The organism is Agromyces binzhouensis, assembly GCF_042672355.1.
Lineage (GTDB): Bacteria > Actinomycetota > Actinomycetes > Actinomycetales > Microbacteriaceae > Agromyces > Agromyces binzhouensis.
Window position 1 is genome coordinate 97,147 of the sequence record NZ_JBHXVJ010000008.1, and the last position, 54,287, is coordinate 151,433.

A 54,287-nucleotide genomic window follows, 5' to 3' on the forward strand; every position below is an offset into this window, starting at 1 on the left:
GTACCGGAGTACCGGAGTACCGGAGTACCGGAGTACCGGAGTACCGGAGTACCGGAGTACCGGAGTACCGGAGTACCGGAGTACCGGAGTACCGGAGTACCGGAGTACCGGAGTACCGGAGTACCGGAGTACCGAGGTACCGGGACATCGGCGGAGTGAGGGCCGCCTGCCGCCGGGAAGCCGCGGGGATTCGTGTCCGTTTCGTCATCGACCGGGGCCGGGGCATCCGCTAGCGTGAATCCGCGACTGCGCGGTGCGGCGCAGAAGGAGTCCATGCATGAACACCCTCGGTGCCGCCCTCACCGGCATCCGACGTCGACCGATCGCCGTCGCCGTGCTGCTCGTCATCGCGATGGCGTTCGCCGCGGCCGCGGTCACCAGCCGGGCGGCGGTCCTCGATGCCGAGGCCCGCGCGGAGCTCACCGTCGAGCGCGACCGGCTCGTGGCGGAGATCGACCTGGTGAGCGAGCGCGCGGATGCCGCGCAAGCCGCGTCGTCCGCTGCCGACGAGTGCGTGCGTGACGAGACGAGCCGCCTCCAGCCCGCGATCTCCGCGACGGACCGCTTCTCGACCACGGTCATCTCGATGGGCACGGCGGCCATGGCGCGCGTGGCGCCCGAGACGGACGTGACGCAGCCGGCCTCGACCGAGACCATCCTCCTCGTGCGGGATGCGGAGTCGTCCAGTCGCGACGAGCTCGTCGAGGAGGTCCACCGCCTCAGCGATCTCCGGGCGTCGGCCGGCGAGGAGGCGGAGCTGATCCGCCTCGCGGCCCTCGAACGGCACGCGACGTGCGAGTCGGCCCATCGCGCGGTCGCCGCCGTCGTCGCCGAAGTGGGCCCGCGCACCGATCGGGTCATCGCGGCATCCGGCATGGCGCCGGCCGACGTCGTGGCCGAACTGCGCGCCGCGCGCGACGCGGTGCTCGCCGAGGAGGGCGAGGCGGTCGGACTCGAGGCGCTGCCCAGGTGGCTCGCCGCGGCATCCGAGGTGGAATCGACCCACGCGACGGCGAACGCCGCGGCGATCGAAGCCGCCGCACGTGCCGCCGCCGCCGCGGCCGCGTCCGCGGCCCAAGCGGAGTCCGTCTCCATCTTCCCGCCCGACTGGGGCACGATCACGGTCCCGTTCGAGTTCTCGCTCAGCGAGGAGAGCATCCGCGCCTGCCAACCCGACTGCGACCCCTACGGCACCGGCGGAACCACCCCGCCGCCCGGATGGGAGTGGCCGGAAGGGCTGCTCTGACCCGTCCGACCGCTGCGCTCGCGCGGCGTCACCCCGCCTTCGCCGACGCGGTCCGCAGTGACGCCGCGATCCCCTCGGCATACGGCGTCGGCGCGACGCCGAACTCGCGCTCGAACGCCGACGAGTCGAACACGTAGGGCTCGGTGTACTGGTAGGCCATCTCGAGCGACTCCCGCGCGCCGCTCGCGAACAGCGCGCCGAGCCGCATCGCGCTCATCGACATCGTCCGGTGGGGGAGTCGGCCTCCCGACGCGAGGGCGAGGTACTCCTCGCCGGTCAGCGCCGGCGCGGTCGGCAGGTGCCAGGTGCGACCTCGGGCGCGGTCGTCGGTGCCGAGCACGGCGAGGCCCGCGCCGATGTCGGGCGTGTACGTGATCGAGTGCGGCAGGCTCGCGTCGAACATCCACATCGGCGGCTTCCCCGCGGCGACGCGGTCGATCGCGAACATGTTGAACGCGCTCGTCGTCGCCCCGGGGCCGTAGAAGTCGGCGGCGCGTCCGATGGTCACCTCGAGCCCGCGCTCGTCGCGGGCCGCGTCGAGCATGCGCAGCACGTCGGCGCGCACCGCGCCCTTCCGGCTCGTCGGCCTGATCGGCGTCGACTCCGTCATCGGCCGTCCGTCGGTGCGGCCGTACGCGTAGACGTTGTCGAAGTACACGAGCCGGGCGCCGGCCGCGAGGCATCCGTCGACCGCGTTCCGCACGATGACCGGCAGGTCGCGCCGCCAGGCCGTGGTCGTGTACGGCAGGCCCACGGTGAGGTAGGCGACGTCGGCGCCCCGAAGTGCGTCGGCGGCGGATGCCGCGTCGCGGAGGTCGGCCGCGACGGGCGTGACGCCCGATTCCGGCGCGGTCGACGGCGTGCGCGAGACGGCGCGCACCTCGCGGTCGCCGGTGCGGAGCGCCGCGATCGTCTCGCGCCCGACGACGCCGGTGCCTCCGAGGACGACGTGGGTGGTCATGGCAGGTCCTTTCGCTGCGTGGCGTGCGTGGCGTGCCCGGCGGGCGCGGCGTGCGCGTCGCCGGTGGTCGGGAAGAGCTCGGCCGTCGCCTCCTGGTGGGCGAGACGGCGGAGGCCGGCGATGAGCGCGTCGCCCACCACGGTGCCCACGACCATGAGCTCGGCGGCGAGTGCGGGGCTCTCGCGGTCGGTCAGCGCAGCGAGGTCGGCGCGCGCGATGCGGTCGGCCGCCGCGGCGTACGCGTCGAGGTATGCATCGGATGGCTCGTAGCCGATCGCCGCGAAGTCGTCGAGCACCCGTGCCGCGAGGTCCAGCCCGGGATTGTCGGGAGTCGTGCGCCACCCCTGTGCGCCTGCGAGCGCGGCCACGCGGCGTCGCGCGGCGTCGGATGCCTCGTGGTGGGCCCGCCCGTCGGTCATCGCGTGCTGCGCGGCCTCGAACGTGTCGGCCATCGAGCGGTCGTCGGCGTCGAGCGTCGCGAGCACGCGCCTCGCGGCGGCGATCGAGAGCCCGCCCGTGTCGAGCAGCGCGCGCACGAGTCGGACGCGCTGCACGTGGGACTCGTCGTAGTCGGTCTGGTTGCCGCTCCGGCGCTCGCCCTCGTGGACGAGTCGCTCGCGCAGGTAGTACTTCAGCGTGGTGACGGGGGCGCCGCTCCGCCGGCTGAGCTCGGATATCCGCATATACTGAGAGTAGCACTATCGATAGTGCAACTATCAGAAGCACCGGGGCTCAGCGCACCGACCCCCGCTCGTGCGCCCAGATCGCGAGCTCGACGCGGTTGCGCACGCCGATCTTCGCCATGAGGCTCGCGATGTGCGTCTTCACCGTGCTGAGCGAGATGTGCAGCGCCCGGCCGATCTCGTCGTTGCCGAGGCCGCGCGCCACGGCGGCGAGCACGTCCTCCTCGCGATCGGTCAGCGGCGTCGCGGGCGAGTGCGCCGCCGCGGATCGCGCCGCCGAGGCATCCGCCCCAGCGAACGCCTCGATCAACCGCACCGTCACGTTCGGGTCGATGAGCGCGTCGCCCCGCGCAGCCGCGTGCACGGCCTCGGCGAGCATCGTCGGTCCGGCGTTCTTCAACAGGAACCCGCGCGCGCCCGCGCGCAGCGCGCCGTACACGTACTCGTCGAGGTCGAACGTCGTGATCACGACGACGGGGATCGGGTCCGCGACGTCCGCGCCGGCGAGCATGCGCGTCGCCTCGAGGCCGTCCATCACCGGCATCCGGATGTCGAGCAGGCACACGTCAGGGCGGAGCTCGCGGGCGAACGCGACCGCCTCAGCACCGTCGCGGGCCTCGCCGACCACCTCGATACCGGGCTGCGCGTTCAGGATCATCCGCAGCCCGGCGCGCACCAGGTCCTGGTCGTCGGCGACGAGCACGCGCACGGGCGGGCGATCGCTCATGCCGACCATCCGCTGCGCGGCAGCACCGCCGTGACCGCCCAGCCGCGACCGTCGGCCGCCGGGCCCGTCGTGCAGGTCCCTCCGAGCACCGCGGCCCGCTCGGCCATGCCGGTCAGCCCGAATCCAGGGGCGACGGATGCCACGGGCGCGCCGTCGTCGCGGACGACGATCCGCACCCCGTCCGCATCCACCCGCACGCGCACCTCGACGCGCGACGCGTCGCGCGCGTGCCGACGCGCGTTCGTCACGGCCTCCTGCGCGATGCGGAACACCGCGGCGCCGACGGTCGACGGGACGGCGTCGAGGTCCCCGTCGAGGTGCACGTCGACCTCGGGGTCGCCCGCGTCGCCGCGAGCCCCGGCCCGCGCGAGTCGCCGCACATCGGCGATGCCGGGAGTCGGCGCGAGCTCCGCGGCATCCGCTCGCCTGAGCACCCCCACCATCGACCGCATCTCGTCGAGCGTGCGCGACGCCTCGCCCTCGATGACGCGGAGCGCCTCGACCGCGGCAGCCGGGTCGGACTCGGCGACCGCCCCGCCCGCCTGCGCCTGGATCGCGATCGCCGACACGTGATGCGCGACCGTGTCGTGCAGGTCGCGCGCGAACTGCTCGCGCTCGAGCAGCCGGACACGGTCGAGCTCGCGCGCCCGCGCGGCCGCGCGCTGCCGGAACGCGATGCCCAGCGTCATCGTCGTGACCACGACCGCGATGCCGCCGATCACGTCGGCCGGCGTCGACTCGCCGAGCGGCAGCGAGATGAGCGTGCCCGTCAGCACGAGCGCCGCGCCGCCGAGCATCGCTCGCCCCGAACCCCAGCGCATCACGGCGTAGACGAGGACCAGGAAGTACGCGGTCGCGACGAGCTCAGGATCGCCGCCCGCGATGAGGCCGGCCGTCCACCCGACCGCGAACGCGAGCGCCAGCATCGTCAGCGGGCGGATGCGCCGCCACAGCAGCGTCGGCACGAGCACGACGAGCACGACCGCCCAGAGCCAGCGCCACGGGACATCCGCTCGCAGCGTCGCCTCGAGCAGGATGAGCGGCGGAAGCACCGCGACGAGCAGCCAGTCGCGCCAGACCCGGCGGGGCGGCGGCGGGGCGGCGACCGGAGCGTCCCACAGTGCCCTGGCGGGGCTCGTCATGCCCTCATGATAGGCGCGCACCGGTCGCCGGGGATCGGCCGGAAGTACGGGAACGACGGGGCGCCCGAGGCGATCGAGGCGCTCGCGGCGCCTGCACCGCCCGTCGCCGGATGACGACCTCCGCGATGACGAGGTTGATCACCCAGCCCGCACCCATCAGCACCGAGTGCATCACCTGGTCGGGCGCGCCGAGCAGGAGCGTCCACGGCAGGAAGGTGAACACCTGCGTGCCCGCGCCGAGTCCGATCGCGTAGGCACGGGTCATCCACGCGCTGTGCGCTGTGACGTCGCCGCGACGGATGGCGGCGAAGGCGACCACGATCGCGGCCGCCATCGCCGAGCCGAACACGAGCCGCATCACGAACAGGCCGGGCCCGTTGATCGCCGGCATCTCGTAGGACAGGGTCATCCACAGCGCCGACCCCGCGGACAGCAGCCCGGCGGGGGCGACGATGCGGCCGGCGATCCGGTGCCAGCGCCGTCGGCGGAGGGACGGCGCGAACTGCAGCGCGCCGAGTACGAGGAACACGACCGAGCCGACGATGTGGACGATCACGGGCACGGGGGAGTCGACGAAGCGCGCGTTCTCGGCGGTCGCGGGGGCGCCGGTGGCGAGCGATGTGACGCGGAATGCGCCCGCGGCGACCGGCACGAGGCTGAGCGCGATGAGGCCGGCGGGGGCGAGCCACTCGGGGCGGGCGCGGCGGGCGCGGGTGCGCGTCCGGGTGCGGGGGCGCGGGCGCGGGCGGCGGCGCGGGGCTGCGGTCGTGGTCATGCCTCGATCGTCGTCGCGCGGGTCGTGCGGCACATCGGCCGGGCGGCTCGCGTCGCCTCGGCCGTTCGGCCGATGCCGTGCTGGCCTTCGGGCCGAGCATCGACGGGCTTCCTCGACGGATAGCCGGACCCCTGGGCACCGTCAGGGTCGGGTGACGTCACTATCTGCGGGTGCGCGGCCGCTCGCACCCGCAGATCGTGACGACAGCCGCCCGCGGCTCGCGGCCGAGAGGCGCTGCGCGCCGGGTCAGGGGCGGCGGCGGGCGAGGAGGGTCGAGTCGTGCACCTCCATGGCCTCGCCGTCGCGGACCGTCGTGCGCGGGCGCTGCTCGACGACGAGTGCCTCGAAATCGGCGGGGAGGCCCGGCAGCAGGTCTGCGGTGAGGAACATCGCGTCGCGGTGGCTCGCCGACAGGTGCGTGAAGGCGGCGGATGGCGCGTGCCCGACGACGAGCAGGTGCCCACCGGGCGCGACCGCGCCGGCCAGGCGGCGCACGACGTCGACCATCCCGTGATCCGGCGGGTGCAGGAAGTGCGTAGTCACGAGGTCGAACGACCGGCCGCCGGCGTCGAAGGTCCGGGCGTCCACCTGCCACCAGTCGGTACGGTCGGCGACGCCCGCAGCCTCGGCGTGCTCAGCGGCACGGGCGAGGCCGTTGGCCGAGAAGTCGGCGCCGGTCACGCGCCATCCGCTCTGGGCCAGCCAGATCACGTCGCCGCCCTCGCCGCAGCCGACGTCGAGGGCCGTGCCGGGCTCGAGGGCGGATGCCTCGGCGACGAGCTGCGCGTTCGGGTTGCCGCTCCACCGGGCCTCGTCGCCCGAGTACGCCGCATCCCACGCGGGCGGCTCGAACATCTCGGCGTCGTCGGCATGCCCGTGGCCGTGCCCGTGCCCGTGCCCGTGGCCGTGGCGGTGATCGTGTCGGTGCTCGGTCATCGGAGTCCTCCCGGTCATCCGTCAGCGTACGTCGACGTCAGCGCACGTCGACGTCAGCGTCCGTCGGCTGCGCCGGACACGAGACCGTCGAGCAGCCAGCCGAGGCCGCGCTCGAAGACCTCGTCGCCGCTCCACCGCGAGATCGGCTCGCTGAGCTCGGCGGTCACGCCGCCGAACTCCGCCGCCCGTTCGCGACCGCGGCGACCGCGTGCCGCGGGGTCGGGGTCCTGCGTGCGCCCGGTCTCGAACGCCGCCGACCCGATGGTGTGCACGAGCAGCACCTGGAGTCCGGTCACGGCGGCGGCGCCGTCCAGCCCGGCCTCGCGCAGCGCGCCGAGCGTGATCTCGCCGAGGCGCAGCGCGTTCGGGCCCACGGATTGGCGCACCAGGGCGAACGGCACGAGGTCGGGGTGGACGAGCAGTTCCCGTCGGCTGTCGCGCATCACGCGCTCGATGCGGGCGCGCCATCCGTCGTCGGTCGGGGTCGCGACGCCGCCCAGCATCGCGTCGATCAACTCGTCGACGAGCGCGGCCTTGTCGGCGACGTGGGCGTAGATGCTGTTCGGCGCGACGCCCAGCCGCTCGGCGACCCGTCGCATCGAGACCGCGTCGAGGCCCTCCGCGCGGAGCAGTTCCATCGCGGCATCCGTGACCTGCTGCCGGGTGAGGCCCGCCCGTTGCCCTGCGGTTCGTCTCATGCGGGTATTGTACGCTGATCAATTGAGTTGTACACTGTCCAATATGAACGAGATCCTCCTCTTCCACCACGGCCAGGGACTCACCGACGGGGTCCTCGCATTCGCCGAGACGCTCCGCTCGGCGGGCCACATCGTGCACACGCCCGACTACTACGACGGCAAGGTCTTCGCCACCCTCGACGAGGGCGTCGCGTACCGCGACGAGATCGGCATCCCCGAACTCGCGAATCGCGCGGTCGCGGCGGCGCAGTCGCTGCCGACCGACCTCGTGTACGCCGGCTTCTCCCTCGGCACCGGCCCGGCGCAGCTGCTCGCGCAGACCCGCCCGGGCGCCCGCGGCGCCCTGCTGATGTCGGGCTGCCTCCCGTCCGCGGCCTTCGAGACGCCGTGGCCGGCGGGCGTCCCGCTCGCCGTGCACACGACCGAGCACGACCCGTGGGTCGACCTCGACGTCGCCCGCGGGCTCGTCGCCGAGGCGGGCGGCGTGCTCGAGCTCTACCCGGGGTCGGCGCACCTGTTCGCCGATCCGACGAACGTCGACCACGACCCCGAGCTCGCGGCCGGGCTCGAGGCATCCGTCATCGCCTGGCTCGACGTCCTCGCCCGGTCGTGGCAGGCGGCGCGTGCCTAGCCGGTCGAGCGTGCCGGGCTGCTCTCCCGGGTCCGGCCGAGCGAGGGCGTGTTCGTGACCGCGACGACGAGGCGCGGGAACACGCTCCCGCCCGGGATCGGGGAGCGGGGATCGGTGGGCGGCGAGCGCGACCGCTGACTCGGCAGCCCCGTCGGGTTCGCAGGATGAGCCGGCGCATGGGTGCCCTGCGGGGCGGATGGCGCGTGTCATCCTGCGTTCTCGTGGCGGTCCGCGCCACCCGACCACCCGGCCGCACGCCCGCGTCGGGTTTGCAGGATGAGCCGGCGCATGGGTGCCCTGCGGGGTGGATGGCGTGTGTCATCCTGCGTTCTGTTGGCGGCCCGCGTCACTCGAGCGCATGGCCGTGTCGGGTTCGCAGGATGAGCCGGCGCATGGGTGCCCTGCGGGGTGGATGGCGCGTGTCATCCTGCGTTCTGTTGGCGGCCCGCGTCACTCGAGCGCATGGCCGTGTCGGGTTCGCAGGATGAGCCGCCGCGTGGGTGCCATGCGGGGTGGATGGCGCGGGTCATCCTGCGTTCTCATGGTGGGCCGGGCGCCGGACCGCGCAAGCCCGTCGGGTTCGCAGGAGCCGCCGCGTGGGCGCCGCGCGGGGTGGACGGCGCGTGTCATCTCGCACGGGACGGAAGGCCCGAGGGCGCCCGCGCGCCGTTGTTAGGTTCCGACGGGGGCCGCGCGTCGCTGCGCGGCCGGATGGGGGAGAGATGTCCGAGGAGCCGACGCTGCGCGAGTACCGACCCGGAAGCACGTTCCCGGGGGTGGTCGCGCGCACGTTCGACGAATCGTCGCCGGCCTGGCCAGAGCCGAGGCGCGCGCGAGAGGGCGCCCCGAACGTGCTGTTCATCGTCATCGACGACATGGGCTACGGGCAGCTCGGATGCTACGGCAGCCCGATCCGCACCCCGAACATCGACCGCATCGCGGCGAACGGCGTGCGGTTCGCGAACATGCACACGACCGCGCTGTGCTCGCCGTCGCGGACCTGCATCCTCACCGGACGCAACCACCACTCGAACCACATGGCGGCGATCACCGAGACCTCGACCGGGTTCCCCGGGTACGACGGCAACGTGCCGTTCGAGAACGGGTTCCTCGCCGAGATCCTGAAGGGCGAGGGCTACAACACGTTCGCGGTCGGCAAGTGGCACCTGACGCCCACCGACCAGACGACCGCGGCCGGGCCGTACGACCGGTGGCCGCTCGGTCGCGGGTTCGAGCGCTACTACGGGTTCCTCGGCGGAGACACGCACCAGTACTACCCCGAGCTCACCCACGACAACCACCGCGTCGAACCGCCGAAGACGCCGGAGGAGGGCTACCACCTCACCGAGGACCTCGTCGACCGGGCGATCACCTTCATCGCCGACGCGAAGCAGGTCGCGCCGAACAAGCCGTTCTTCACCTACTTCGCGACGGGCGCGATGCACGCGCCGCACCACGCACCGAAGGAGTGGACCGACCGCTACGCGGGCATGTTCGACGAGGGCTGGGACGTCTACCGCGAGCGCGTCTTCGCCAGGCAGAAGGAGCTCGGGCTCGTGCCCGCCGATGCGGAGCTGTCGCGGCACGACCCCGACGTGCAGGACTGGGACTCCCTCTCGGCCGACGAGCGCCGCCTCTACGCGCGCATGATGGAGGTCTTCGCGGGCTTCCTCGAGCACACGGACCACCACATCGGGCGGCTCATCTCGTTCCTCGAGGAGCTCGGCGAGCTCGACGACACGCTCATCATGCTCATCTCCGACAACGGCGCGAGCGCCGAGGGCGGCCCGACCGGGTCGATCAACGAGAACAAGTTCTTCAACTTCGTGCCCGATTCGCTCGAGCAGAACCTCGCCGCGATCGACGACCTCGGCGGGCCGAAGTACTTCAACCACTACCCGTGGGGCTGGACCTGGGCGGGCAACACCCCGTTCCGGCGCTGGAAGCGCGAAACGTACCGCGGCGGCATCAGCGACCCGTTCATGGTGCAGTGGACGAACGCGATCCCTGCCCGCGGCGAGATCCGCACCCAGTACGCGCACGCCATCGACATGGTGCCGACCGTGCTCGACCTGCTCGGCGTCACCCCGCCCGACTCGATCCGCGGGGTCACGCAGTCGCCGATCGAGGGCGTCAGCTTCAAGGACGCGCTCGTCGAGGCATCCGCCCCCTCGACCCGCACGACCCAGTACTTCGAGATGCTCGGGCACCGCTCGATCTACCACGACGGATGGCGCGCCGTGTGCCCCTGGCCGGGAGCCTCGTTCGCCGAGTCCGGGCGCGCGTTCGGCGACCCGATCACGGCCGACGTGCTGCGCGAGCTCGACGCCGACGGCTGGGAGCTCTACCACGTCGCCGAGGACTTCGCCGAGAACCACGACCTCGCCGCGCAGTACCCCGACAAGCTGGTCGAGCTCATCTCGCTCTGGTACGTCGAGGCGGGCAAGTACAACGTCCTCCCGATCGACGGCCGCGGCCAGCAGCGGTTCGCCGAGCAGCGCCCGGTGATCGCGAAGGACCGCTCGCGCTACGTCTACTTCCCGCACACGTCGGAGGTCGCGGGCAGCGCTGCGCCGCGGCTCGTGAACCGCCCGCACACGATCAACGCGCTCGTCGAGATCCCGGAGGGCGGCGCCGAGGGCGTGGTCGTCAGCCAGGGCGGGGTCGACGGCGGCTACAGCCTGTACGTCAAGGACGGTCGGCTCGTCTACACGTACAACTACGTGGCGGCCGAGTACTTCCACATCACGAGCGACGCCGACGTGCCGACCGGCACGCACATCCTCAGCATGGAGTTCGCGCCGACGGGGCAGCCGAGCATCCGCGAGGGCAAGGGCACGCCCGCGACCGTCACGCTGTTCGTCGACGGCCAGCCGGTCGGGAGCGGCGACCTGCCGGTCACCATCCCGATCATGCTCGGGCTCGCCTCGGGCGTCTCGGTCGGGCTCGACGCCGGGGCGCCCCTGACGGACGCCTACACGGCGCCGTTCGCGTTCACCGGCACGATCGACCGCGTGGTGTTCGACGTGTCTGGCGAGCACATCGTCGACCACGAGGCGGAGCTGCGCGCGGCGCTCGCGCGCCAGTAGGCGGGCTCGGGCCGACGCACGCGGGCGGCGGGCGCGCCTACGTGTTGGCGGAGATCGCGAGGCCGCCGAAGATGAGGATGAACATCGCGGCGAGGGCGCCGAGCGCGACGGCGACCCAGCCGATGATCACCGCGGCGAGGGCGAGCCCGCGGCCCTTCTCTCCCGTCGTCTTGATCTGCGACAGAGCGAGGTGCCCGAAGACCAGGCCGAGGATGATCGTGAACCAGACGGTCACGAACGCGATGATCGCGAAGACGTTCCAGCGGTCGGTCTGCGTGGTGCCGGGAGCAGTCATGGCGCGAGGCTAGCGTGGGGTGCCGCGCCACGGCAGGGGCCGAAGGGCCCGCGGCGGCGCTCGGCATGCGGGTGGACCATCCGCGCGGGTGCCGGGCGGCCGATACCCGTGCGGAGCGTCGTCACCGAGGTTCCGCCTCCGCCGCGACCGGGAGGTCGCCGAAGGCGCGCTCGTCGATGCCCATGCCGCGGTACACCTCGTGCAGCGCGGCGACGACCGCGCCAGTCGCGCCGGCGAAGTCGCCGAGCTCCGACGCGGTGAGGCGCGGTGCCGCGCCGAGGTGGTGCTCGAGCACGGTCTCGTAGCGGCCGAGGTCGCGGGCGAGCGACTTCGCGATGCCGCCGCCGAGCACGATGACCTCGGGTTCGCACGAGACGGTCGCCGCGGTGAGCACGATGAGCATGGCCTGGTCGAAGTGGGCGCGGAGCGCGCGCACTGGCTCGGCGGCGTCGGTCGCGAAGAGGTCGGCCGGCGAGTCGAGTCGCACGCCCGCCTCGGCCGCGAGGCGCAGAATGCCAGGGCCCGTCACCATGAGCTCGAGCCGGGTGCCGAGCGGGCCGGCCGGCAGTTGCCCGAACTCGCCGATGACGCCGTGCGCGCCGCGGAGGATCCGGCCGTCGATCGCGATGCCGGCACCGAGGCCGGTGCCGATCGTGACCATCACCGCCGTCGGCGCGTTGCGCGCGGCGCCGAAGTGCTGTTCGCCGAGCAGGGCGAGGTTCGCGTCGTTGTCGGCTCGCACCGGCCGATCCGCGTCCGCGCGGACCAGGTCGAGGAACCCCGGCTCCTCCACCTGCGGCAGGTTCGGCGCGTTGGAGATCGTCGACCCGTCGCGTCCGACCGCGCCCGGGAGGCCCAGGTACAGGCCCTCGACGTGGTCCCAGCGATCGCCCGCGATGTCGCGTGCCGCCGAGGCGAGCCACGTGGCGAGCCCCGCGGCATCCGCCTCGACCGGGGTCGCGAGCTCGCGGCGCTCGATCGGCGTGCCCACGAGGTCGGCGAGCAGGATGCGCGTGTTCGACGCGCCGACGTCGATGCCCACGACGAACGCGCGATCCGCAACGAGGTCGAGGAGCACCGCGCGGCGGCCGCGCTGCTCCGACACCAGCTCGGATGCCTCGACCACGACGCCCTCGGCGATGAGCTGCTCGACCGCGCGCGTGACCGTCGCGGCGGAGATGCCGGATGCCGCGGCGAGCTGCTTCCGGCTCGCCGGCCGGATGCGCATCAGCTCGGTCAGCACCGCCGTCCTGTTCAGTCGGCGCATGTCGTTGACCATCGGACCTCCTGATTTCCGCTCAGTCTGAGCGTAAAGCATTGCCCGAGCGCGGTCGATCCGACGCTCCGATGCGATTCTCGCGCTGAAATTCGAGAGAAGTCTTGACTTTGCTTGCGTACTGAAATCAAAATGGCAACGCACGCTCGCCGACGACATGCACGAGGCCGGCCGGTCGTCGCACCCAGGTACGTCCGCACAGGAAGGTCACACACCATGGCACGATCACCGCTCACCCCGACTCGAGCCCTGAGGGTCTCGCTCGTCGGCGCCGTCGCATCCGCCCTGATGCTCAGCGGCTGCGCCGCGCAGGGCACCGCGGCCGCACCGGCCGAGCCGGGCGCACCGGCCGCCGAGCCGAGCCTCGAGTTCGAGGGCCCCAACGGCGAGCAGCCCGGAGCGCTCGGCGAACTCGAGCTCACCGACGACGAACTCGCCGAGGTGCAGGAGGGCGACCTCACGGCCGCGTTCGTGTGGCACACCTCCGGCGACTTCGTCGCGGCCGTCGAGGAAGGCGCCCGCGCCGAGTTCGAGGAGCTCGGCATCGAGGTCGTCGCGAGCACGCAGGCGAACTTCGACGCCGGCACCCAGGCCAACAACGTCCAGACCGTCATGGCGCTCGACCCCGACATCGTCGTCGCGATCGCGGTCGACCCCACCTCGGCGGCGAAGTCGTTCCAGCCGATCCTCGACGCGGGCGCGAAGCTCGTCATCATGACCACGCCGCCCGAGGGCTACGCCGCCGGCGACGAGTTCGTCTCGATCGTCACCGAGGACCTCGCCAAGGCCGGGCGCGCGAACGCCGAGATCCTCGGCGACGCGCTGGGCGGCGAGGGCGAGGTCGGCGTCCTCACGTTCAACGCGAACTTCTGGTTCACCAACCAGCGCGACCAGTCGTTCACGGACTGGCTCGCCTACGAGTACCCCGACATCGAGGTCGTCGAGGAGCAGGGCTTCGCCGACGAGACCGCGACGCAGGCCGCCGCCGCGGCGATGATCGCCAAGAACCCGAACCTGAAGGGCATCTACGTCTCGTGGGCGACGGCAGCGCAGGGCGTGCTCGCCGCCATCCGCGCCGCCGGTCGCACCGACATCCAGGTCGTCACCAACGACCTCGACACGACGGTCGCAGCCGCGATGGTCACCGGCACGAACGTCGCCGGCATGGTCGGCAACGGCTCGCTCGACATCGGCGCCGGGCTCGCCCGGGCGGGAGCCTACGGCGTGCTCGGCAAGGACGCGCCCGAGCTCGTGGCATCCGACCCGACCAAGGTCACGAAGGACAACCTCGTCGAGGGCTGGGAGGCGGACTACGGCGTGGAGCCGCCCTCGAGCGTCACCGGCGGTTGACCATCCGGGGGAGGGGCCCGGCCGGCTCGCGGCCCCTCCCACCCCGGCGATCCGCCGGAACGAACGAAAGGATGTCGGATGGCCGACGTCATGACCGTGCGCGGCCCGGTGCCGCCCTCCGAGCTCGGCCGGGTCATGCCCCACGAGCACCTGCTGTCGCTCACCCCGGGACCGTGGCTCACCACCGGCACCCGCGACGACCGGATCGCCCTCGCGGTCGGTGCGCTCGCCGGGCTCGAGGCGCGGGGCTTCGGCACCGTCGTCGACCTCTCGCCGTACGGCGTGGTCGGGCGCGACCCGGATGGCGCGGAGATCGCGATGCTCGCGGAGATCTCCGAGCGCACCGGGCTGCACATCGTCAGCGGGACCGCGCTCTACCTCGAGGCGTACGCCCCGGCGTGGGCGAGGGAGGCCACGCTCGACGAGCTCACCGCCCGGTTCGTCGCCGACGCCGTCGACGGCATCGGCGGCAGCGGCATCCGCGCCGGCATCTTCGGCGAGCAGGCCACGAGCCTCGGCGAGATCACGCCGTTCGAGGATCGCGTGCTGCGCGCCGTCGCACGCGCCCACCGCGAGACCGGGCTGGCGATCATGACGCACACCACGCACGGCACCATGGCGCACGAGCAGGTCGACCTGCTCGCCTCGGAGGGCGTCGACCTCGACCGCGTGGTGATCGGCCACCTCGACACCCAGCTCAGCGTCGACTTGGCACGCAGCATCCTCGACCGCGGCGCGCTCATCGCCGTCGACACGATCGGCAAGGAGGTGTGGGACTTCTTCCTCGAGCCGGCGGCCGACCGGCCCGACGGCGAGTTCCCGAAGCGGTCCTTCGCGCGCTCCGACCGCGGTCGGGTCGAGTTCGTCGCCGAACTCGTCGCCGACGGGTACGCCGACCGGATCGTGCTCGCACAGGACCTCACCGGCGCCGAGGTCTGGATGAACCCCGGCACGCACGGGCAGCTGGGCTACGCCCACCTCGCCGATCGGTTCCTGCCGGCGCTCGCCGCGCACGGCGTGCCCGAGGACGCGATCGAGCGGATGACGGCGCGCACGCCCGCCCGGCTGCTGGAGGTGGGCGCATGAGCCTCGTGGACGCCCGCGACGCGGACGGGTACGTCGTCGGCATCGACCTCGGCGGCACCAAGGTGCGCGCGGGCATCGCCGCCCTCGACGCGAGCGACGGGCCGCGGGCGCGCGCCGCGCTGGTCGAGGCCGAGGAGGCGACCGAAGCCGGAGGCGGGCGAGCGCTCGTCGGCCAGATCGTCGGACTCGTGGAGGGACTCTCCGCCGCCGTGTCGTCGCCGGTCGACGCGGTGCGGGCGATCGGCGTGGGGGGTGCAGGGGTCCCCGCCCACCCGCACGGCGGGTTCGAGCTCGCACCCAACCTCGGCGATCTCGCCTCGTTCAGCCTCGCGGACGAACTGCGACTCGCACTCGGCTGCGCCGTCGTGCTCGAGAACGACGCCAACGTGGCAGCGCTCGGCGAACTCGCCGCCGGCGTCGGCGTCCACCACGACGACTTCGCGTTCATCTCCATCGGCACGGGCATCGGGATGGGCCTCGTGCTCGACCGCGACCTCGTGCCGGGCGCCGGCAACGCCGCGGGCGAGATCGGATACCTCCCGTTCGGCGCCGACCCGCTCGACCCGGCCGCGCATCGGCGCGGACCGCTCGAGGAGGTCGTCGCGGGCGACGCGCTCGCCGCCCGACTCGGCGCCGGAGCCTCCGCCCGCGACGTGTTCGACCTCGCCGAGCGCGGCGACCCCAGGGCCGTCGCCGCCATCGACGAGGAGGCGAGGTGGGTCGCCCACGCGATCGCCGCAGTCGCGGCGGTCGTCGATCCCGGCCGGTTCGTCCTCGGTGGCGGGATCGGGTCCCGCCCGGAGCTCCTCGCTCCCGTCCGAACCTGGCTCGCCCGGCTCGGCCGCGGCGACCTCCCCGTCACGATCAGCGAGCTGGGCGGCGAGGCGCCCGTGCTCGGAGCACTGCACCTCGCCAGAGCGGCCGCCGGCCGCACCCACGAAGGAGTCGCCGCATGACCATCGCCCCGACCAAGGCACCCGCCGAGAAGGGGGTGCAGCTCGTCGTCCGCTCCTGGCGCAACTACGTCGTGTACGTCGGATTCGTCGTGGTGTTCCTCTACTTCGCGGCCACCCAGGGCGCCAGCTTCCTGAACGGCACCACGCTCGTCAACATCGTCACCCAGGCGACCCCGATCACGATCATGGCCGTCGGCACGGTGTTCGTGCTCAGCCTCGGCGAGATCGACCTCTCGATCGGCTCGACCGTGGCGCTCGCGGCGCTCACCGCGGCCGTGACACTGCAGGTCTCCGGGGCCTGGTGGATCGCGGCGCTCGCCGGGCTCGCCGTCGGCGCCGCCGTCGGCCTCGTCAACGGCCTCTTCGTGACACTCGTCCGGCTGCCGTCCTTCCTCGTCACGTTGGCCACCATGGGTCTCGTGGCGGGGCTCGCCCAGCAGGTCACGAACCTCCAGTCGGTGCCCGTCACGGATGCCGCCTTCGGCTGGCTCTTCGGCGGCGGCGCCCTGCTCGGCATCCCGATCCTCATCTGGTGGTCGGCGGTCGCCGCGGCCATCGGATGGCACGTCCTCCGGCAACGCCGGTTCGGCGCGCACGTGCTCGCCGTCGGGAACAACGCCTCCGCGGCTCGCGTCTCGGGGATCAGGGTCACCCGCGTCCGCATCGCCGTGTTCATGCTGAGCGGCACGACCGCCGCGCTCGCCGGCCTGCTCTACGCCGGCCGCCTCGCCGGGGCGACCTACACGCTCGGCACGACCGATCTCATGAGCGTGCTCGCCGCGGTGATCGTCGGCGGCACCGCGCTCACCGGTGGCAAGGCGTCGATGATCGGCGCCGTGGTCGGCAGCCTGTTCATGAGCATGATCAACTACGGCCTGCTCCTGGCCGGCCTCACCGTCGCGCAGCAGGAGATCGTGCGCGGCATCATCATCCTGATCGCCGTCTCGTTGTCGCTCCGCGGCAAGAAGGGGAGCTGAGTCGTGTTCCTGTCCCTGCTGCGCCGCCGCAACCCGCGGCTCATCGACGCCGCCGTCGCCTTCCACCGCTCCGGCGAGCTGCCCCCGAACACCTACGTCATCGACCTCGACGCGGTCGATCGCAACACCGCGGTCGTCGCGGCCGAGGCCTCGCGGCTCGGGCTCACGGCGTTCGCGATGACGAAGCAGATCGGCCGCAACCCCGACGCCTCGCGTGCCATCCGGGCCGGCGGCATCACCCACTCGGTGGGCGTGGACCTCGAGTGCGCCGTCGCGGCCGCCGCCGGCGGGCTCGCGTCCGGCCACCTCGGACACCTCGTCCAGGTCCCGCGTCATCGCGCGCGGGACGCAGCCGCCCTCCGCCCGCGCTACTGGACCGTGTTCTCGGAGCAGAAGGCCCGCGAGGCGGGCGCCGCGGCATCCGCCGCCGGGTACGTGCAGGACGTGCTGCTCCGGATCATCGGCGACGGCGACCGGTTCTACGCCGGCCACGAGGGCGGGTTCGACGCCGCCGACGTGGTCGCGGCGGCCGGGCGCGTCGACGAGATCCCGGGTGTGCGGTTCGCGGGGGTCACGAGCTTCCCCGCCACGCTGTTCGACCGGGCGACGGGCGACGTCGCGTCGACCCCGAACCTCGCCACGCTGACCCGCGCGAAGCGCGACCTCGAGGCGGCCGGCTTCCGCGACGTCGAGGTGAACGCGCCCGGCACGACGTCGGCCTCGGCCCTCGAGCGGCTCGCGCAGGCGGGCGCCACCCAGGTCGAGCCGGGCCACGGCCTCACCGGGACGACGCCGTTGCACGCCGTGCGCGACCTCGAGGAGGACCCGGCGATCGCGTACGTCTCCGAGGTGTCGCACCTCTGGAACGGGCGCGCCTACGTCTTCGGCGGCGGCCTCTACGTCGACCCGGTGCTCGGCGCGGCCGAGACCGACGCCCTCGTCGTCGGACCCGACGACGACGCGGCGTCCGCCACCGCCCGGCGGGTCGAGATGCCGGCACCCGAGGCGATCGACTACTACGCGACCGTCCCGGTTCCCGAGGGCGGGGCGCGGCCGGGCGACACGGTCGTCTTCGGCTTCCGGCCGCAGGTCTTCGTCACGCGTGCGCTCACGGCCGGCATCCGCGGCCTCGACCTCGGAGAGCCGAGGCTCGAGGGACTGTGGTCGGCCGACGGATCGAGGCCGCTCGGTCTCGCCGACGTGAACGAGGGAATGGAGGCGGCACGATGAACCCGCTCAGCCTGTCGGGCATCAGCAAGCACTTCGGCGGCATCGTCGCGATCGAGCGCTTCGACCTCGAGGTCGAGGCGGGCGAGGTCGTGGCGCTCGTCGGCGACAACGGCGCGGGCAAGTCCACCCTCGTGAAGATCATCTCCGGCGTGCACCAGCCGACCGACGGCGAGATCCGGCTCGCGGGTGAGCGCGTGGCGTTCCGGGATGCCTCGGATGCCCGTGCGAACGGCGTCGAGGTGGTCTACCAGGACCTCGCCCTCGTCGACCTGCAGCCCGTCTACATGAACCTGTTCCTCGGCCGCGAGCTGCGGCGGAAGCCGTTCGGGCTGCTCGACCGCGCCGAGATGGCACGCCAGACCCAGCACCTCGTGGACGACCTCGACGTGCGCATCCCGACGGCGAAGGCGACGCTCAGCGACCTCTCCGGCGGCCAGCGGCAGGCGATCGCGATCGCACGCGCCACGCACTGGGCGAGTCGGCTCGTGCTGATGGACGAGCCGACCGCGGCGCTCGGCGTCGCCGAGACCGCGAAGGTGGAGGAGCTCATCCTGAAGCTCAAGGCACGCGGTGCCGCGGTGCTCGTGGTGAGCCACAACATGGAGCAGGTGTTCCGCATCGCGGACCGCGTGACGGTGCTCCGTCGCGGGCGGCAGGTGGGCACGAAGCGGGTCGCCGAGACCAGCCACAACGAGCTCGTGTCGATGATCACCGGGTTGAGCTCGTGACGGGCGCCGTGTCGGAGCCGGGCGCGCTCATGCGGGCCGAGATCGCGGAGCAGCCCGCACGGTGGCGGGACCTGATCCCGACGCAGCGCCCGGCCTGGGAGGCGGCGATCGACGCGTTCCGCGCCGCGGCGCCCGAGCTCGTCGCGTTCGTCGCCCGCGGCTCGAGCGACCATGCGGCGATCTACGGGCAGTACCTCGTGCAGCGGGTGCTGGGGCTCCCCGCGCTCCTGACGACGCCGAGCCTGCACAGCGTGCTCGGCGTGACGCCCGCGTACCCCTCCGGCGTCCAGGTCGCGATCTCCCAGTCGGGGCGGTCGCCCGACCTCGCCGCCACCGCGGTGGCGCTCCGCGCCGCGGGGCTCCCGCTCCTGTCGATCACGAACGATGCCGCGAGCGGCCTGGCTGGGCTCGCCGACGTGCACCTGGACCTCGCCGCCGGACCCGAGCTCTCGGTCGCCGCGACCAAGAGCTACACGGCCGAGCTGCTCGCGGTGCACACGCTCGCGCGGGGCGTGGCTGGAGAGGAGCTCTCACGGCTCGCGGACGAGATCGACGCGCTCGCGACCCGCGCGGAGGGGCTCCTCGACCGGCTGGAGGTCGAGGTCGGGCCGATCGCCTCGAAGCTCGCGGACGTCGAGCGCATGATGCTCGTGGGGCGCGCCTACTCGATGGCCACGGCGAAGGAGGGCGCGCTCAAGCTGATGGAGACGTCCGGCATCGCGGCGTCGGGGTGGAGCGCAGCGGATGCCACGCACGGCCCCCTCGGCCAGGTCGACGAGCACACGCTCGCGATCGCGCTGACCGGGGCCTCCGCGGGGCGGGAGTCGGTGGTCGACTTCGCGGCGGCCGCGCGGGCCCGGGGGGCGCGGATCCTCGAGATCGGCCCCGCCGTCATCCCCGGGTCGACGTCGATCGACGCCGCAGCCGGAGTGCCTGACGAGCTCGTGCCCGTGCTCGAGATCCTCCCCCTCCAGGTGCTCGCCGCCGAGCTGGCGATCCGCCGCGGATCGGATCCCGACCGGCCGGAGGGCCTGCGGAAGGTGACGCTGACCCGCTGACGCGCCCTCCGCGGCCGGTGCCCGGCACGCCGTCACGCCATCGTGTCGGCGTGCCGGTGCAGCACCTTCCACTCGCCGTGCTCGCGGCGGTACACCTGCGTCGAGCGCACGGTGAAGGTGCTCGGAACCCCGTCCTTCATCGCGGAGATGCGCTCGTAGCCGACCGTGTACGCCATGTCGCCCGAGACGTCGAACGAGATCAGCTCGAACGCGTAGTCGGTGCAGGCGGCGAAGCTCGCGGCGACCCCGTCGAACGCGTCGAGCAGCTCCGAACGCCCGACCGCGTTGCGCCACGCGCCGAGCACGCTCACGTCGTCGGTGTCGGACCACGTCGACCGCCTCGGACCGGCGTCGCCGTTGAACAGGGCTCGCTCGGCCCGGACGAGCGAGTTGTTGATCCAGATCAGGAATTCCTCGCGGTCGTTCATGGGTTCAGGATCCTCCCGTGCGGCCGCGGGCACAATCGGCATCGCCGACCCGGGCACGGCGAGTGGGGTCACGGATGCCGCAGCGCGTCGTTCCTCGGGCGCCCCGCGAGTCGCTCGAGCACGCCGAGCGCCTCGGCCGCGCCGTCCTCGTCGGCCATCCGTGCGGCTGCGGCCTCCACCGCGGTCTGGAACGCCGGTGCGGCGGCCAGCGCCTCGGCGAGGCGATCGGCCGTCACCCTCCGTCGGGGGATCGGGGCGGGCGCGAGCCCGCGGCGGTGGAGCATCGCACCCCAGAACGGCTGGTCGGCGATGAACGGCACCACGATCGACACGGTGCCCGCCGCGGTCGCCGCCTGCACCGTGCCGATGCCGCCGTGGTGCACCGCCGCCACCGCGCGGGGGAGGACCACTCCGTGATCGACCGAGCGCGTCACGAACACGTCGTCGCCGCGAGCGTCGTCGGGCACCGCGATGCCGCCGAGGCCGGTCGCCACGAGCAGGCGGATGCCGCGCGCCCGCGCCGCCGCGACCAGCGCGCGTCCGCGCGCCGCCGGATCGCCCGCGGCCATCGAACCGAAGCCGGCGTAGGCGAAGGGCCCGGCGGCGAGGAACGCGTCGAGGGCGGGGTCGGGCGTCGGCGCAGCGGCATCGGTCGTCGCCTCGCGCGCGCGCCACGCGCCGGTGAGCACGGCCGACTCCGGCCAGTCGGCGGGGCGCGGCAGGATGGCCGGGCTGATCGGCAGCAGGGTCGCCGCCGGCGCCGACGACCGGCGTGACCGTGGTGCGCCCATCACCTCGGCCGCCTCGTCGACCTCGCGCCGGAACATCGCGCCGGCGCCCGCGGCCGCGCGGTAGGTGAGCCGGTTCAGCGGTCCGACGCTGCGCGTCACGGTCCCGGCCGCGGGGAACTCGCGGGTCGCCGTCATCACCGGCACGAGCTCGACGAGCACGTGCGGGATGCCGAGCGCATCGGCGATGAGCGGCGCCGAGAGCACCTTCGGATGCCACGCGATGACGTCGGGCCGGAACTCGAGCGCCGCCTGCGCCGCGTTCACGATGACCGCGCGCATCACGGGGCGCACGACGTCGCGGAGGCTGCGCATCGCGGCCAGCGGCGAGACGCCCTGCGACTCGATCAGTGCCGAGAAGTCGGCTTCGAGGCTGCGGGCGTCGATCCCGGTCGTGTCGACCCCGGAGCGGTCGGGCAGGGCGAGGCGGACCTCGTGACCGGATGCCGCGGCGCGGCGTGCGAGCGCGGCGAACGGTTCCACGTCTCCGCGCGAGCCCGCGGTGAGCAGGAGCAGCTTCATCGTGCCTCCTCGGTGACGAGACCGGTCGCGGCGAGCAGCCGGTCGTCGGTGACGAGCCCGTCGGAGTAGAGCTCGGCGAGCGGGACGGCGAGGCGGGCCAGGGCGACCTCGGCGTCGCCGCCGGCCCAGGCGGCCAGTCGATCGAGCAGCAGGAACGGCGCGACGCCGAGGAGGACCAGGGCGACGGCCTGTGCGTCCGGGTCGCGGGACGGGCGGAGCCATCCGCTCGCCGCTCCGTCGTCGATCGAAGCGCGCGCGACCTCGCGCAGGCGACCGAAGAGCGCGTCGGATGCTGCGCCGCCCTCGCCGAGCATGCGCGCGAGGTACGGGCCGTAGGTGCCGAGCACCTCGCCGAGCACGTCGGACGGCGCCGCGGCATCCTGCTTGGCGGCGATGAACCCGGCGACGCGTGCATCGCATTCCTCGCGGAGCGCCTGCTTGGTGCCGAAGTGGTGGGTGACGAGGGCGGTGCTGACGCCCGCGTGGGACGCGATGTCGCGCATGGTGGCGGCGTCGTAGCCGTGCGCGGCGAATCGGTCGAGCGCGGCGGCGACGATGCGCGCACGGGCGGTGAGGTCGCGGTCGGCGGCCAGGACTGTACGCATGTACAGCATTCTGTCTCATTGTACAGTGCGTGGCAAGCGGAGTGACCGAAGACCGTTGGCACGGCCCGCGGGCCGTGCGAGGCTGACGGTATGCCGGAATCCCCCGAGGTCCAGGCCCTCGTCGACGAACTCGAGTCGACGCTGCGCGGGCGCACCGTCGCGGCCGTCGACGTCGTCGAGTTCCGGGTCACGAAGACGCGGAGCCGTCCGCTGACGACGCTCGTCGGCGAACGGGTCCTCGGCGTCACCCGGCACGGCAAGCTGCTGGCGATCGACTTCGACGGCTCGGAGATGCTCGTGGTCTCGCTCGGGCGTCACGGGTGGGCGCGCTGGGCGCCCGCCGAGACGGATGCCGCGGCGCCACCCGCCGGCACCGGCGGCGAGGCCGAGCCCCCGCCGCCCACCCTCGTCTCCCTCGCCTTCGACGGCGACACGGTGCTCGAACTCACGGACGCCGGCGGCTGGGTGTCGCTCGGATGCTGGGTGGTCGACGAGGTCGACGAGGTCGCCGCGATCGCCAAGCACGGCCCCGACCCCGCCGATCCGGCATTCGGTCGCAACGACTTCGATCACGCCGTCGCGGGTCGCCGCAAGCAGCTGAAGGCGATCCTCCAGGAGCAGGAGACGCTCGCCGGCATCGGCAACGCCTACTCCGACGAGATCCTCTTCACCGCACGGCTCTCGCCCGTCGTGCACGCGGCGGCCCTCGCCGATGACGAGCTCGCCCGCCTGTTCGCGGCGACGACGAGCACGATCCGCGACGCGATCGCCGCGCGCCGGGGCATCCCGATCGACCGTCTCAAGGAGGCGAAGGTCGCGGCGATGCAGGTGCACGGCCGCGCGGGAGAGCCCTGCCCGGGAGGATGCGGCGGCGAGATCCGCGACTTCTCGTTCGCGAGCACGACCGCGCAGTACTGCCCGGAGTGCCAGACGGGCGGCGAGCTCCTGCCGCTGAAGGAGGGGGAGTCCGGGCGATGAGCGCGGAGCCGGGCGGTGGGTCCGGGTCATCCGCGCCGCCCGTCGTCGTCATCGTCGACGTGGCCAACGTGATGGGATCGCGGCCCGAAGGCTGGTGGCGCGATCGCGCGGGTGCGGCGACGCGACTGCTCGAGCGGATGCCGCGGCTCGTTGGTCGCACGGTCGGCGCGCCCGACGGCGCCGGCGGGCCGACCATCGCGATCGGCCGCGTCGTCGCGGTGCTCGAGGGCGGGGCGAAGCCGGCGTCCGCTCCGGCCGGGATCGACGTCGTGCGTGCGGCCGCCGACGGCGACGGCGCGATCGTCGACGAGGCCGCTCGACTCGTCGAGGCCGGGGACCGCGTGCTCGTGGTCACCGCGGACCGCGGACTCCGCGCCCGGCTCGCCGGCGGCGTCGCCGTGGGCGGCCCCGGCTGGTTCAACGACCTGGTCGGGCGCTGACCGCCACGGTCGATCCTCACGACCGGCGCGGGTGGTGGGCCGACCGCGTCAGTCGGCCCACCACCACGGCGCCGAGACCGCGAGCGTGCTGCGGGCGATGTCGTCGGCGTCGCCTACGGCGCCGGCGCGCAGCCAGTGCTCGATGACGCCGACGGTGCCGGCGGCGCCGTAGGCGGCGTAGAGGGCGTGGTGCTCGGCCCGCGAGAGGTGGCCGGCGGCGATGGGCGCGACGTCGGGGTGGGTGTCGAGGTACTCGGCCAGGGCCTGCTCGATCCGCCCCACGAGGACGGCCCGCACCGGTTCCGCGAGCCCGGGCGCCATCGCGTTCAGGTAGACGGCGCGGTGCTGTGCGACATGCGCGAACAGTCGGTGCTCGCCGCGTTCGAAGCGCTCGCGCGCGGGGCCCTCGAACGTCGCGAACTCGGCGACTGCGGCATCGAGCCGCTCCGCCAGAGCGGTCGCCAGCACCTCGGCGACACTCGCCGCGTGGCGATAGAACGTGTCGCGGCTGATGCCCGCGGCGCGCGCGATGGCGGCGACCGACACGTCGGCCAGCGGCGTCCGCTCGACCGTCTCCAGCACGGCGCGGTGCAGCGCGGTGCGGGTTCGCACCTGCCGGGGATCGAGTTCGCCCATGTCGCCTCCTTCCTCCATTATCGGACAGATGTCAGATAAGTGCTACCGTGGAACACGGATGTCCGAAGACGGGCACCCGACTCGTGGTCGCACCGCGTGGATGAACCGCGGCCGCCGCGCCCTCGAGCCACGTCCCACGAGCAAGGAGTCGCACACGATGCGAGCTGTCGTCTTCCACGGCAAGGAGGACCTGCGGGTCCAGGACATCGCGGAGCCCGCGCCGGGCCCGGGTCAGGTGAAGCTGCGCAACGCGTACGCCGGCATCTGCGGGTCCGACCTCCACGTCTACTACGCACCCGCCGAGGCCGGTCTCGACCTCGAGCACCCGCACCCCCTGACCGGCGCGACGCTGCCCCAGGTGCTCGGCCACGAGTTCGCCGGCACCGTCGTCGAGCTCGGCGAGGGTGTCGAGGGCGTGACGGTCGGCGACCGCGTCGCGGTCTGGCCGATCTACAACTGCGGCCAGTGCGCCGCGTGCCGCAAGGGCGCGTTCAACGCCTGCCGCACGATCGGCTTCCACGGCCTCACCTCGCACGGCGGCGGCATGGCCGAGTTCACCACCGTCGACGCGAGCAAGCTGCACGTGCTGCCCGAGTCGGTCGACCTGCGCCTCGGCGCCCTCGTCGAGCCGATGGCCGTCGCCTGGCACGCCGTCGAGAAGAGCGGCGTGAAGGCCGGGGGCACGGCGCTCATCGCCGGCGCCGGCCCGATCGGCGTCGGCGTGTGGTTCGCCCTCAAGGGCCACGGCGTCGAGAACGTCATCGTCTCGGAGCCGAGCCCGGTCCGTCGTGCGGCCGTCGAGGCGCTCGGCGCGACCGTCGTCGACCCTACGAGCGAGGACCTGGCCGCCCGCGTCGCCGAGCTCACGAACGGCGACGGCGTGGACGTCGCGTTCGACGCGGCCGGCGTCGGCGTCGCCGTGGCATCCGCCCTCGCGAACCTCGCACCGCTCGGTCGCGTGGTCGTCGTCGCGCTCCACGAGAGGACCATGGAGTTCTTCCCGACCCAGCTCGTGATGGGCGAGACCGAGATCGTCGGCGCACTCGGCTACCTGCCCGAGGACTTCGACGCCGTCATCGCCGCGATGGCCGACGGCCTCTACGACACGACCGGTTGGGTCGACGAGGTCGGCTTCGACGCCGTCGAGGAGACGATCCACGCCCTCCGCAGCGGCAAGGGCATGAAGTTCCTGGTCTCCAGCGAAGCCTGATCCGAGCGAGTCGTGTCGGGCGTCGTCACGAGCGGGAAACACCCGCCGGGGAGAATGGACCCGTGAGCACCGTCCCCGCCCTCGACATCCGCCCGGCCGATCTCGCCGACCCCCGCGTCATCCGCCTGCTCGAGGACCACCTCGCCGACATGTACGCGACCTCGCCCGCCGAGAGCGTGCACGCCCTCGACGTCTCCGGGCTCTCAGTGCCCGAGGTGACGTTCTGGACCATCGGCGACGGCGACGAGCTGCTCGGCTGCGTGGCGCTGAAGGAGCTCGAACCCGGTCACGGCGAGCTGAAGTCGATGCGAACGGATGCCGCGGCTCGCGGCCGCGGCGTCGGCGCACGCCTGCTCGAGCACGTCCTCGCGGAGGCGACGCGCCGCGGGTACGCGCGGGTCAGCCTCGAGACGGGGGCGGAGGAGTTCTTCCGCCCGGCGCGCACCCTCTACGCGAAGTACGGGTTCCGCGAGTGCCCCCCGTTCGCCGGCTACGCCCTCGACCCGAACAGCGTCTTCATGACCCTGGAACTGCCGACCGCCGCCAACACGGCGTCACCGGCCCGCGGACGCCGACCGGCGGACTGATCCGGTGCTCAGGCACTGAGCGCGAGGTCGGCGTCGAGGAGCTCGAGGACGACCGAGGACGACGCGGCCGACGATTCGCCGGCGATCAGCGAGACGACCCACGGCGGGGCGGACGCCGGGAGCGTGAGCGGGACGAGCCCGGCCGCCTGCGGCTTCGCCGAGATGTGCTGCGGCACGAGGGCGACGCCGAGTTCGCGATGCACCAGGTCGAGCAGGGTGTGCACGTCGTCGACCGTGCAGCGGATGCGGCGCGCCGTCCCGTGCTCGGCGCAGGCGGCGTCGTTCAGCGCGCGCACCGCCCACGACTCGTGGAAGTCGACGAAGTCGAGGTCGCGCAGGTCGTGCCAGTCGACGACGCCGGCGCCGGCGAGCGGATGACTCGGCGGAACCAGGAGCACGAGCGGTCGACGGCCGAGCTCGGTCCGCGGCATCCGCCCCGGGACGTCGGTGCCGGCGACGAAGGCGAGGTCGACGTCGCCGTCGCGCACTCGCGCGACCAGGTCGCGCGAGCCCGCCTGGGTGAAGTCGAGGTCGACGAGCGGGTACCGGCGCCGGATGCGTTCGAGCAGCGCGCCGACGTCGACGAAGCCGAGGCACTGCTCGGCGCCGATGCGGAGGCTGCCGGAGAGCTCGTGCGCGGCCCGGAGCACCGCGTCGCGCGCGGCGCCCGCCTGGGCGAGCATCATCCGGGCGTGGGGGAGGAGGGCGCGCCCCGCGTCTGTGGGTTCCACCCGGCGGGTCGTGCGATCGAACAGCGTCGTGCCGAGTTCGTCCTCGAGGCTCCGGATCGCGGCCGAGAGGCCCGACTGCGACACCCCGCAGATGGCCGCGGCCCTGGTGAACTGCTGCTCGTCCGCGAGGGTCACGAGGTATTCCATCTGCCGGAGGTCCATCCATCCAGTCTACTTCTGAATGCCATGAATGAAAGTTGTTGGACTTCTGAATCTGCGGTGCCTATCGTGAATCCGCACCCAACGACGACAGGAGTCGAATCGATGAAGACCATCCAGCTCGGCGGCGGAGACCTCGCCGTCCCGAACGTCGTGCTCGGCCTGATGCGCATCGATCAGATGAGCGACGACGCCGTCCGCGAACTCGTCCGCACCGCCCGCGACGCCGGGATCGACTTCGTCGACCACGCCGACGTCTACGGCGACGAGCTCCACGGCTGCGAGCGCCGGTTCGCCGAGGCCATGCGGTTGACCCCGTCGCAGCGCGACGAGATCACCATCCAGACCAAGGCCGGCATCGTGAAGGACGGCCCGTACTTCGACTTCTCGTACGAGCACATCATGGAGTCGGTCGACGGGTCGCTGCAGGCCCTCGGCACCGACCGCATCGACGTCCTCCTCCTGCACCGCCCCGACGCCCTCGTCGAGCCCGACGAGGTCGCGCGCGCCTTCGACGAGCTCGAGGCCGCCGGCAAGGTGCTCCGCTTCGGCGTCTCGAACCACACGCCCGCGCAGATCGACCTGCTCACGCGATCGGTGAGCCAGCCGCTCGTCGCGAACCAGCTGCAGCTGTCGATCACCCACTCGCCGATCGTGACGCAGGGCCTCGCCGCCAACATGCAGGGCGTCGAGCAGTCCATGAACCTCGACGGCGGCGGCATCGTCGACTACTGCCGGCTCCACGACATCACGATCCAGGCGTGGTCGCCGTTCCAGGCCGGGTTCTTCACGGGCGTCTTCCTCGGCTCGCCCGACTACCCCGAGCTGAACGCCGTCATCGACCGCCTCGCGGCGGCCTACGACGTCCCCGCGATCGCGATCGCGACGGCGTGGATCACGCGGCACCCGGCCCACATGCAGGTCGTGCTGGGCACGACGACGCCCGAGCGCGTCGCGGGGGCCGCACAGGGCTCCGACGTGCCGTTGACGCGCGCCGAGTGGTACGAGCTGGTCCGCGCCGCGGGCTACCGCGTGCCCTGACCCGCGACGAGCCGGTACGACGGCAGGCCACGCCTCCTGATCAGCCACTCCGCCACGATGAGGTTCGGCAGCCAGCAGAGGAACGGCACCACGGCGTACGCGTTCGCGAACGCGGCACCCGCATCGAACCCGCCCGCGCCGGCGAACGGCACCTGCGCGAACATCAGCAGCGGCAGCCACAGCCGGAGCGTCACCGCGGCGTACGTGAGGGCGAAGGTCCGCGTCATCCAGGCACGGTGCGACGGCACGTCGCCGCGACGGATGGCACGGTACCCGCGCCACCCGGAGAGCAGCCACAGGACGGCGAGCGTTCCGAACCCGAACGTGCCGACGAGACCGGCGGCGCTGAACGGCGCGAGCGCGAGCCCCGCGAGGCCCGCGACCGCGATGGCGACGAGGGAGACGCGACCCGTCCACCGGTGCACGCCGGGTGCGCGGTCGCGCAGGCCCCGCCAGAACTGGAACGGGCCCGTGACGAGCGCGATCCCGCCCGCGACGATGTGGACGTAGAACGCCACGAGCACGGCCGGCGGCTGTGCCGCGTAGTGGTCGGCGAGTCCGCCCGTCCCCGAGTCGGCGAGGGCCTCGAGGGACGCGGTCAGGTACGGTGCCACCGCGAACGCCGCGATCCCGAGCGACGAGAGCAGCACCCACGCCAGGCCGATGCGGCCCCCGGCACGACGGGGTGGCGAGGCGAGCGATGGGCCGCCTCCGGCAGCGGGATCGGCGGTGACGGGGGTCTCGGTCGTGGTCATGCCGCGACGGTATCCAGCGTCGCCGTCGGCGGGCATCCGGAGAACCCCCGGATGCCGCGGTGGGCTGCCCGCCACTGCCGTCGAGTGGCATCATGGCACCCGTGCGGACCGACTCCGTGGCCGCCCGGCCACCCGGTCCGCGTCGCGGAGGGAGAGCCATGGACGACCTCACGGGAACGGCCACCGAGCGGATGTCGCAGCTGCGCGAGGCGGGCGCGGACGGGAAGGATGCCGCCTGGCTCGAGCGTCAGCTCCTGTCGGCGCTGCAGGGCTGGCAGGCCACGGAGGACTCGCTGACGAAGCTCCGCGAGGCGCACGAGGACTTCTGAGTCGTCGCCGCTCCCGGGTCAGCCGCGCGCGTGGAGCGCGTCGCGGATGTCCTCGTCGACGAGGTCGGCGTTGATCGCGGCGCCCGTCAGGCTGCCCGACGACATCGCCCACGGCACCGACGAACGCGACCCGACGACGTTCCCCGCCGCGTAGAGCCCTCGGACGCTCGTGCGGCCGTCCTCGTCGACCAGCACCTGGTCGACGCCGCCCTGTCGCATCGAGCGGGCACGCAGTCGTCGCAGCAGGTCGTCGTTCGGCACCGCCCTCGGCGCGACGAAGACCGCGTCGGCCTCCCACTCGCCGCCGTCCTCCAGGCGGATGCCGCGGATCTGACCGCCGTCGTCGGAGAACACCTCGACGACGCGCCGCGCCTCGACCACGATGCCCCGCGCATCGAGCCCGGCCCGTGCGGCCGGGGGGAGCACGGCGCCCTGCGTGCAGAACACCACGTCTGCCGAGAGCTGGCGCAGGAGCTGCGCCTGATGTGCGTTCGCGGCACTCGAGGCGATCACCGCGATCCGCCGGTCGCGAGACTCCCACCCCTCGCAGTACGGGCAGAGCGCGACGCCGCGACCCCACTGGTCGGTCAGGCCCGGGATGTCGGGCAGCTCGTCGCGCAGTCCCGTCGCGACGAGCAGGCGGCGCGCCAGGTGCCGTTCGCCGGAGTCGAGCACGACCTCGAAGGCGGGACCGGCCGGCCCCGCGCCATCCGCCTCGATCTCGGCGACGTCGGCGACCTCGCCCGACTCGATCGCGACGTCGTAGCGCGTGAGCTCGGCTCGGCCCGCCGCGAGCAGGTCGAGCGGCGACGTGTGGTCGCGGCCGAGCACGCCGTGCATGTGCTGGGCCGGACCGTTCCGCGGCCGCCCGCCGTCGACGACCAGCACGCTCCGGCGCGACCGGCCGAGCATGAGCGCGGCGGAGAGGCCGGCGCTGCCGCCGCCCACGATCACGACGTCCCAGGTCGCCACGGCTACCCGGCCGCCTCGGGCGCGGACGTCGTCGCCGCCGCCTCGGCGTCCGACGTCGCGGACGTCGGCGAGGCGATGACGAAGTACGCGCCGCTGGGGTCGGTGAGGCCCGCACGCCGCCCGTCGGGAACGTCCCACGGCGGCACCACGAGCGTGCCGCCCGCGGCGACGGCCCGGGCGAGCGTCGCCTCGACGTCGTCGACCTGGAAGCCGACGTTCCAGGTGGGCGGCAGGTCGTCGCCGAGCAGGTCCGCGGCATCGAGGATCCGCGCGAACGTGCGCCCGAGGTGGCGGTAGACCGCGTAGCGCGGTCCGCCGTCGCCGTGCTCCACGTCCCAGTGGAACGCGTGCGCGTAGAACCGCTCCGCCGCGTCGAAGTCGCTCGCCGCGAGCTCGAACCGGGTGGCCGAGCCCGTCTCGTCGTACACGTCGAAGCCGGGCAGGCCACCCGGCTGCCAGTAGCCGACGACGGCTCCGGTCGCGTCGATCGCGAGCCCCATGACGCCCATGTCGGGGATGTCGATCGGCTCGAAGAGCACCGTGCCGCCGGCCTCGGCGATCCGCTCGCTCGTCGCCGCCGCGTTCCAGGTCAGGAGGTAGACCGTCCAGTGCGGCGGCGCCGGGTCGTCCTCCGAGCGGCGTCCGGCGCCGGCCACGCGCCTGCCGTCGAGGAGGAAGGTCGTGTACCCGCCGTACCGTTCGTCGTCGCTGCGGTCCGCCGTCCAGCCGAACACGCGCGTGTAGAAGTCGACCGCCCCGTCGAGGTCGGTCGTGGTCAGGTCGACCCAGGCCGGGGCTCCGGCGACGAGGTCATCCGATCCGGGCATGCTGGCCTCCATCGGGGCGTCTCACGTGCGAACACCACCACGGTAAGCGGCGCTCCCGGATGCTAACACCGGGAGCCGTCGCTGCGACAGGCGGCGCTCGTCACGCGGGCAGGGCGGCGAGGATGTCGGCGCGCAGCGAGTTCGCCCGCTCGGCGAAGCCTCGCTGACGCCGCACGTACTCGGCCTTGCCCTCGGCCGTCTCGATGCGCACCGGTTCGCCGCCCCAGGGCGCCATGTCGTAGGGCGACGCCTGCATGTCGAGGTATCGGATGTCGCGTGCGAGCTCGAACGCGTCGAGCAGCAGGGTGCCCGGCACGAGCGGGCCGAGCTTGACCGCCCACTTGTAGACGTCCATGTTCGCGTGCAGGCAGCCCGGCTGCTCGAGCTCGGGCTGCGATTCCCTGGTCGGCGCGAAGCGGTTGCGGGGCGTCGCGTCCGGCGTGAAGAACCGGTACGCGTCGATGTGCGTGCAGCGCAGCTCGTGCGCCTCGACGACCTCGTCGGTCGCGGCCCGGCCGAGGCGCAGGGGCACCGCATGCCGATGCTCGCCCTGCCGGTAGACCATCGCCCACTCGTGCAGGCCGAAGCAGCCGAACTGCCCGGGTCGCTCGGCGGTGCGTCGGAGCATGCGCTCGACCGGGCCGAGCATCGCACCCTTCTCGGCGCGCATCGCGTCCGCATCGACCACGAGTCCCCGTTCGGTCGTGCCCGCTGCGTACCAGCGCCAGTCGGCGCGCGCCGTGCCCGCGGCATCCGCCAGCTCGATGCCGGCACCGGGATGCCAGCGGCGCAGCAGCGACGGCGAGTACGAGTAGTAGGTGAAGAGGAAGTCCTCGATCGGATGCCGCTCTCCGCGCGCCCTGCGCGACCGGTGGCCGGCCGTGAGGGCGTCGGCCCGTTCCGCGTGCGCCCGCTCGCGGGCGTGCCATTCGGCGCGGTCGAGCACGACGGCGGCGCGCACTGCCGTGTCGCGGGTCGGGGCGGTCGGAGTCACCCGTCGAGGATAGGCGGCGATGCTGGACGGGGCCGGGCCGCACGGCCGCTCAGGGCGCGCCGCGACCCGACCCCAACGAGTCGAATGCGCACATGCTCCCACCGGCTCGTGCGGGCGACGAGGCCCGGTCAGGGGGTGATCTCGTCGACGAATGCGAGCGCGTCGGCCGCGATGGCCGACCACTCGGCGTCCCGTGCGAACGGCACGACCGCCCACTCGCGCATCGGGCGGCCGCGCATGAACATCGGTTCGAGCCCGAGCTCGGCGATCCGCGCTTCCGGCAGCTTCACGACGAGGTCGCCGTCGCCGGCGACGAACGCGAAGAGCCTGCCGCGCACCGAGTAGCCCTCGGAGCCGAACATCCGCCCGACGGTCACGTCGGCACGGTCGATCAGGTCGGCTGCGGCGTCGGCGAGGTGTTCGCGCCCTCGCGTGCGTGCATCCATGGGCCGACCCTAGCGCCGGCCCGCGACATCCGCTGCGCCCCGGATCGCGGCTCAGCCGTGCTCGTCGTGATGGCCCTCGTGCAGGTGCGCCGAGGCGGCGTCGAAGTGGATGCCGCACCGGCGGCAGTACTCGGCCTTCAACTGCTCGTAGCGGTCGTGCGAGACGTGGTGCGCGTCCTCGTGTCCGGTCATGTCGCCCCCTCGACGGCGTCGCGTTCGCGGATCATCCACTGCTCGGGCCGCGCGAGCGGCTCGAACCCGAATCGTCGGTACAGCGTATGCGCATCCCCGGTCGCGTGCACGAGCCGCTTCAGGCCCACAGGTTCGAGCTGCTCGACGAAAGAGCCGACCGGCCCGACGCCCCGCCCGTATCCGAGCTGTTCCCCAGCCCCGATGCGCCACGAGATGACGCGAATCGCGCGTCGTCGACGTGCGCGCGGCGATTCGCGTCATCTCGCGGCACGGCGGCCGGTCGACGGGTCAGTGGTAGCGGCCGGAGTACGCGTTGAGGGCGGGCTGGCCGCCGAGGTGGGCGTAGAGCACGTTCGAGTCCTTCGGGATGTCGCCCGACGAGACGAGGTCGATGAGGCCCGCCATCGACTTGCCCTCGTAGACGGGGTCGAGGATGACGCCCTCGAGGCTCCCGGTGAGTCGCATCGCCTCGTCGGTCGATTCGACCGGGATGCCGTAGAGGTCACCCGCCCAGCCCTCGAGCACCGTGATCTCGTCGTCCCGGATGTCGCGGCCGAGGCCGATGCTCGATGCCGTGCTCCTGGCGATGCGCGCGACCTGGTCGCGGGTCTCGTCGATCTTGGCGGACGCGTCGATGCCGACGACCCGTCGCGGCCGACCGCCGAAGTTGTGCTCGAGGTCGGCGAAGCCGGCGATCATGCCCGCGTGCGTCGAGCCCGTGACCGAGCAGACCACGATCGTGTCGAAGAAGACGCCGAGCGCCTCCTCCTGCGCCGCGACCTCGTGCGCCCAGTTCGCGAATCCGAGGCCGCCGAGCGGGTGGTCGGACGCGCCGGCGGGGATCGGGTACGGCGTGCCGCCCGCCGCCTCGACATCCGCGATCGCCTGCTTCCACGAGTCGCGGAAGCCGATGCTGAACCCCGCGGGCGAGAGTCGCACGTCGGCGCCCATGAGCCGGGAGAGCAGGATGTTGCCGACCCGGTCGTTGACCGCATCGGGCCAGTCGACCCAGTGCTCCTGCACGAGCACGGCCTTCATGCCGAGGTGCGCGGCGACGGCGGCGACCTGGCGGGTGTGGTTCGACTGCACGCCGCCGATCGAGACGAGCGTGTCGGCGCCCTTCGCGAGCGCGTCGGGCACGAGGTACTCGAGCTTGCGGGTCTTGTTGCCGCCGAACGCGAGGCCGGAGTTCACGTCCTCCCGCTTCATCCAGACCCGGGCTCCGCCGAGGTGCGCGCTCAGGCGGTCGACCGGATGGATCGGGCTCGGCCCGAACGTCAGCTGGTGGCGGGGGAAGTCGGCGAGGGCCATGGTGCTCCTTGATCGGTGGCGGGAGAGGGGGCCTCGTCGTCATCGTCGAGGTGGAGCAACCGGCCGAGGGTCGACCAGTTGTCGTGGGTGGCCGCGGCGGCCTCATCGGCGAGGCCGGCGACGCAGAGCTCGATGATGCGGTCGTGGTCGGCGACCGAGCCGCGACCGGCGAGCGAGCCGAAGCGCGCGCGCTCCAGCCGTCGGAGCAGTGGCGTGACCTGCTCGAGGAGGCCGGGCAGGAGCGGGTTCGCGCTCGCCCGGACGGCGACGCCGTGGAACGCGTCGTCGGCGGCGATCGCCGCGTCGACGTCGTCGACGTGCAGCGCACGCGCGAAGGCGGCGTTCGCGTTGCTCATCGCCTCGAGGTCGGCCGCGGTCAGCTGCGGCACCGCCTCCCTCACCGCGAGCGCGTGCAGCGCGGCGGCGATCCGCTGCGCGGCGAGCGCGGTGCGCGTGTCGAGCGGTGCGACGACGGTCTGCTTGGCACGCCTGGTCTGCACGAGCCCGGCGACCTCGAGTCGGGCGATCGCCTCGCGGATGGGCGTGCGACTGACGCCGAGCCACGCCTCGAGCTCGGGGTCGCGCAGGCGCTCGCCGGGCGCGAGGTCGCCCGAGACGATCGCGTCGCGCAGGTGCGTGTAGGCGTGATCGCGCATCGACTTCGGGCGCTCGGCGGGGGAGCGGTCGGGCAGTGGCATGCAATATATTGCACCGGATGTCGAAGCTCCCGTCAACCCCGCACGCCCATGGGCCGCGAGATGACGCGAAACGCCCGTCGAGGATGCGCGAGCAGCGTTTCGCGTCATCTCGTGGCTCGCGAGTCAGCGCCGTCGGCCGCCGCCGTCGCCGTGCGCGAGACGTCGCGCCTGCGTCAGCCGCTCGGCGGCCTCGACGAGGAACCCGCCCGAGGCCTCCTCGGCCCGCCACTGCTCGTCGACGATGCCGATCGGGTGCACGAGGACCTGGCCGCGCGGCTGGTAGAGCGCGAGCTCGAGCCCGTGCGCGTGCTCGGCGAGACGCCACGAGAGGCCTGTGCGGCGGGCGACGTAGTCGCCGAAGGCCGTGCCCAGGGCGTTCACCATGATCGCCGGGTCGTCGCGTTCGGGCGGGTTGATGCGGCGCCACCCGGCCGACCAGCGCTCGTAGAGCGCACGCACCTGCTCGAGGTCGTCGGGATCGGCGCCCGCGTCGGCGACGAGGGCCACGTGCGAGTCGATCCAGTCGCGCTCGGGTTCGCCGATCTCGACCAGCCGCGGCATCGGCGGCGCATCGTCGACGGGCGCCGTCCGGCGCGAGAAGAGGGGCACCCGACGATTCTCCCCCGAACCGGCGACGCCGGCGTCCGTGGGTGACGGATGTCGGCCCTCCGGCGTAGCGTGTCGCGCATCCGCGCCGGCATCCGCCCGGCGCGCCGCATCCGAGGGGGAACGATGGCCAACCTGGTCGTGCACTTCGAGATCCACGCGACCGAGCCGCAGCGGCTCGTCGACTTCTACGGCGACCTGCTGGGGTGGCGCTTCACGCAGTTCGGCGACATGCCCTACTGGATGATCGACACCGGGGAGGGCGCCATCGGCAACGTCGACGGCCAGCCCGGCACCGGCATCAACGGCGGGCTCACCCAGCGCGAGGGCCCGGCACCCGAGATCGGCGCGCCCGTGAACGGCTGCAACATCGTCATCGGCGTCGACGGCAGCATCGACGAGGTCATGCGTCGTGCCGTGGAGCTCGGCGCGACCGAGATGATGCCCGCCGAGGACATGCAGGGCGTCGGCCGCGTCGGCTACCTCATCGACCCGGACGGCAACGGGTTCGGGCTCATCTCGCCGACCCTCTCCGACGGCACGAGCGCGATGACGGGCTGAGACGTCCTGCTGGAACCTCCCGGTCCCGGGCGACGAGCCGTGTCGGGGGTCGGTGCGAGGATGATCGCGTGCTGCTCGGCGAGGTCGTGACGACGGTCGAGCGGGTCGCATCCACGCGGTCGCGGCTCGCGAAGGTCGACGCGCTCGCGGGCCTGCTCGCGGGGCTCGCTCCCGACGAGATCGTGCCCGCGGTGGGCCTCCTCACCGCCAAGCCGCGGCAGGGCCGGGTCGGGGTCGGGTGGCGCACGCTTCACGGCGGGCTGGGCGACCCGGCGGATGACGCGTCCCTGACGATCCTCGACGTGGACGACGCGCTCGAGCGGCTCGCGAACGCGGCCGGCTCGGGTTCGGCCGCCGAGCGCGCCGCGGTGCTCGCCGATCTCGGTGCGCGCGCGACCGCCCGTGAGCAGGACTTCGTCTCGAGGGTGATCCTCGGAGAGCTCCGCACCGGCGCGCTCGAGGGAGTGCTGACCGACGCGATCGCGCGCGCCGCCGAGCGCCCGGGCGAGGTGGTCCGCCGCGCGGCGATGCTGTCGGGCGACCTCGGCGAGACGGCGCGCATCGCGCTCACGGGTGCACCCGGAGACCTCGAGGCGGTCGGGCTGGTGGTCGGCCGGCCTGTGCTCCCGATGCTCGCCGGCACCGCGCCGAGCGCTGCGACGGCGTTGGAGCAGGCGGGCGAGGCGTCCGTCGAGTTCAAGCTCGACGGGGCGCGCATCCAGGTGCACCGGGCCGGCGACGAGGTCCGCGTGTTCACGCGGAACCTCGCCGACATCACCCACCGGGTGCCCGAGGTCGTCGAAGTGGTCCGAGGTTTCCCGGCTCGCGAGCTGATCCTCGACGGCGAGACGCTCGCGCTCGATGATGGGGGCGCCCCGCGCCCGTTCCAGGAGACGATGTCGCGCTTCGGCGCCGAGGCCGCGCGCGAGGTGGTGCTGCATCCGTGGTTCTTCGACGTGCTCCACGTCGACGGGCGCGACCTCATCGACGAGCCGCTCGCCACGAGGCTCGCCGAGCTCGAACGCGTCGCGGGCGAGCACCGGATCCCCGGCGAGGTGACCGACGACACCGAGACCGCCGAGCGCGTGGCACGCGATGCGCTGGCCGCAGGGCACGAGGGCGTCGTGGTGAAGGGCATCGGTGCGCCCTACGCGGCCGGTCGACGCGGGGCGAGCTGGATCAAGGTCAAGCCCGTGCTCACCTACGACCTCGTCGTGCTCGCTGCGGAATGGGGCTCCGGTCGACGAACGGGATGGCTGTCGAACCTGCACCTCGGCGCACGCGACCCCGACGGCGAGTTCGGCGACCCCGGCGGGTTCGTCATGGTCGGCAAGACGTTCAAGGGGCTCACCGACGAACTCCTCCGGTTCCAGACCGAGCGGTTCCCCGAGATCGAGACGCGGCGCACGGCGAACACCGTGTTCGTCGAGCCGGTCACGGTGGTCGAGATCGCGATCGACGGCGTGCAGCGCTCCACCCGGTACCCGGGTGGCATCGCCCTGCGGTTCGCGCGCGTGAAGGGGTACCGCCCCGACAAGGAGCCGGCGGAGGCCGACACGATCCAGACGCTGCGGGCGCTGCTCCGCGGCGGCGACGAAGGGGGAGCGGCATGACGGATGACGCAGGCGCATCGGGCACGCGTGGCGGCGGGCGAGTGCGGCAGCTCCGGCTCGTCGTCGAGGCCGAGGACTTCGAGACGGCGCTGGCGTTCTTCCGGGACGTGCTCGGCATGCCCGAGCAGGAGTCCTACAGCGGCGACGACGGCGCGGAGGTCCGCATCCTCGACGCAGGGCGGGCGACGCTCGAACTCTCGAACCCGGCCCAGGTCCGATTCATCGACCGTGTCGAGACCGACGGGGGTCGCAGCGACCGCATCAGGGTGGCGCTCGAGGTGGACGACACGTCGGCCGTGACCGACGAACTGGTCGGTGCCGGCGCCGAGCTCGAGGCATCCGCTCGCGAGACCCCCTGGCGGTCGGTGAACGCCCGGGTCCGTGCGCCGGCCGGGCTGCAGCTCACGATCTTCCAGGAGCTCGACTGACGCGGGGCGGGCGCGGCTACCGGTCCACCGAGTCCATGTCGATGCCCGTGACCGGGACGCCCGCACGTTCGTAGACGAGCGACACCGCACCCTTCGGGAACGCGACGGGCGGCTCGGCGAGGGTGAACGCGGCGGGCACGGTCCCCGTGTCGAAGAGCCGCTTGCCGCTGCCGAACGCGATCGGGTAGAGGTACAGGTTGAGCCGGTCCACGAGGTCGGCGGCGAGCAGCGACCGGGCGAGTGCGCCGCTGCCGATGACGTGGATCTCCTCGAAGCGGTCCGTGATCGCCGGGACCTCGGCCGCGACATCCGTCACCACCGTCGTGTTCGCCCAGGTGGGGTCGGTCAGCGTGTGCGAGACGACGAACTTCGGCACCGCCTCGAACTTCGCGCCGATCGGGGTGTCGGTGTGCCGCGGCCAGTAGTCGGCGAAGATGTCGTACGTCCGCCGCCCGAGCATGAGGGCGTCGAGCCGGTCGATGCCGGCGCCGATCGCCTCGCCCGACGTCTCGTCGATGTACGGCGCCTGCCATCCGCCGAACTCGAAGCCCCCGGACGGGTCCTCCTCGGGGCCGCCCGGCGCCTGGTAGACCCCGTCGAGCGTGATGAACAGGTCGACGGCGAGGATGCCCATGGTCGTGCTCCTTCCCGCGGGTCACGGTAGCCCTCGCGGCGGCGAGCGTCGAGGGGGGCGCACGGGCGATCGCGCCCGCTGGGCGAGCCGGACTGATCCATCCCGCGAGTGCCCCTGGACTGCGTACGCATGAGTCCGGTTCGACGGGACCCGGCGCGAGACGGTGATGCGATTCTGATGCGCGGGTGATCTTCGGCCGGCTGCCGAGTGCGCGGCCTGTTCGGCGGCAGTGCGGTCGGATCACGCCCCTTCCGAATGTTGACGTCAACATGTACAGTCGGCACTCGGGTGTGTTGACGTCAACACACCCGAGCTGCACGGACCGTTTCGAAGGCGAAAGAGGACGACGTCAATGAGGATGCAGGGCAGACGAATCGCGGCGCTCATCACGGGCGCCGCGCTGACGACGGGGGCGCTGGCCGCGGCCCCGATCGCCGGTGCCGCGCCGGCGCAGGCGGCGGACGGGGTGACCGTCACGCCGAACCCCTGGTACGCGGGCGAGGAGTTCGAGGGATGGGGCACGAGCCTCGTCTGGTTCGCGAACGCAACGGGCGACTACCCGGAGGAGCTCCGCGAGGAGCTCTACCAGAAGGTGTTCGGCGAGGACGGCCTCGACCTGAACATCGCGCGCTACAACATCGGCGGCGGCAACGCCTCGGATGTCACCGACTACCTGCGCGCCGGCGGCGCCGTCGAGGGCTGGTGGGCCCCGGACCCGGATGGTTCCGTCGGCACGTACGGCGGCGCCGCGACGACCTACGGCGAGCGGGGCGACGTGCTCGCCGCGTGGGACTCGGGCGATGAGGCAGCCTACGACTGGGACGCCGACGCGACGCAGCGCTGGTGGGTGCAGCGCCTCGCCGACGACGGCAGGATCACCCACTGGGAGACCTTCGCGAACTCGGCGCCGTACTTCATGACCGAGAGCGGGTACGTCTCGGGCGGCTTCAACTCCTCGGCCGAGCAGTTGAAGCCCGCTGCGATCGACGACTTCGCCGAGTACCTCGTGCGCGTCACGGAGCACCTCGAGGACGAGTACGGCATCGACGTCGACACCATCGACCCGCTCAACGAGCCGAACACGAACTACTGGGGCACGACGCTGCGCGACGGCGTCCCGGTCGGGGGGCGCCAGGAGGGCATGCACGTCGGCCCGGCCCGGCAGGTGCAGCTCGTGGATGCACTCGCCGCGCAGCTCGACGCGGATGGCACGACGACTGATGCCGGCGTGGCCGCCATGGACGAGACGAACCCGGGGACCTTCGCGACGAACTGGGCGGCGTACCCGTCCGCGACCCGTGCGGTGGTCGACCGGATGAACGTGCACACCTACGGCACCTCCGGCCGGCTCGTCGTGCGGGACCTCGCCAAGCAGGCCGACACCGACCTCTGGATGAGCGAGATCGAGGGCAGCTGGGTCGACGGCTACGACCCGGTCGACATCGAGAACGGCCTCGGCATCGCCGGCCGCATCATCGACGACCTTCGCGAGCTCGAACCCAAGGCCTGGGTGCTCTGGCAGCCCGTCGAGGACCTGTACAACATGCAGCCGCAGGGCGAGAACCTCAACTGGGGTTCGGTGTTCATCGACCTCGACTGCCGCCCGTACGACGAGGGCGGCACGGAGGTGTGGAAGTCGGCACGTCGCGTCGCGGACGCCGGTGGCGACACGACCGCCGTCGCGCCGTGCGGCGTGGAGGTGAACTCGAAGTTCAACGCGATCCGCAACTTCACCAAGTTCATCCACGAGGGCGACCACCTCATCGCGGTCGACGACACGTCGAGTACCGCGGCGCTCCGCGCCGACGGCAGCGGCGCGACGGTCGTCCACCGCAACACCAGCGGGTCCGAGCGCCAGGTCACGCTCGATCTCTCGCGCTTCGGCGAGATCGCCGACGGGGCGAGCGTCACACCGTACGTGACCACGCAGGCGACCTCGGCCGGTGAGCCGACCGCCACCGCGCTCGTGGCCGGCGACGCCGTCGCGGTCGACCCGGAGTCCGGCAGCGCGACGATCACCGTCCCGGCGAAGTCGATCACGACGTTCGTCGTCGACGGCGTCTCCGGGGTGGCCGACGATACGCCCGCGCTCCGGGACGGTCGCGGCTACCAGCTCGTGGGCACGCAGAGCGCGAAGGCCCTCACCGCAGGCAGCACCCCCGCCACCACGATCACGACACTGGCGACCGACTCCTCGCTCGCCGTGCGCCAGGCATGGACCGTGCACGAGGTCGAGCCCGGTGAGCGTGCGGCGACGCGGCGCGTCGTGCTCGAGGCATCCGACGGCCGGGTGCTCGGGGCGACGAGTTCGGGAACCGACCTGCGCTCGATCGACGTCGAGGCTGCCGCCGACGACTCCGCGACCCGGTGGATCGTGAACACGACCGATGGCAGGGCGTTCTCTCTCGTCAACGAGCGGCTGGGCCTGTCGCTCGACGTCGGCGGGCAGTCCACCGCCGAGAACGCGAACGTCGGGGTCTACGGATCGAACGGCGGGACCAACCAGTCGTGGCAGCCGCGCGACCTCGCGCCACTCGAGGACCAGTCGATTCCGGCGCGCACCCTCGTCGGCGTCGAGCCGGTGCTGCCGACGACCGTCGCACCGCGCTACGCCTGGGGCGCCGGGGTCGCCGTGCCCGTCGAGTGGGCGCTGCCGGATGCCTCGGCCTGGGCCGAACGCGGCCGCGTCGAGGTCGCCGGCACTGCGACCGACGTGTTCGGGCGGGAGATCGCCGTGACCGCGAGGGTCGACGTCGGCGGGCTCACCGCGACCGATCCCGTGTCCGTGACGGTGGCGAAGGGTGCGAGTCTCGCGGGCGTGCAGGCCGCCGCGCCCGCGGCGGCGCCGGCCCACGTCGGGGCGTCCGAGCAGGCGTTCGACGTGCCCGTGGCCTGGGACTGGTCGGAGGTCGCCGCCGACGCGTTCGGCGAGGTCGGAGTCATCCGAGTCGACGGCACCGCGACCGTCGACGGCGAGAGCCTGCCGGCCGTGCTCTCGGTGCTCGTCACCGACGGGACGCTGCGCAACTTCGCGCCCGATTCCGGCGTGACGGCGTCGGCGAGCTCGACCGAGTCGGGGTACCCGATCGACCGCACGCGCAACGGGGTGGTCGGCGACAAGGGCTGGTCGAACTGGGTCTCGACGAACAAGCCGACCCAGAGCACGCTGACCTACGCGTTCGCCGGTCGGGAAGTCGAGCGGGTGACCGTGCACTTCTGGCGCGACGGCACGAGCAGCTGGGCGCAGACCATGCAGGTGCAGCTGCGTGATGCAGGCGGCATGTGGGCGCCGGCGCCGGGCTGGGAGCAGTCCCAGCCGGTCTCCTCGCCTGTCGACGGCAGCGCGCCGATCGTCACCGCCGAGTTCGCGCCGACCACGGCGACGGGCGTGCGCGTCGTCATGAACGCGTACCCGAACACGCACCTGATCGTCTCCGAAGTGCAGCTCTTCGAGTCGGTGCCGGCCGCTGCCGCGGTGAGCGACCTCGCAGCCCTGCGCCTCGACGGCGAAGGCGTGGACGGGTTCGATGCGGCGGTCACGGAGTACACGGTGGACGTCGAGGGCGGACGCCTGCCCGTGCTCGACGCGATCGCGGTCGACTCGGCGGCGGCCGTGCGCATCGAGCAGCCGACCACCGCCAACGGCGGCGTGGGAACGGTGTCCGTGACGAGCGCCGATGGCAGCGAGCGGACCGTCACGACCGTCACCGTGCGGCGACACGCGATGATCGCCGACCTGCAGGTCGTCGATCGGCCCCGCGTCGGTACCCCCGCAGTCGCGACGGCCACGATCGATCCCGGCGACGGCGCGATCGCCTGGCAGTGGTTCAGGAACGGCGAGCCGATCGACGGGGCGACGGAGCAGGCCTACACGCCGGTGACGAACGACGCGGGCAAGCTGCTCAGCGTGCGCGTCAGCGTGGAGGCCGATGGCGTCGACCCCGCGAACGCCGAGACCGACGGCGGCCGCATCCTCGCGGCGAATGCGCAGAAGCCCTGACACGCGTCAACGAACGAGCGCCCGGTCCCTCGCGGGGCCGGGCGCTCGTGCGACGCCGGGATCAGCGCGTGGCCGGCGCCGCGGTGCTCTGCCGGACGACGAGCTCGGTGTCGACGAGGGACGGCTCGCGGCGCTCGCCGGACTCGACCTCGTGCAGCAGCGCCTCGACCGATCGGCGACCGACCTCGCCGAAGAACTGCCGCACCGTCGTCAGCGGGGGCCAGAAGCTTCCTGCCTCCTCCATGTCGTCGAAACCGACGACGCTCACCTCGTCGGGCACCGCCCGCCCGGCTTCGTGCATCGCCCGGAGGACGCCGAGCGCCATCTGGTCGTTGGCGGCGAAGACTGCGGTGACCTCGGGATCGGCGGCGAGCCGCAGGCCGAGCTCGTGGCCCGAGTCGGCCGACCAGTCGCCGACGAGCGGCGGATGCACCGCAGCACCGCGGTCGCGGAGCGTCGCCTCCCACGATTGGCGGCGACGGGTCGCGGAATAGGAGCGATCCGGGCCGGCGATGTGCCAGACGGTCGCGTGGCCGAGGTCGAGGAGGTGCTCGGTCGCCTGCCGTGCGCCGTGGGCCTGGTCCGTGTCCACGCCCGGGAACCGGTCGTGCCCCGTGGAGTCGACGATGACCACGGGCAGGCCCGGCGGCAGTTCCACGTCGCTCTCGTCGAGGAGATGCGCCTCGATGATGATGATCACGCCGTCGACGGCGGCGTCGGCGAGCCGGTCGAACGCGACCGACACCTCGCCGCGGGTCGGATGCGGGACCGGGATGAGCGTCAGCGAATAGCCGGCCTCCTCCGCGGCCGACGCCACGGCGTCGAGCGTGCGCATGTTGCCGAAGCTCGACAGCGTGAACATGATCACCCCGATGCTGCGGAAGCGGCCGGTGCGCAGTGCACGGGCGGCGCTGTTCGGGCGATAGCCGAGCTTCTCCATGGCCGCGAGCACGCGCGCGCGCGTCTCGGCATCGACGTTGGCGCGCCCGTTGGCCACTCGTGAGACGGTCTGCCCGGAGACACCCGCTTCGCGGGCGACGTCGGCCATCGACGGCCCGCGTCGACGGGCGGACGTGGTCGGCCCGTTCGGGGAGACGGTCGTCATGGATGGCTCCTTCGTCATGGCCTGCGCCCAGAGTGGCGCATGTTCACGTCAACATGCTACGGTGTCTCCACGCCATGTTGACGTGAACATGGTGATTGATTGGAAGAATGATGACAACGACGTCCCCCGCCGCGCCGGCCCTCGCCGCGGCCACGACGGCGCCCGGCCGCAGGCGCAGCGCGCGCGGTCGCAGCGAATGGAAGGGCCTGGCGTTCGTCGCCCCCTTCCTCGTGGTGTTCCTCCTGGTGTTCATCGCGCCGGTCGCGTACTCGCTGTACCTGAGCCTGTTCCGCCAGCAGCTCGTCGGCGGCAACGCGTTCGTCGGGCTCGACAACTACGCGGCCCTCGTCCAGGACCCGCAGTTCTGGGAGTCCTTCGGTCGGGTCGTCCTCTTCCTCGTCATCCAGGTCCCGGTCATGCTGGCGCTCGCGCTCGTCGCCGCGCTCGCGATCGACAGCGCACGGCTGCACGCCTCCGGCTTCTTCCGGATCGTGATCTTCCTGCCCTACGCGGTGCCGGCGGTCGTCGCGGTCCTCATGTGGGGCTTCATGTACGGCGACAACTTCGGACTCGCCGCGAACATCAACGACTGGCTGGGCGCGACCGTGCTGACTCCCTTCGCCCGGGAGTGGGTCCTCGTCTCGATCGGCAACATCGTGACCTGGGAGTTCGTCGGCTACAACATGCTGATCTTCTACTCGGCGCTGCGCGTCATCCCGACCGACCTGTACGAGGCGGCGGAGCTCGACGGCGCCGGGCCGTTCCGGGTCGTCACGGGCATCAAGCTCCCCGCACTTCGCGGTGCGATCGTCATCGCAACGATCTTCTCGATCATCGGCAGCTTCCAGCTCTTCAACGAGCCGAACATCCTGCGCACGCTGGCGCCGAACATCATCACCACGTACTTCACGCCGAACATGTACGCCTACAACCTCTCGTTCGCGGGCCAGCAGTACAACTACTCGGCCACCGTCGCGATCGTGATGGGCGTCATCACGGCCGTCATCGCCTACGTCGTGCAGCTGCGCGGCTCGCGCAAGGAGGACCGATGAGCACCACCGCCGTCCGCGAACGCCGGTCGGCCGGCTCCGCCCGGCCGACGGATGCCGCGCCCCGCCGTCGTCGCACGTCGCCGCTGCAGCCGCGCAAGTCCGTGGCCTTCACCCTCATGATGGGCATCTTCGTCGTCTACAGCCTCGTGCCGCTGCTCTGGCTGGTGATCAACGCGACGAAGACCCAGGCCGGTCTGTTCTCGAGCTTCGGGCTCTGGTTCGGCGACGAGTTCGTGCTGTTCCAGAACATCTGGGAGACGCTGACGTACCGCGACGGGATCTTCCTCCGCTGGTTCGGAAACACCCTCCTCTACGTCGTGCTCGGCGCGGGCGGGGCGACCCTGCTCGCGACGCTCGCCGGCTACGGACTGGCCAAGTTCCGGTTCGCGGGGCGACGCGCGATCTTCGCCGTCGTGCTCGGCGCGATCGCCGTGCCCGGCACGGCGCTCGCCGTGCCGACGTTCCTCATGTTCAGCCAGCTCGGCCTCACCAACACCCCGTGGGCGATCATCATCCCGTCGCTGATCAGCCCGTTCGGGCTCTACCTGATCTGGGTGTACGCGGTCGACTCGGTTCCGACCGAGCTCCTCGAGGCCGCGCGGATGGACGGCGCGGGCGAGTTCCGCACCTTCTTCACGATCTCGATCCGGCTGCTCGCTCCCGGGATCGTGACGGTGCTGCTCTTCACCGTCGTCGCGACCTGGAACAACTACTTCCTGCCGCTGATCATGCTGAGCGACCCCACGTGGTACCCGCTCACCGTCGGCCTCAACCAGTGGAACGCGCAGGCCACCGGCGTCGGCGCGCAGCCCATCTACAACCTGGTGATCACGGGCTCGCTGCTCACGATCGTCCCCATCGTCGTCGCGTTCCTCGGGCTGCAGCGGTTCTGGCAGTCCGGGCTCAGCGCCGGAAGCGTCAAGCAGTGACCGAGCGGCACTGCCAGGCGGACCACCCCCAGCCCGCTCGACCGGAGCGTCCTGCCCCGGAACACATGGCACAACGAAGTGAAGGGACACATCCCATGCGCATCACCCGATCCGCCACCCGGCGGACCCTGTCGGTCGTCGCGGCGGCCGCGCTGGTCGGTTCGCTCGCGGCCTGCTCGGCGGGCGGCGACGCCGGCTCGACGGGCTCGGCCGACGACCTCGACGCCGCGCTCGAGCAGGGCGGCAAGATCACCTACTGGAGCTGGACCCCGAGCGCCGAGGCGCAGGTCGCGGCGTTCGAGGAGGCCTACCCGAACGTCGACGTCGAGCTCGTGAACGCCGGCACCAACACGGAGGAGTACACGAAGCTCCAGAACGCCATCAAGGCAGGATCGGGCGCGCCCGACGTCGTGCAGATCGAGTACTACGCGATCCCGCAGTTCGCGCTCTCCGATGCACTGGTCGACCTGGGCGAGTACGGCCTCGACGAACTCGAGGACCAGTACTCGGCGTCCACCTGGGGCGCGGTGAACGTCGACGGCAAGCTCGTCGGCCTTCCGCAGGACTCGGGACCGATGGCGCTGTTCTACAACGCGACCGTCTTCCAGGAGAACGGCATCGAGGTGCCTGCCACCTGGGACGAGTACGTGCAGGCTGCGCGCGACCTCCACGCGGCCGACCCCTCGAAGTACCTCACCTCGGACACCGGCGACGCGGGCTTCACGACGAGCATGATCTGGCAGGCCGGCGGCCGGCCGTTCGGCATCGATGGAACCGACATCACGATCGACCTGGCCGACGAGGGCACGCAGCAGTGGACGGGCGTCTGGAACCAGCTCGTCGAAGAGGAGCTCCTCGCGACGACCCCCGGCTGGTCGGACGAGTGGTTCAAGGGCCTCGCCGACGGCTCGATCGCCTCGCTCGTGATCGGCGCCTGGATGCCCGGCGTGCTCGAGTCGAGCGTCCCCGACGCGTCGGGCGACTGGCGGGTGGCGCCCATGCCGACCTACGACGGCACCCCGGTCGCCGCCGAGAACGGCGGCGGCGGCCAGTCCGTCACGAAGCAGTCGGAGAACCCGGCACTCGCCGCGGCATTCCTCCGCTGGCTGAACAGCGACCCGGCCTCCATCGACATCTTCCTCGAGAGCGGCGGCTTCCCGTCCACGACCGCCGACCTCGACGACCCGGAGTTCGTGGGCTACGAGTCGGAGTACTTCGGTGGCCAGAAGATCAACGAGGTCCTGACCCAGGCGTCGAAGGACGTCTCGTCGGGCTGGTCGTACCTCCCGTACCAGGTGTACGCGAACAGCATCTACGGCGACACCGTCGGCCAGGCCTACGCGAACGCGTCCGACCTGAACGACGGCCTCGCCGACTGGCAGGAGCAGCTCGTCCAGTACGGCAACGATCAGGGCTTCTCCGTCAGCGAGTAGTCCTCGGATCGAGGAGCGGGGCCGGCCGGTCACCCGGCCGGCCCCGTCGCCTCCCACCTCACCTCACCTCACCTCACCTCACACCACCGGGATCGATCGCTCGATCGCCGGACCGCACGAACGGAGTCCGCATGACCGCCCGCATCCGCCTCGACCCGGCCGCCGCCATCGGCGCCGTGCCGCGCCGGCTGTTCGGCACGTTCGTCGAGCACATGGGCCGCTCCGTCCACGGAGGCATCCACGACCCGGCCTCCGCGAGCGCGGACCATCGCGGGTTCCGCTCCGACGTCGCCGACCTCGTCCGCGAGCTCGGAGCGACGGCGGTCCGCTACCCGGGTGGCAACTTCGTCTCCGGCTACCGATGGGAGGACGGCGTCGGTCCCGTCGACGAGCGACCGGTGCGCCTCGAACCCGCCTGGCGCGGCATCGAGCCGAACACCGTCGGCCTGCACGAGTTCGCCGAGTGGGCGGCGGAGGCCGGCATGGAGCTCGTCGAGGCCGTGAACCTCGGCACGCGCGGTCCGGCCGAGGCCGCAGACCTGCTCGAGTACGCCAACCACCCCGCGGGCACGACGCTGAGCGACCGGCGGCGCGCGAACGGACGTGACGAGCCGTTCGACATCCGCGTCTGGTGCCTCGGCAACGAGATGGACGGCCCGTGGCAGATCGGACACAAGACCGCCCACGAGTACGGGCGCATCGCCGCCGAGACCGCGCGGCTCATGCGCTTCATCGACCACCGCGTCGAGCTCGTGGTCGCGGGCAGCTCGAACTTCGAGATGCCGACGTTCGGCGACTGGGAGCGCACGGTGCTCCAGCTGACCGCGGGGCTCGTCGACCACATCTCCGTGCACGCCTACTACGAGGAGCAGGGCGATGACGCGGCGAGCTTCCTCGCCTCCGGCGCGCACCTCGACCGCTACCTCGACGCGGTCGCCGCGATCATCGACGAGGTCGCGGCCGACACCGCGACGGAGCCAGTGGGCATCAGCGTCGACGAATGGAACGTCTGGAACCAGACCCGCTGGAACGAGGTCGACAAGCCGCGCGTGCTCGGCGGCGAGTTCCGCAACCAGCCCGTCATCGAGGACGACTACACGGTCACCGATGCGGTCGTCGTCGGAGGGCTGCTCATCGCGCTCCTCCGCCACGCCGACCGCGTGAGCATGGCCAACCTCGCGCAGTTGGTCAACGTCATCGCGCCCATCCGCTGCGAGACCGGTGGCCCCGCCTGGCGGCAGACCACGTTCTTCCCGTTCCGCGACGCGGCGCGCCATGCCCGCGGCGTCGTCGTGCGCCCGGAAGTCGACGTCGACACCCATCGCACCGATCGACACGGCGACGTCGCGATCGTGGATGCGGTCGCGACCGTCGACGCGGACGAGGCATCCGTCTTCATCGTCAATCGCAGCCTCGACCGGCGGATGCCGCTGCATCTCGCGGTCGTCGACGAAACGGTCGACCGAGGCGTCAGCGGCGGTTGGCGTGTCGCCGAGGCGACGACGTTGACCGTTCCCGAGGGAGCCGACCGCCATCGCACGAACGGCCCGGGCGACGAGGCCGTCCGCCCGGCGCCCCTCGCTGGGGTCCGTTCCGACGGCGAGGTGATCGCGGCGGAGCTGCCCGCACTGTCCTGGACCGTCATCCGGCTCGCGCGCGACGCGCAGGAGTCGTACGAGGAGGAGACCCCGTGAGCCGCTTCGCCATCGGCGAGACCGACTTCGAGCTGGACGGTCGGCCGCACCGGATCCTGGCCGGAGCGCTGCACTACTTCCGCATCCACCCGGACCTCTGGGCCGATCGGATCCGGAAGGCCCGGCTCATGGGCCTCAACGCGATCGAGACCTACGTCGCGTGGAACCAGCACGAGCCGGTGCGCGGCAGGTGGCGCGCCGACGACGACGTGGACCTCGGCCGCTTCCTCGACCTCGTGGCCGCCGAGGGCATGCACGCCATCGTCCGACCCGGTCCGTACATCTGCGCGGAATGGGACAACGGCGGACTGCCCGCGTGGCTGTTCCGCGATCCCGCCGTCGGTGTGCGCCGCTTCGAGCCTCGCTACCTCGCCGCCGTCTCGGACTACCTGCGGAACGTGTACGACATCGTCGCGCCGCGGCAGATCGACGTCGGTGGACCGGTGATCCTCGTCCAGATCGAGAACGAGTACGGTGCGTACGGCGCCGACAAGGACTACCTCGCGGAGCTCGTGCGCGTCACGCGCGATGCCGGCATCACGGTGCCGCTCACGACGATCGACCAGCCGACTCCGCAGATGCTCGCCGACGGCAGCCTGGCGGGCCTGCACCTCACCGGCTCCTTCGGGTCGCGCACCGCCGAGCGCCTGGCGACCCTCCGCGAATACCAGCCCACCGGTCCGCTCATGTGCATGGAGTTCTGGTGCGGCTGGTTCGACGATTGGGGCTCGCACCACCACACGACGGATGCCGCCGCCTCCGCGGCCGAGCTCGACACGCTGCTCGCGGCCGGCGGCTCGGTCAACGTCTACATGTTCCACGGCGGGACCAACTTCGGGCTGACGAACGGTGCCAACGACAAGGGCCGGTACGCGCCGATCACGACGAGCTACGACTACGACGCACCGCTCGACGAAGCCGGGTACCCGACCGAGAAGTTCTGGGCGTTCCGTGACGTGATCGCGAAGTACGCGGACGTGCCCGACGAGCGGCCCGCCGAGCGGGCGCCCGCGCCCGAGATCACCGCGCCGCTCGCGGTCGGCCCGTCGCTGCTCGAGGTCGCGCCGAGGCTCGGCGACGAGTCGCGCCATGACGACGTCCCGACCTTCGAGGACCTCGACCAGGATCGCGGCGTCGTGCTCTTCGCCACTCGGCTCAGCCGAGGCGGGCCCGGCGTGCTCACCGTGGGCGAGGAGGTGCGCGACCGAGCCTGGGTGCTGATCGACGGGGTTCCCGCGGGCGTGATGGGCAGGGACGCGCACGAGCGCGCGGTCGCGCTGACCGAGGCGCGCGGCGAGCTCGTGATCGTCGTCGAGGACCAGGGTCGCGTGAACTACGGCCCGCGAATCGGCGAGCACAAGGGACTCATCGGCGGCGTCGCGCTCGACGGCGTTCCGCTGACGGGATGGGCGGCCCGACCGCTCGACCTCGACCGGCTGCCGGACCTGGCGAGGCTCGGGCCGTCCGAGTTCGCCGCCGGTCCCGTGCTCGCCCACGGCGAATTCGACGCCGAGGCATCCGCCGACCTGTTCCTGGACACCCTGCACTGGGGCAAGGGACTCGTCTGGATCAACGGGTTCCTGCTCGGTCGCTACTGGCGCCGCGGGCCGCAGCGCACGCTCATCGTGCCGGCGCCCGTCGTCCGCGCGGGGCGCAACGAGGTGGCCGTGCTCGAATTCGAGACGATCGCCGAGCCGGAGGTGCGGTTCCTCGCGCATCCCCACCTCGGGCACACCGAGATCTGACGCGGCCCCGGATGGATTCGGACGCGAGGGGAGAGCCGTCCCAGTCCCGCATCGCGCGGCGAGCGGGCGTGACCGGCGGGGCGCACGCGGCATCCGCCCAGACGGCCCCGCCTAGGCTGGAACCCATGCATCTCGCCCTCGTCCGCCACGGACAGACCGAATGGAACCTGCGCGGGCTCATGCAGGGCCGGACCGACATCCCGCTGAACGCGACCGGGCGCGCCCAGGCCGCGCAGGCGGCGCGCACGCTCGATCCGGCCGACTGGGACGTCGTCGTGAGCTCGACGCTCGGCCGGGCGCGGGAGACCGCCGCCATCCTCGCCGACGGGCTCGGCCTGCCCGTCGCCGGAGCGTACGACGACCTCGTCGAGCAGGACTTCGGCGACGCCGAGGGCACGCACGTCACGCAGATCGACGAGCGGTGGCCGGGCAGGGAGTTCCCGGGCAAGGAGCCCGACCACGAGGTCGGCCCGCGGGGGGCGCGGGCGCTCGCGCGCATCGCCGTCGATCACGACGGCGCGCGCGTGCTCGCCGTCGCGCACGGCACGCTCATCCGGCACGCGCTCGGCGAGCTCAGCGGCCACGAGGCGCAGAGCTACCCCCGGCTCGACAACCTGTCGGTCTCGCGGCTCGAACGAGCGGATGCCTCGTGGCGCGTGCTGACCGTCGGCGGCACGTCGTTCGACGAGGTGCTGCCGTGGCTGCGTCCGGTCCGTGCGGGTGACGAGGTGCTGGGTCGCACCGCCTGAGCGCCGGCCGACGTGCGGCGCGTGTTGCGATCTCGGAACGATCGTGCGACGGGCCGATGTCGCCCCTCCCGGAGTCGGCCGCACCGGACGTATGATCCGGAAATGGAGGCACCGGGCAGCACCACCCTGGTCGTCGTGGGCGAGGAGGCGACCGCCGCGATCGGATCCCTCGCCGGGCTCGCGAACGTCGAGAGCGCGACGTTCGCCGAGATGACGGATGCCACCGACGCCGAGGTCGTCACCTGGTCGAGCACGTCGCACGCGCCGTTCGTCGTGCACGACCGGGATCCGCTCGGCCACGTGGCATCCGCGTGGGTCGAGTTCTACGACGAGCGGGCGACGCTCGGCGTCCTGCAGCTCGAGATCGAGCAGGTGATCGACGCGGTCGCGCGGCACGAGCTCAGGGTGCCCGACTACTACGTCGTCCTCGAACCCGAGTCGCTGCGGGGGACCTGGATGCACTGGTGGCTCGGCGTGGTCGCCGCGGCGTCCCCGAACCGCGTGCTGCCGTGGGAGCCGGGCGATGCGCCCCTGGCAGGGCTCATCCGGCACCTGCCGACGGCTCGAGCATGGCCCGAGGTGCATCGGTGGCTGCCTGGCGTGGTGAGGGCCGTGCCCGACCGGGTCGGACCGGGCCTCCCGGGCGCGGCCTGAGCCCCGCGCGGCGGCTCAGTCGCCCGGGCGCCGCGCGCGCGCCCTGATGTGCAGGACGACGAACTCCGCGGGGCGGATCGGCGCGAACCCCACGAAGACCGGCAGGTCACCCGCATCGATGTCGCGCTCCGAGACCGTGTCGTGGTCGCACTTCACGAAGTACGCGCGATCGGGCGCGTTCCCCCGGAACGCACCGACCCGGAACAGCTCGTGCAGGAACGCGCCGACCGACTCGCGCACCTCCTCCCAGAGCGCCTCGGCGTTGGGTTCGAATCGCGTCCACTGCAGGCCGCGATCGAGGCTCTCCTCGAGGAAGAGCGCCGTGCGGCGCACCGGGACGTACTTCCACGCGCTCGCCGCCGCGTCCGCGCCCGCCAGCGTGCGTGCTCCCCAGACGACCGGCCCGTGCCCCGCGAAGGTGCGCAACGTGCTGATGCCCGCCGTGTTGAGCGATTCGGCGTCGCGGTTCCCGAGGTCGAACTCGAGGCCGTCGGCGCCGCGGACGTCCGCGTCGGTTCCGGCCGGTGCCGACCACACGCCGTGCGCCGCGTCGCTGCGCGCGAGCACGCCGGCCACGGCCGCCGAGGCGGCGAACGTCTCGACGGACCCGGCGCGCGACGGGTCGGTGCGGCGCAGGCGCGGCGCGTACAGTGCGGCGTTGGAGCTCGCGGTGCCGACCGCAGCCTGCGCCCCGTCCGCGATGGCGGCCCGGATGGCCTCGAGGCTCGACCACGACGCCGGCGGGTCGACGAGCAGCATCGCTCGGCGGCGTTCGCAGAAGGCGACCGCCTCCGCGACGATCTCGTGGGCGTCGGCGCGCGCGGCGGACTCGGCGGGCAGCACGAGCAGGTTCACGAGGTCGACGCGCTCGAGGGCCTCGAGGCCGCCCCGGACACCGTCGATGCCGGTGTCGGCGACCCGCACCGCCACTGCCGAGGCGCCGCCGTTGTCGAAGTACGAGCGCAGTGCGCGCCGGAGCGGCGATGCGTGCAGGTCGCCCCAGATCGCATCCTCGTCGGTGCCCCAGCCGCCGACGTCGATGTCGACGGGGTCGCCGATCGGGCCGTCCCCCGCGGAGCCCAGGAATGCCGCGACGGCGGTTCCGACGCCCTCGATGGGTCGCGTCATCGGCCCCACCTCCCGTACCCGGCTGCGTCGAGCGGATGCCTCGTGGCCGAGCCTCCTCCCGTCCGTGGCGGGTGTCAAGGAGCCTGCTCGCGACCGGAGCGGGAGGCGACGGCGCGGAGTGCGGACTCCACGCCGTCCGAGGGACCCCGAGCGTCGCTCAGGCCGTGGGACGCTCCTGGGCGGGCTGGACACCGGCGTGCTCGAGGGCCCAGTCCAGCGCGAAGTCGGCGACCTCCTCCCAACCGTCCTGGCTGACGATGCGGTGGGTGCGCCCGGCGAACTCCCGGTGGTCGACGACGGCCGGGCTGCCCGTCCTGCGGTACTTCCGCACGATGGCGCGGCCGATGGCCGGCGGCACGACGTGGTCGATCTCACCGGTGATGACGAGCAGCGGCGCGCGGTCCGCGCGACCGTAGTCGACGTGGGTCACGCCGCCCCGCTCGTCGATGGTCGAGGCCACGCCCTCGAAGAGCACCCGGTTGTAGGAGTTGACGGCGTACGCCTCCCAGATGCGGTCGGACGCCTCGCGGCTGAGGTCGTTGCCGAACGTGAAGTGGAAGTGGCCCTTCGAGATGGGCTTGGCACCGTTGCGGTCGAACGGGTTCGAGAGGATGGGGAAGCCGGTGCGCAGGGTCGACGGCGGCAGCGTCGTGATGCCCGCGGTCTGGCCGGGCGTGACGCCGACGTAGGCGATGCCGAGCCCTCGGTCGGCGAGCATCTGGGTGATGACGCCACCGAACGAGTGGCCCATGATGATGGGCTTCCGCGGCAGCGCGCGGATGATGCGCTCGTAGTGGTCGGCGATCTGCTTCAGCCCGATGCCCTTCAGCGGCTCGGGGTTCGAGCGGATGTCGGCGACGGAGCGGTCGTCGATGCCGGGCCAGCCGGGGACGACGACGTCATGACCGAGCGAGCGGAACCGCTCGGCCCAGGTGTCCCAGCTCTTCGGGGTCATCCAGAGGCCGTGGATGAGGACGATCGGGGGCTTCGCGGTGGTGGTCATGTTGTTCCTGCTCCTCGTGGTGCGGTCGTGGTTTCTTTTAGAGAAAGAACGATCGTTCTCTCTGTTCCATTCCCTGAAACTACGCCGTGGGTCGAGCCGCTGTCAAGCAAAAAGAGAAAGATCGTTCTATCATTACTCCATGGCACCACGAACGACCCCGGGCGGCGCCTCGATCGCGCGCGAGCGACTGCTGGCGACCGCGAGCGAGCTCTTCTATCGGGAGGGCATCCACTCGGTCGGAGTCGACCGCATCGTCGGCGAGGCGGGCGTGACGCGTGCGACGTTCTACCGGCACTTCCCGAGCAAGGAGGACCTCGTCGAGGCATACCTCGGCGTCGAGGACGCGCACATCCGCGCGGCGTTCCAGGCCGCCGAGGCGACCGGGGCCCCGCCGCGGGAGCTCGTCGGGCTCGTCATCGACGGGCTCGCCGACGACGTCGCCCGACGCCACACGCGGGGC

56 protein-coding genes (1 of these 56 running past the window's edge) are annotated in these 54,287 nt (G+C 72.5%); 28 read left to right on the forward strand and 28 right to left on the reverse strand.

The features are described 5' to 3' along the window. Window positions 1-277: 277 nt before the first annotated feature. On the forward strand, window positions 278-1,246 hold the full coding sequence (locus ACFVHK_RS14485; RefSeq protein ID WP_376929423.1) for a hypothetical protein: 969 nt from the start codon (window positions 278-280) through the stop codon (window positions 1,244-1,246). Between the two features lie 28 nt (window positions 1,247-1,274). Here the strand turns inward: ACFVHK_RS14485 and ACFVHK_RS14490 are convergent, their stop codons facing one another. From ACFVHK_RS14490 to ACFVHK_RS14520, 7 genes are all read right to left on the reverse strand, one after another. Continuing rightward, window positions 1,275-2,207 carry an NAD-dependent epimerase/dehydratase family protein gene (locus tag ACFVHK_RS14490; RefSeq protein ID WP_376929424.1) on the reverse strand — a complete coding sequence of 311 codons (933 nt, stop codon included), beginning with the start codon at window positions 2,205-2,207 and terminating at the stop codon, window positions 1,275-1,277. After that, window positions 2,204-2,890: a MerR family transcriptional regulator gene (locus ACFVHK_RS14495; RefSeq protein ID WP_376929425.1), complete on the reverse strand. Its 687-nt coding sequence runs from the start codon at window positions 2,888-2,890 to the stop codon at window positions 2,204-2,206. Before ACFVHK_RS14495 ends, ACFVHK_RS14490 begins: the two co-directional genes overlap by 4 nt. Window positions 2,891-2,939: 49 nt before the next feature. Continuing rightward, window positions 2,940-3,617, reverse strand: a complete 678-nt coding sequence (locus tag ACFVHK_RS14500) for a response regulator (protein WP_376929426.1) — start codon at window positions 3,615-3,617, stop codon at window positions 2,940-2,942. Then, entirely contained in the window at window positions 3,614-4,759 is a 1,146-nt protein-coding gene (locus tag ACFVHK_RS14505) for a sensor histidine kinase (RefSeq protein ID WP_376929427.1), read from the reverse strand. Before ACFVHK_RS14505 ends, ACFVHK_RS14500 begins: the two co-directional genes overlap by 4 nt. 4 nt (window positions 4,760-4,763) lie before the next feature. Further along, window positions 4,764-5,534 carry a DUF2306 domain-containing protein gene (locus tag ACFVHK_RS14510; protein ID WP_376929428.1) on the reverse strand — a complete coding sequence of 257 codons (771 nt, stop codon included), beginning with the start codon at window positions 5,532-5,534 and terminating at the stop codon, window positions 4,764-4,766. A gap of 246 nt (window positions 5,535-5,780) precedes the next feature. Next, complete coding sequence (locus ACFVHK_RS14515; RefSeq protein ID WP_376929429.1) at window positions 5,781-6,470, reverse strand: class I SAM-dependent methyltransferase; 690 nt, start codon at window positions 6,468-6,470, stop codon at window positions 5,781-5,783. 53 nt (window positions 6,471-6,523) lie between these two features. After that, window positions 6,524-7,168 (reverse strand): TetR/AcrR family transcriptional regulator, encoded by a 645-nt coding sequence (locus ACFVHK_RS14520; protein WP_376929430.1) that lies wholly within the window; start codon window positions 7,166-7,168, stop codon window positions 6,524-6,526. A gap of 43 nt (window positions 7,169-7,211) precedes the next feature. Here ACFVHK_RS14520 and ACFVHK_RS14525 point away from each other — a divergent pair, with 43 nt between their 5' ends. Then, a complete protein-coding gene (locus ACFVHK_RS14525; protein WP_376929431.1) occupies window positions 7,212-7,799 on the forward strand; it encodes a dienelactone hydrolase family protein in 588 nt (195 codons plus the stop codon). 722 nt (window positions 7,800-8,521) lie between these two features. Further along, window positions 8,522-10,888: a sulfatase-like hydrolase/transferase gene (locus ACFVHK_RS14530; RefSeq protein WP_376929432.1), complete on the forward strand. Its 2,367-nt coding sequence runs from the start codon at window positions 8,522-8,524 to the stop codon at window positions 10,886-10,888. Window positions 10,889-10,925: 37 nt separating this feature from the next. On the opposite strand, the gene ACFVHK_RS14535 is transcribed toward ACFVHK_RS14530, so the two are convergent. Both ACFVHK_RS14535 and ACFVHK_RS14540 read right to left on the reverse strand, forming a co-directional pair. After that, a complete protein-coding gene (locus tag ACFVHK_RS14535) occupies window positions 10,926-11,183 on the reverse strand; it encodes a DUF4190 domain-containing protein (protein ID WP_376929433.1) in 258 nt (85 codons plus the stop codon). Window positions 11,184-11,304: 121 nt separating this feature from the next. Beyond that, the gene (locus ACFVHK_RS14540) at window positions 11,305-12,462 is read right to left on the reverse strand and encodes an ROK family transcriptional regulator (RefSeq protein WP_376929434.1); all 1,158 of its coding nucleotides are present in this window, start codon (window positions 12,460-12,462) and stop codon (window positions 11,305-11,307) included. Window positions 12,463-12,675: 213 nt separating this feature from the next. Between ACFVHK_RS14540 and ACFVHK_RS14545 the strand changes: the two genes are divergently transcribed. The 7 genes from ACFVHK_RS14545 to ACFVHK_RS14575 all read left to right on the forward strand — a co-directional run bounded on the left by ACFVHK_RS14545 (window position 12,676) and on the right by ACFVHK_RS14575 (window position 19,844). Further along, window positions 12,676-13,809, forward strand: coding sequence for a substrate-binding domain-containing protein (locus ACFVHK_RS14545; protein WP_129235443.1), 1,134 nt, complete (start codon window positions 12,676-12,678; stop codon window positions 13,807-13,809). Window positions 13,810-13,887: 78 nt separating this feature from the next. After that, the gene (locus ACFVHK_RS14550) at window positions 13,888-14,895 is read left to right on the forward strand and encodes a phosphotriesterase family protein (RefSeq protein ID WP_376929435.1); all 1,008 of its coding nucleotides are present in this window, start codon (window positions 13,888-13,890) and stop codon (window positions 14,893-14,895) included. Beyond that, the gene (locus ACFVHK_RS14555; RefSeq protein ID WP_376929436.1) at window positions 14,892-15,851 is read left to right on the forward strand and encodes an ROK family protein; all 960 of its coding nucleotides are present in this window, start codon (window positions 14,892-14,894) and stop codon (window positions 15,849-15,851) included. The genes ACFVHK_RS14550 and ACFVHK_RS14555 overlap by 4 nt, the downstream gene beginning before the upstream one ends. Continuing rightward, window positions 15,848-16,828 carry an ABC transporter permease gene (locus tag ACFVHK_RS14560; protein ID WP_376929437.1) on the forward strand — a complete coding sequence of 327 codons (981 nt, stop codon included), beginning with the start codon at window positions 15,848-15,850 and terminating at the stop codon, window positions 16,826-16,828. Before ACFVHK_RS14555 ends, ACFVHK_RS14560 begins: the two co-directional genes overlap by 4 nt. A gap of 3 nt (window positions 16,829-16,831) precedes the next feature. Further along, complete coding sequence (locus ACFVHK_RS14565) at window positions 16,832-18,058, forward strand: alanine racemase (RefSeq protein WP_376929438.1); 1,227 nt, start codon at window positions 16,832-16,834, stop codon at window positions 18,056-18,058. Next, complete coding sequence (locus ACFVHK_RS14570; protein WP_129234980.1) at window positions 18,055-18,786, forward strand: ATP-binding cassette domain-containing protein; 732 nt, start codon at window positions 18,055-18,057, stop codon at window positions 18,784-18,786. The genes ACFVHK_RS14565 and ACFVHK_RS14570 overlap by 4 nt, the downstream gene beginning before the upstream one ends. Continuing rightward, complete coding sequence (locus ACFVHK_RS14575) at window positions 18,783-19,844, forward strand: SIS domain-containing protein (protein ID WP_376929439.1); 1,062 nt, start codon at window positions 18,783-18,785, stop codon at window positions 19,842-19,844. Before ACFVHK_RS14570 ends, ACFVHK_RS14575 begins: the two co-directional genes overlap by 4 nt. A gap of 32 nt (window positions 19,845-19,876) precedes the next feature. Here ACFVHK_RS14575 and ACFVHK_RS14580 read toward each other — a convergent pair whose 3' ends face one another. From ACFVHK_RS14580 to ACFVHK_RS14590, 3 genes are all read right to left on the reverse strand, one after another. Continuing rightward, window positions 19,877-20,272, reverse strand: coding sequence for a YybH family protein (locus ACFVHK_RS14580; protein ID WP_129234976.1), 396 nt, complete (start codon window positions 20,270-20,272; stop codon window positions 19,877-19,879). 68 nt (window positions 20,273-20,340) lie between these two features. Next, window positions 20,341-21,582, reverse strand: a complete 1,242-nt coding sequence (locus tag ACFVHK_RS14585; protein WP_376929440.1) for a glycosyltransferase — start codon at window positions 21,580-21,582, stop codon at window positions 20,341-20,343. Beyond that, window positions 21,579-22,187 (reverse strand): TetR family transcriptional regulator, encoded by a 609-nt coding sequence (locus tag ACFVHK_RS14590; RefSeq protein ID WP_376929441.1) that lies wholly within the window; start codon window positions 22,185-22,187, stop codon window positions 21,579-21,581. Before ACFVHK_RS14590 ends, ACFVHK_RS14585 begins: the two co-directional genes overlap by 4 nt. A 90-nt stretch (window positions 22,188-22,277) precedes the next feature. On the opposite strand from ACFVHK_RS14590, the gene ACFVHK_RS14595 reads away from it, so the two are divergent. Both ACFVHK_RS14595 and ACFVHK_RS14600 read left to right on the forward strand, forming a co-directional pair. Beyond that, window positions 22,278-23,165 carry a DNA-formamidopyrimidine glycosylase family protein gene (locus ACFVHK_RS14595; RefSeq protein WP_376929442.1) on the forward strand — a complete coding sequence of 296 codons (888 nt, stop codon included), beginning with the start codon at window positions 22,278-22,280 and terminating at the stop codon, window positions 23,163-23,165. Continuing rightward, the gene (locus ACFVHK_RS14600; protein ID WP_376929443.1) at window positions 23,162-23,605 is read left to right on the forward strand and encodes a hypothetical protein; all 444 of its coding nucleotides are present in this window, start codon (window positions 23,162-23,164) and stop codon (window positions 23,603-23,605) included. Before ACFVHK_RS14595 ends, ACFVHK_RS14600 begins: the two co-directional genes overlap by 4 nt. Window positions 23,606-23,653: 48 nt before the next feature. Here ACFVHK_RS14600 and ACFVHK_RS14605 read toward each other — a convergent pair whose 3' ends face one another. Beyond that, a complete protein-coding gene (locus ACFVHK_RS14605; protein ID WP_376929444.1) occupies window positions 23,654-24,241 on the reverse strand; it encodes a TetR/AcrR family transcriptional regulator in 588 nt (195 codons plus the stop codon). Between the two features lie 157 nt (window positions 24,242-24,398). Between ACFVHK_RS14605 and ACFVHK_RS14610 the strand changes: the two genes are divergently transcribed. Further along, window positions 24,399-25,451 (forward strand): 2,3-butanediol dehydrogenase, encoded by a 1,053-nt coding sequence (locus ACFVHK_RS14610; RefSeq protein ID WP_129234699.1) that lies wholly within the window; start codon window positions 24,399-24,401, stop codon window positions 25,449-25,451. 62 nt (window positions 25,452-25,513) lie between these two features. After that, complete coding sequence (locus ACFVHK_RS14615; protein WP_376929445.1) at window positions 25,514-26,038, forward strand: GNAT family N-acetyltransferase; 525 nt, start codon at window positions 25,514-25,516, stop codon at window positions 26,036-26,038. An 8-nt stretch (window positions 26,039-26,046) separates the two neighbouring features. On the opposite strand, the gene ACFVHK_RS14620 is transcribed toward ACFVHK_RS14615, so the two are convergent. Further along, window positions 26,047-26,931, reverse strand: a complete 885-nt coding sequence (locus ACFVHK_RS14620; protein ID WP_376929446.1) for a LysR family transcriptional regulator — start codon at window positions 26,929-26,931, stop codon at window positions 26,047-26,049. A gap of 102 nt (window positions 26,932-27,033) precedes the next feature. Between ACFVHK_RS14620 and ACFVHK_RS14625 the strand changes: the two genes are divergently transcribed. Further along, window positions 27,034-27,969, forward strand: a complete 936-nt coding sequence (locus ACFVHK_RS14625) for an aldo/keto reductase (protein ID WP_376929447.1) — start codon at window positions 27,034-27,036, stop codon at window positions 27,967-27,969. On the opposite strand, the gene ACFVHK_RS14630 is transcribed toward ACFVHK_RS14625, so the two are convergent. Then, window positions 27,954-28,724: a DUF2306 domain-containing protein gene (locus ACFVHK_RS14630; RefSeq protein WP_376929448.1), complete on the reverse strand. Its 771-nt coding sequence runs from the start codon at window positions 28,722-28,724 to the stop codon at window positions 27,954-27,956. The genes ACFVHK_RS14625 and ACFVHK_RS14630 overlap by 16 nt on opposite strands. 158 nt (window positions 28,725-28,882) lie before the next feature. On the opposite strand from ACFVHK_RS14630, the gene ACFVHK_RS14635 reads away from it, so the two are divergent. Then, window positions 28,883-29,053, forward strand: a complete 171-nt coding sequence (locus tag ACFVHK_RS14635) for a hypothetical protein (protein WP_376929449.1) — start codon at window positions 28,883-28,885, stop codon at window positions 29,051-29,053. Window positions 29,054-29,071: 18 nt separating this feature from the next. Here the strand turns inward: ACFVHK_RS14635 and ACFVHK_RS14640 are convergent, their stop codons facing one another. The 9 genes from ACFVHK_RS14640 to ACFVHK_RS14680 all read right to left on the reverse strand — a co-directional run bounded on the left by ACFVHK_RS14640 (window position 29,072) and on the right by ACFVHK_RS14680 (window position 35,102). Continuing rightward, window positions 29,072-30,025 (reverse strand): NAD(P)/FAD-dependent oxidoreductase, encoded by a 954-nt coding sequence (locus ACFVHK_RS14640; RefSeq protein WP_376929450.1) that lies wholly within the window; start codon window positions 30,023-30,025, stop codon window positions 29,072-29,074. Window positions 30,026-30,027: 2 nt separating this feature from the next. Continuing rightward, entirely contained in the window at window positions 30,028-30,852 is an 825-nt protein-coding gene (locus tag ACFVHK_RS14645; protein WP_376929451.1) for a VOC family protein, read from the reverse strand. A 100-nt stretch (window positions 30,853-30,952) separates the two neighbouring features. Further along, the gene (locus ACFVHK_RS14650; protein WP_376929452.1) at window positions 30,953-31,846 is read right to left on the reverse strand and encodes a 3-methyladenine DNA glycosylase; all 894 of its coding nucleotides are present in this window, start codon (window positions 31,844-31,846) and stop codon (window positions 30,953-30,955) included. 128 nt (window positions 31,847-31,974) lie between these two features. Then, on the reverse strand, window positions 31,975-32,292 hold the full coding sequence (locus ACFVHK_RS14655) for a hypothetical protein (protein WP_376929453.1): 318 nt from the start codon (window positions 32,290-32,292) through the stop codon (window positions 31,975-31,977). Window positions 32,293-32,343: 51 nt separating this feature from the next. Further along, complete coding sequence (locus ACFVHK_RS14660; RefSeq protein WP_154344571.1) at window positions 32,344-32,484, reverse strand: hypothetical protein; 141 nt, start codon at window positions 32,482-32,484, stop codon at window positions 32,344-32,346. After that, window positions 32,481-32,612 (reverse strand): hypothetical protein, encoded by a 132-nt coding sequence (locus tag ACFVHK_RS14665; protein ID WP_376929454.1) that lies wholly within the window; start codon window positions 32,610-32,612, stop codon window positions 32,481-32,483. Before ACFVHK_RS14665 ends, ACFVHK_RS14660 begins: the two co-directional genes overlap by 4 nt. 160 nt (window positions 32,613-32,772) lie before the next feature. Then, entirely contained in the window at window positions 32,773-33,795 is a 1,023-nt protein-coding gene (locus ACFVHK_RS14670) for a 1-aminocyclopropane-1-carboxylate deaminase (RefSeq protein WP_376929455.1), read from the reverse strand. Next, window positions 33,762-34,493: a GntR family transcriptional regulator gene (locus ACFVHK_RS14675; RefSeq protein WP_376929456.1), complete on the reverse strand. Its 732-nt coding sequence runs from the start codon at window positions 34,491-34,493 to the stop codon at window positions 33,762-33,764. The genes ACFVHK_RS14670 and ACFVHK_RS14675 overlap by 34 nt, the downstream gene beginning before the upstream one ends. Before the next feature lie 123 nt (window positions 34,494-34,616). Next, a complete protein-coding gene (locus tag ACFVHK_RS14680; protein ID WP_376929457.1) occupies window positions 34,617-35,102 on the reverse strand; it encodes a DUF3806 domain-containing protein in 486 nt (161 codons plus the stop codon). A 123-nt stretch (window positions 35,103-35,225) separates the two neighbouring features. Here ACFVHK_RS14680 and ACFVHK_RS14685 point away from each other — a divergent pair, with 123 nt between their 5' ends. From ACFVHK_RS14685 to ACFVHK_RS14695, 3 genes are all read left to right on the forward strand, one after another. Beyond that, window positions 35,226-35,660, forward strand: coding sequence for a VOC family protein (locus tag ACFVHK_RS14685; protein WP_376929458.1), 435 nt, complete (start codon window positions 35,226-35,228; stop codon window positions 35,658-35,660). Window positions 35,661-35,728: 68 nt separating this feature from the next. Beyond that, window positions 35,729-37,273, forward strand: a complete 1,545-nt coding sequence (locus tag ACFVHK_RS14690; RefSeq protein ID WP_376929459.1) for an ATP-dependent DNA ligase — start codon at window positions 35,729-35,731, stop codon at window positions 37,271-37,273. Next, the gene (locus ACFVHK_RS14695) at window positions 37,270-37,701 is read left to right on the forward strand and encodes a VOC family protein (RefSeq protein ID WP_376929460.1); all 432 of its coding nucleotides are present in this window, start codon (window positions 37,270-37,272) and stop codon (window positions 37,699-37,701) included. The genes ACFVHK_RS14690 and ACFVHK_RS14695 overlap by 4 nt, the downstream gene beginning before the upstream one ends. A 16-nt stretch (window positions 37,702-37,717) precedes the next feature. Here the strand turns inward: ACFVHK_RS14695 and ACFVHK_RS14700 are convergent, their stop codons facing one another. Continuing rightward, window positions 37,718-38,335 (reverse strand): dihydrofolate reductase family protein, encoded by a 618-nt coding sequence (locus ACFVHK_RS14700; protein WP_376929461.1) that lies wholly within the window; start codon window positions 38,333-38,335, stop codon window positions 37,718-37,720. Between the two features lie 352 nt (window positions 38,336-38,687). On the opposite strand from ACFVHK_RS14700, the gene ACFVHK_RS14705 reads away from it, so the two are divergent. Beyond that, window positions 38,688-42,335, forward strand: a complete 3,648-nt coding sequence (locus ACFVHK_RS14705; protein WP_376929462.1) for a glycoside hydrolase — start codon at window positions 38,688-38,690, stop codon at window positions 42,333-42,335. A 61-nt stretch (window positions 42,336-42,396) separates the two neighbouring features. Here ACFVHK_RS14705 and ACFVHK_RS14710 read toward each other — a convergent pair whose 3' ends face one another. Beyond that, on the reverse strand, window positions 42,397-43,440 hold the full coding sequence (locus ACFVHK_RS14710) for a LacI family DNA-binding transcriptional regulator (RefSeq protein ID WP_376929463.1): 1,044 nt from the start codon (window positions 43,438-43,440) through the stop codon (window positions 42,397-42,399). A gap of 110 nt (window positions 43,441-43,550) precedes the next feature. Between ACFVHK_RS14710 and ACFVHK_RS14715 the strand changes: the two genes are divergently transcribed. From ACFVHK_RS14715 to ACFVHK_RS14745, 7 genes are all read left to right on the forward strand, one after another. After that, a complete protein-coding gene (locus ACFVHK_RS14715) occupies window positions 43,551-44,492 on the forward strand; it encodes a carbohydrate ABC transporter permease (protein WP_376929525.1) in 942 nt (313 codons plus the stop codon). Next, window positions 44,489-45,421 carry a carbohydrate ABC transporter permease gene (locus ACFVHK_RS14720; RefSeq protein WP_376929464.1) on the forward strand — a complete coding sequence of 311 codons (933 nt, stop codon included), beginning with the start codon at window positions 44,489-44,491 and terminating at the stop codon, window positions 45,419-45,421. The genes ACFVHK_RS14715 and ACFVHK_RS14720 overlap by 4 nt, the downstream gene beginning before the upstream one ends. Window positions 45,422-45,516: 95 nt before the next feature. Further along, window positions 45,517-46,854, forward strand: coding sequence for an ABC transporter substrate-binding protein (locus ACFVHK_RS14725; protein ID WP_376929465.1), 1,338 nt, complete (start codon window positions 45,517-45,519; stop codon window positions 46,852-46,854). Window positions 46,855-46,985: 131 nt separating this feature from the next. After that, the gene (locus tag ACFVHK_RS14730) at window positions 46,986-48,548 is read left to right on the forward strand and encodes an alpha-N-arabinofuranosidase (protein WP_376929466.1); all 1,563 of its coding nucleotides are present in this window, start codon (window positions 46,986-46,988) and stop codon (window positions 48,546-48,548) included. Beyond that, on the forward strand, window positions 48,545-50,293 hold the full coding sequence (locus ACFVHK_RS14735; protein ID WP_376929467.1) for a glycoside hydrolase family 35 protein: 1,749 nt from the start codon (window positions 48,545-48,547) through the stop codon (window positions 50,291-50,293). Before ACFVHK_RS14730 ends, ACFVHK_RS14735 begins: the two co-directional genes overlap by 4 nt. A gap of 125 nt (window positions 50,294-50,418) precedes the next feature. Then, window positions 50,419-51,042: a histidine phosphatase family protein gene (locus ACFVHK_RS14740; protein WP_376929468.1), complete on the forward strand. Its 624-nt coding sequence runs from the start codon at window positions 50,419-50,421 to the stop codon at window positions 51,040-51,042. 102 nt (window positions 51,043-51,144) lie between these two features. Beyond that, entirely contained in the window at window positions 51,145-51,696 is a 552-nt protein-coding gene (locus tag ACFVHK_RS14745; RefSeq protein WP_376929469.1) for a hypothetical protein, read from the forward strand. Between the two features lie 15 nt (window positions 51,697-51,711). Here ACFVHK_RS14745 and ACFVHK_RS14750 read toward each other — a convergent pair whose 3' ends face one another. After that, the gene (locus ACFVHK_RS14750; protein ID WP_376929470.1) at window positions 51,712-52,824 is read right to left on the reverse strand and encodes a phage tail sheath family protein; all 1,113 of its coding nucleotides are present in this window, start codon (window positions 52,822-52,824) and stop codon (window positions 51,712-51,714) included. A 157-nt stretch (window positions 52,825-52,981) separates the two neighbouring features. Beyond that, a complete protein-coding gene (locus ACFVHK_RS14755) occupies window positions 52,982-53,827 on the reverse strand; it encodes an alpha/beta hydrolase (RefSeq protein WP_376929471.1) in 846 nt (281 codons plus the stop codon). A 139-nt stretch (window positions 53,828-53,966) separates the two neighbouring features. On the opposite strand from ACFVHK_RS14755, the gene ACFVHK_RS14760 reads away from it, so the two are divergent. Continuing rightward, on the forward strand, window positions 53,967-54,287 hold the 5' portion of the coding sequence (locus ACFVHK_RS14760; RefSeq protein WP_376929472.1) for a TetR/AcrR family transcriptional regulator. 306 nt of this gene lie beyond the right edge of the window; only the first 321 of its 627 coding nucleotides appear in the window; its start codon is at window positions 53,967-53,969; its stop codon lies off the right edge, out of view.

What these genes read in the sequence shown, in the direction of transcription:
- ACFVHK_RS14485 (WP_376929423.1), top strand. Translation starts at nt 278, where the DNA reads ATGAACACCCTCGGTGCCGCCCTCACCGGCATCCGACGTCGACCGATC.
- ACFVHK_RS14490 (WP_376929424.1), bottom strand. Translation starts at nt 2,207, where the DNA reads ATGACCACCCACGTCGTCCTCGGAGGCACCGGCGTCGTCGGGCGCGAG.
- ACFVHK_RS14495 (WP_376929425.1), bottom strand. Translation starts at nt 2,890, where the DNA reads ATGCGGATATCCGAGCTCAGCCGGCGGAGCGGCGCCCCCGTCACCACG.
- ACFVHK_RS14500 (WP_376929426.1), bottom strand. Translation starts at nt 3,617, where the DNA reads ATGAGCGATCGCCCGCCCGTGCGCGTGCTCGTCGCCGACGACCAGGAC.
- ACFVHK_RS14505 (WP_376929427.1), bottom strand. Translation starts at nt 4,759, where the DNA reads ATGACGAGCCCCGCCAGGGCACTGTGGGACGCTCCGGTCGCCGCCCCG.
- ACFVHK_RS14510 (WP_376929428.1), bottom strand. Translation starts at nt 5,534, where the DNA reads ATGACCACGACCGCAGCCCCGCGCCGCCGCCCGCGCCCGCGCCCCCGC.
- ACFVHK_RS14515 (WP_376929429.1), bottom strand. Translation starts at nt 6,470, where the DNA reads ATGACCGAGCACCGACACGATCACCGCCACGGCCACGGGCACGGGCAC.
- ACFVHK_RS14520 (WP_376929430.1), bottom strand. Translation starts at nt 7,168, where the DNA reads ATGAGACGAACCGCAGGGCAACGGGCGGGCCTCACCCGGCAGCAGGTC.
- ACFVHK_RS14525 (WP_376929431.1), top strand. Translation starts at nt 7,212, where the DNA reads ATGAACGAGATCCTCCTCTTCCACCACGGCCAGGGACTCACCGACGGG.
- ACFVHK_RS14530 (WP_376929432.1), top strand. Translation starts at nt 8,522, where the DNA reads ATGTCCGAGGAGCCGACGCTGCGCGAGTACCGACCCGGAAGCACGTTC.
- ACFVHK_RS14535 (WP_376929433.1), bottom strand. Translation starts at nt 11,183, where the DNA reads ATGACTGCTCCCGGCACCACGCAGACCGACCGCTGGAACGTCTTCGCG.
- ACFVHK_RS14540 (WP_376929434.1), bottom strand. Translation starts at nt 12,462, where the DNA reads ATGGTCAACGACATGCGCCGACTGAACAGGACGGCGGTGCTGACCGAG.
- ACFVHK_RS14545 (WP_129235443.1), top strand. Translation starts at nt 12,676, where the DNA reads ATGGCACGATCACCGCTCACCCCGACTCGAGCCCTGAGGGTCTCGCTC.
- ACFVHK_RS14550 (WP_376929435.1), top strand. Translation starts at nt 13,888, where the DNA reads ATGGCCGACGTCATGACCGTGCGCGGCCCGGTGCCGCCCTCCGAGCTC.
- ACFVHK_RS14555 (WP_376929436.1), top strand. Translation starts at nt 14,892, where the DNA reads ATGAGCCTCGTGGACGCCCGCGACGCGGACGGGTACGTCGTCGGCATC.
- ACFVHK_RS14560 (WP_376929437.1), top strand. Translation starts at nt 15,848, where the DNA reads ATGACCATCGCCCCGACCAAGGCACCCGCCGAGAAGGGGGTGCAGCTC.
- ACFVHK_RS14570 (WP_129234980.1), top strand. Translation starts at nt 18,055, where the DNA reads ATGAACCCGCTCAGCCTGTCGGGCATCAGCAAGCACTTCGGCGGCATC.
- ACFVHK_RS14580 (WP_129234976.1), bottom strand. Translation starts at nt 20,272, where the DNA reads ATGAACGACCGCGAGGAATTCCTGATCTGGATCAACAACTCGCTCGTC.
- ACFVHK_RS14585 (WP_376929440.1), bottom strand. Translation starts at nt 21,582, where the DNA reads ATGAAGCTGCTCCTGCTCACCGCGGGCTCGCGCGGAGACGTGGAACCG.
- ACFVHK_RS14590 (WP_376929441.1), bottom strand. Translation starts at nt 22,187, where the DNA reads ATGCGTACAGTCCTGGCCGCCGACCGCGACCTCACCGCCCGTGCGCGC.
- ACFVHK_RS14595 (WP_376929442.1), top strand. Translation starts at nt 22,278, where the DNA reads ATGCCGGAATCCCCCGAGGTCCAGGCCCTCGTCGACGAACTCGAGTCG.
- ACFVHK_RS14600 (WP_376929443.1), top strand. Translation starts at nt 23,162, where the DNA reads ATGAGCGCGGAGCCGGGCGGTGGGTCCGGGTCATCCGCGCCGCCCGTC.
- ACFVHK_RS14605 (WP_376929444.1), bottom strand. Translation starts at nt 24,241, where the DNA reads ATGGGCGAACTCGATCCCCGGCAGGTGCGAACCCGCACCGCGCTGCAC.
- ACFVHK_RS14610 (WP_129234699.1), top strand. Translation starts at nt 24,399, where the DNA reads ATGCGAGCTGTCGTCTTCCACGGCAAGGAGGACCTGCGGGTCCAGGAC.
- ACFVHK_RS14620 (WP_376929446.1), bottom strand. Translation starts at nt 26,931, where the DNA reads ATGGACCTCCGGCAGATGGAATACCTCGTGACCCTCGCGGACGAGCAG.
- ACFVHK_RS14625 (WP_376929447.1), top strand. Translation starts at nt 27,034, where the DNA reads ATGAAGACCATCCAGCTCGGCGGCGGAGACCTCGCCGTCCCGAACGTC.
- ACFVHK_RS14630 (WP_376929448.1), bottom strand. Translation starts at nt 28,724, where the DNA reads ATGACCACGACCGAGACCCCCGTCACCGCCGATCCCGCTGCCGGAGGC.
- ACFVHK_RS14635 (WP_376929449.1), top strand. Translation starts at nt 28,883, where the DNA reads ATGGACGACCTCACGGGAACGGCCACCGAGCGGATGTCGCAGCTGCGC.
- ACFVHK_RS14645 (WP_376929451.1), bottom strand. Translation starts at nt 30,852, where the DNA reads ATGCCCGGATCGGATGACCTCGTCGCCGGAGCCCCGGCCTGGGTCGAC.
- ACFVHK_RS14655 (WP_376929453.1), bottom strand. Translation starts at nt 32,292, where the DNA reads ATGGATGCACGCACGCGAGGGCGCGAACACCTCGCCGACGCCGCAGCC.
- ACFVHK_RS14660 (WP_154344571.1), bottom strand. Translation starts at nt 32,484, where the DNA reads ATGACCGGACACGAGGACGCGCACCACGTCTCGCACGACCGCTACGAG.
- ACFVHK_RS14670 (WP_376929455.1), bottom strand. Translation starts at nt 33,795, where the DNA reads ATGGCCCTCGCCGACTTCCCCCGCCACCAGCTGACGTTCGGGCCGAGC.
- ACFVHK_RS14675 (WP_376929456.1), bottom strand. Translation starts at nt 34,493, where the DNA reads ATGCCACTGCCCGACCGCTCCCCCGCCGAGCGCCCGAAGTCGATGCGC.
- ACFVHK_RS14685 (WP_376929458.1), top strand. Translation starts at nt 35,226, where the DNA reads ATGGCCAACCTGGTCGTGCACTTCGAGATCCACGCGACCGAGCCGCAG.
- ACFVHK_RS14695 (WP_376929460.1), top strand. Translation starts at nt 37,270, where the DNA reads ATGACGGATGACGCAGGCGCATCGGGCACGCGTGGCGGCGGGCGAGTG.
- ACFVHK_RS14700 (WP_376929461.1), bottom strand. Translation starts at nt 38,335, where the DNA reads ATGGGCATCCTCGCCGTCGACCTGTTCATCACGCTCGACGGGGTCTAC.
- ACFVHK_RS14705 (WP_376929462.1), top strand. Translation starts at nt 38,688, where the DNA reads ATGAGGATGCAGGGCAGACGAATCGCGGCGCTCATCACGGGCGCCGCG.
- ACFVHK_RS14710 (WP_376929463.1), bottom strand. Translation starts at nt 43,440, where the DNA reads ATGACGACCGTCTCCCCGAACGGGCCGACCACGTCCGCCCGTCGACGC.
- ACFVHK_RS14715 (WP_376929525.1), top strand. Translation starts at nt 43,551, where the DNA reads ATGACAACGACGTCCCCCGCCGCGCCGGCCCTCGCCGCGGCCACGACG.
- ACFVHK_RS14720 (WP_376929464.1), top strand. Translation starts at nt 44,489, where the DNA reads ATGAGCACCACCGCCGTCCGCGAACGCCGGTCGGCCGGCTCCGCCCGG.
- ACFVHK_RS14725 (WP_376929465.1), top strand. Translation starts at nt 45,517, where the DNA reads ATGCGCATCACCCGATCCGCCACCCGGCGGACCCTGTCGGTCGTCGCG.
- ACFVHK_RS14730 (WP_376929466.1), top strand. Translation starts at nt 46,986, where the DNA reads ATGACCGCCCGCATCCGCCTCGACCCGGCCGCCGCCATCGGCGCCGTG.
- ACFVHK_RS14740 (WP_376929468.1), top strand. Translation starts at nt 50,419, where the DNA reads ATGCATCTCGCCCTCGTCCGCCACGGACAGACCGAATGGAACCTGCGC.
- ACFVHK_RS14745 (WP_376929469.1), top strand. Translation starts at nt 51,145, where the DNA reads ATGGAGGCACCGGGCAGCACCACCCTGGTCGTCGTGGGCGAGGAGGCG.
- ACFVHK_RS14750 (WP_376929470.1), bottom strand. Translation starts at nt 52,824, where the DNA reads ATGACGCGACCCATCGAGGGCGTCGGAACCGCCGTCGCGGCATTCCTG.
- ACFVHK_RS14755 (WP_376929471.1), bottom strand. Translation starts at nt 53,827, where the DNA reads ATGACCACCACCGCGAAGCCCCCGATCGTCCTCATCCACGGCCTCTGG.